This is a genomic window from Aurantiacibacter rhizosphaerae, assembly GCF_009807005.1.
Lineage (GTDB): Bacteria > Pseudomonadota > Alphaproteobacteria > Sphingomonadales > Sphingomonadaceae > Alteraurantiacibacter > Alteraurantiacibacter rhizosphaerae.
Window position 1 is genome coordinate 1 of the sequence record NZ_WUBR01000001.1, and the last position, 56100, is coordinate 56100.

The 56100-nt window shown below is 62.4% G+C and carries 56 protein-coding genes (1 of these 56 only partly in view); 23 read left to right on the top strand and 33 right to left on the bottom strand.

The window, feature by feature from the left end; translation table 11 throughout:
* Together GRF63_RS00005 and GRF63_RS00010 are read left to right on the top strand one after the other, a co-directional pair.
* On the top strand, window positions 1-793 hold a 793-nt coding region (locus GRF63_RS00005; protein WP_160483982.1), incomplete at its 5' end, for an electron transfer flavoprotein subunit alpha/FixB family protein.
* A gap of 59 nt (window positions 794-852) precedes the next feature.
* Complete coding sequence (locus GRF63_RS00010) at window positions 853-1797, top strand: hypothetical protein (RefSeq protein ID WP_160483983.1); 945 nt, start codon at window positions 853-855, stop codon at window positions 1795-1797.
* Here the strand turns inward: GRF63_RS00010 and GRF63_RS00015 are convergent.
* The 6 genes from GRF63_RS00015 to GRF63_RS00040 form a co-directional block, all read right to left on the bottom strand.
* On the bottom strand, window positions 1794-3002 hold the full coding sequence (locus GRF63_RS00015; RefSeq protein ID WP_160485300.1) for a DUF445 domain-containing protein: 1209 nt from the start codon (window positions 3000-3002) through the stop codon (window positions 1794-1796). The genes GRF63_RS00010 and GRF63_RS00015 overlap by 4 nt on opposite strands.
* A 55-nt stretch (window positions 3003-3057) precedes the next feature.
* Window positions 3058-6507, bottom strand: coding sequence for an efflux RND transporter permease subunit (locus GRF63_RS00020; protein WP_160483984.1), 3450 nt, complete (start codon window positions 6505-6507; stop codon window positions 3058-3060).
* A gap of 19 nt (window positions 6508-6526) precedes the next feature.
* Window positions 6527-7711 carry an efflux RND transporter periplasmic adaptor subunit gene (locus GRF63_RS00025; protein WP_160483985.1) on the bottom strand — a complete coding sequence of 395 codons (1185 nt, stop codon included), beginning with the start codon at window positions 7709-7711 and terminating at the stop codon, window positions 6527-6529.
* A gap of 279 nt (window positions 7712-7990) precedes the next feature.
* Complete coding sequence (locus GRF63_RS00030) at window positions 7991-8254, bottom strand: GlsB/YeaQ/YmgE family stress response membrane protein (RefSeq protein WP_160483986.1); 264 nt, start codon at window positions 8252-8254, stop codon at window positions 7991-7993.
* Between the two features lie 123 nt (window positions 8255-8377).
* The gene (gene sciP / locus GRF63_RS00035) at window positions 8378-8677 is read right to left on the bottom strand and encodes a CtrA inhibitor SciP (protein ID WP_160483987.1); all 300 of its coding nucleotides are present in this window, start codon (window positions 8675-8677) and stop codon (window positions 8378-8380) included.
* Window positions 8674-9036, bottom strand: coding sequence for a hypothetical protein (locus GRF63_RS00040; RefSeq protein ID WP_160483988.1), 363 nt, complete (start codon window positions 9034-9036; stop codon window positions 8674-8676). Before GRF63_RS00040 ends, sciP begins: the two co-directional genes overlap by 4 nt.
* 116 nt (window positions 9037-9152) lie before the next feature.
* Between GRF63_RS00040 and mnmA the strand changes: the two genes are divergently transcribed.
* Window positions 9153-10319: a tRNA 2-thiouridine(34) synthase MnmA gene (mnmA, locus tag GRF63_RS00045; protein ID WP_160483989.1), complete on the top strand. Its 1167-nt coding sequence runs from the start codon at window positions 9153-9155 to the stop codon at window positions 10317-10319.
* Here mnmA and GRF63_RS00050 read toward each other — a convergent pair.
* Complete coding sequence (locus tag GRF63_RS00050) at window positions 10316-10663, bottom strand: hypothetical protein (RefSeq protein ID WP_160483990.1); 348 nt, start codon at window positions 10661-10663, stop codon at window positions 10316-10318. The two genes, mnmA and GRF63_RS00050, sit on opposite strands and share 4 nt — an antisense overlap.
* Window positions 10664-10695: 32 nt before the next feature.
* On the opposite strand from GRF63_RS00050, the gene GRF63_RS00055 reads away from it, so the two are divergent.
* Window positions 10696-11868 carry a serine hydrolase domain-containing protein gene (locus GRF63_RS00055; RefSeq protein WP_160483991.1) on the top strand — a complete coding sequence of 391 codons (1173 nt, stop codon included), beginning with the start codon at window positions 10696-10698 and terminating at the stop codon, window positions 11866-11868.
* Here GRF63_RS00055 and GRF63_RS00060 read toward each other — a convergent pair.
* The 3 genes from GRF63_RS00060 to pdxH are packed head-to-tail and all read right to left on the bottom strand — an operon-like array spanning window position 11853 to window position 14208.
* Window positions 11853-12668, bottom strand: coding sequence for a PhzF family phenazine biosynthesis protein (locus GRF63_RS00060; protein WP_160483992.1), 816 nt, complete (start codon window positions 12666-12668; stop codon window positions 11853-11855). The two genes, GRF63_RS00055 and GRF63_RS00060, sit on opposite strands and share 16 nt — an antisense overlap.
* Complete coding sequence (locus GRF63_RS00065; protein WP_160483993.1) at window positions 12665-13600, bottom strand: cation diffusion facilitator family transporter; 936 nt, start codon at window positions 13598-13600, stop codon at window positions 12665-12667. Before GRF63_RS00065 ends, GRF63_RS00060 begins: the two co-directional genes overlap by 4 nt.
* Window positions 13597-14208 carry a pyridoxamine 5'-phosphate oxidase gene (gene pdxH / locus GRF63_RS00070; RefSeq protein WP_160483994.1) on the bottom strand — a complete coding sequence of 204 codons (612 nt, stop codon included), beginning with the start codon at window positions 14206-14208 and terminating at the stop codon, window positions 13597-13599. Before pdxH ends, GRF63_RS00065 begins: the two co-directional genes overlap by 4 nt.
* A gap of 80 nt (window positions 14209-14288) precedes the next feature.
* Between pdxH and GRF63_RS00075 the strand changes: the two genes are divergently transcribed.
* From GRF63_RS00075 to fabI, 3 genes are all read left to right on the top strand, one after another.
* Window positions 14289-15293, top strand: coding sequence for a DnaJ C-terminal domain-containing protein (locus tag GRF63_RS00075; protein WP_160483995.1), 1005 nt, complete (start codon window positions 14289-14291; stop codon window positions 15291-15293).
* Window positions 15294-15401: 108 nt separating this feature from the next.
* Window positions 15402-16385 carry a YihY/virulence factor BrkB family protein gene (locus GRF63_RS00080; RefSeq protein WP_237392231.1) on the top strand — a complete coding sequence of 328 codons (984 nt, stop codon included), beginning with the start codon at window positions 15402-15404 and terminating at the stop codon, window positions 16383-16385.
* Window positions 16382-17185 (top strand): enoyl-ACP reductase FabI, encoded by an 804-nt coding sequence (fabI, locus tag GRF63_RS00085; RefSeq protein ID WP_160483997.1) that lies wholly within the window; start codon window positions 16382-16384, stop codon window positions 17183-17185. Before GRF63_RS00080 ends, fabI begins: the two co-directional genes overlap by 4 nt.
* Window positions 17186-17253: 68 nt before the next feature.
* Here fabI and GRF63_RS00090 read toward each other — a convergent pair whose 3' ends face one another.
* From GRF63_RS00090 to GRF63_RS00135, 10 genes are all read right to left on the bottom strand, one after another.
* Window positions 17254-17838 carry a hypothetical protein gene (locus tag GRF63_RS00090; protein ID WP_160483998.1) on the bottom strand — a complete coding sequence of 195 codons (585 nt, stop codon included), beginning with the start codon at window positions 17836-17838 and terminating at the stop codon, window positions 17254-17256.
* 74 nt (window positions 17839-17912) lie between these two features.
* Complete coding sequence (locus GRF63_RS00095) at window positions 17913-18443, bottom strand: demethoxyubiquinone hydroxylase family protein (RefSeq protein WP_202131527.1); 531 nt, start codon at window positions 18441-18443, stop codon at window positions 17913-17915.
* 48 nt (window positions 18444-18491) lie between these two features.
* Complete coding sequence (locus GRF63_RS00100) at window positions 18492-18941, bottom strand: disulfide bond formation protein B (RefSeq protein WP_160483999.1); 450 nt, start codon at window positions 18939-18941, stop codon at window positions 18492-18494.
* 23 nt (window positions 18942-18964) lie between these two features.
* Window positions 18965-20299 (bottom strand): S41 family peptidase, encoded by a 1335-nt coding sequence (locus GRF63_RS00105; RefSeq protein ID WP_160484000.1) that lies wholly within the window; start codon window positions 20297-20299, stop codon window positions 18965-18967.
* An 88-nt stretch (window positions 20300-20387) separates the two neighbouring features.
* Window positions 20388-21593: a murein hydrolase activator EnvC family protein gene (locus tag GRF63_RS00110; protein WP_160484001.1), complete on the bottom strand. Its 1206-nt coding sequence runs from the start codon at window positions 21591-21593 to the stop codon at window positions 20388-20390.
* A gap of 5 nt (window positions 21594-21598) precedes the next feature.
* Entirely contained in the window at window positions 21599-22021 is a 423-nt protein-coding gene (locus GRF63_RS00115) for a 23S rRNA (pseudouridine(1915)-N(3))-methyltransferase RlmH (RefSeq protein WP_160484002.1), read from the bottom strand.
* A 65-nt stretch (window positions 22022-22086) separates the two neighbouring features.
* Window positions 22087-22470: a ribosome silencing factor gene (gene rsfS, locus GRF63_RS00120; protein ID WP_160484003.1), complete on the bottom strand. Its 384-nt coding sequence runs from the start codon at window positions 22468-22470 to the stop codon at window positions 22087-22089.
* A gap of 138 nt (window positions 22471-22608) precedes the next feature.
* Complete coding sequence (locus GRF63_RS00125) at window positions 22609-23280, bottom strand: nicotinate-nucleotide adenylyltransferase (RefSeq protein ID WP_160484004.1); 672 nt, start codon at window positions 23278-23280, stop codon at window positions 22609-22611.
* Complete coding sequence (locus GRF63_RS00130) at window positions 23280-24332, bottom strand: aldo/keto reductase (RefSeq protein WP_160484005.1); 1053 nt, start codon at window positions 24330-24332, stop codon at window positions 23280-23282. Before GRF63_RS00130 ends, GRF63_RS00125 begins: the two co-directional genes overlap by 1 nt.
* Window positions 24333-24350: 18 nt before the next feature.
* Window positions 24351-25625, bottom strand: coding sequence for a glutamate-5-semialdehyde dehydrogenase (locus tag GRF63_RS00135; protein ID WP_160484006.1), 1275 nt, complete (start codon window positions 25623-25625; stop codon window positions 24351-24353).
* 249 nt (window positions 25626-25874) lie between these two features.
* Here GRF63_RS00135 and GRF63_RS00140 point away from each other — a divergent pair, with 249 nt between their 5' ends.
* Both GRF63_RS00140 and GRF63_RS00145 read left to right on the top strand, forming a co-directional pair.
* Window positions 25875-27053, top strand: a complete 1179-nt coding sequence (locus tag GRF63_RS00140) for a M23 family metallopeptidase (protein ID WP_237392232.1) — start codon at window positions 25875-25877, stop codon at window positions 27051-27053.
* The gene (locus GRF63_RS00145) at window positions 27046-27447 is read left to right on the top strand and encodes a bactofilin family protein (RefSeq protein WP_160484007.1); all 402 of its coding nucleotides are present in this window, start codon (window positions 27046-27048) and stop codon (window positions 27445-27447) included. Before GRF63_RS00140 ends, GRF63_RS00145 begins: the two co-directional genes overlap by 8 nt.
* A gap of 112 nt (window positions 27448-27559) precedes the next feature.
* Here the strand turns inward: GRF63_RS00145 and GRF63_RS00150 are convergent, their stop codons facing one another.
* The 5 genes from GRF63_RS00150 to GRF63_RS00170 form a co-directional block, all read right to left on the bottom strand.
* Entirely contained in the window at window positions 27560-28282 is a 723-nt protein-coding gene (locus GRF63_RS00150; protein WP_237392233.1) for a DUF1013 domain-containing protein, read from the bottom strand.
* Window positions 28283-28478: 196 nt separating this feature from the next.
* Complete coding sequence (locus GRF63_RS00155) at window positions 28479-29528, bottom strand: glycosyltransferase family 4 protein (protein ID WP_160484009.1); 1050 nt, start codon at window positions 29526-29528, stop codon at window positions 28479-28481.
* Between the two features lie 27 nt (window positions 29529-29555).
* Window positions 29556-30467, bottom strand: coding sequence for a UDP-2,3-diacylglucosamine diphosphatase (locus GRF63_RS00160; protein ID WP_160484010.1), 912 nt, complete (start codon window positions 30465-30467; stop codon window positions 29556-29558).
* 143 nt (window positions 30468-30610) lie between these two features.
* The gene (locus tag GRF63_RS00165; RefSeq protein WP_160484011.1) at window positions 30611-31504 is read right to left on the bottom strand and encodes a DUF8021 domain-containing protein; all 894 of its coding nucleotides are present in this window, start codon (window positions 31502-31504) and stop codon (window positions 30611-30613) included.
* 11 nt (window positions 31505-31515) lie between these two features.
* Window positions 31516-32517 carry an NAD(P)H-quinone oxidoreductase gene (locus tag GRF63_RS00170; protein ID WP_237392234.1) on the bottom strand — a complete coding sequence of 334 codons (1002 nt, stop codon included), beginning with the start codon at window positions 32515-32517 and terminating at the stop codon, window positions 31516-31518.
* Between the two features lie 117 nt (window positions 32518-32634).
* Here GRF63_RS00170 and GRF63_RS16475 point away from each other — a divergent pair, with 117 nt between their 5' ends.
* The 6 genes from GRF63_RS16475 (at window position 32635) to GRF63_RS00195 (ending at window position 40446) form a co-directional block, all read left to right on the top strand.
* On the top strand, window positions 32635-32841 hold the full coding sequence (locus GRF63_RS16475; protein WP_237392235.1) for a DUF1192 domain-containing protein: 207 nt from the start codon (window positions 32635-32637) through the stop codon (window positions 32839-32841).
* A gap of 180 nt (window positions 32842-33021) precedes the next feature.
* The gene (gene clpA, locus GRF63_RS00175) at window positions 33022-35388 is read left to right on the top strand and encodes an ATP-dependent Clp protease ATP-binding subunit ClpA (RefSeq protein ID WP_160484013.1); all 2367 of its coding nucleotides are present in this window, start codon (window positions 33022-33024) and stop codon (window positions 35386-35388) included.
* Window positions 35389-35420: 32 nt separating this feature from the next.
* A complete protein-coding gene (locus tag GRF63_RS00180) occupies window positions 35421-37124 on the top strand; it encodes a M1 family metallopeptidase (protein ID WP_160484014.1) in 1704 nt (567 codons plus the stop codon).
* 39 nt (window positions 37125-37163) lie between these two features.
* The gene (locus tag GRF63_RS00185; protein ID WP_160484015.1) at window positions 37164-38168 is read left to right on the top strand and encodes a ligase-associated DNA damage response exonuclease; all 1005 of its coding nucleotides are present in this window, start codon (window positions 37164-37166) and stop codon (window positions 38166-38168) included.
* A 2-nt stretch (window positions 38169-38170) separates the two neighbouring features.
* Window positions 38171-39781: a cisplatin damage response ATP-dependent DNA ligase gene (locus tag GRF63_RS00190; RefSeq protein WP_160484016.1), complete on the top strand. Its 1611-nt coding sequence runs from the start codon at window positions 38171-38173 to the stop codon at window positions 39779-39781.
* Between the two features lie 20 nt (window positions 39782-39801).
* Window positions 39802-40446, top strand: a complete 645-nt coding sequence (locus tag GRF63_RS00195) for a YoaK family protein (RefSeq protein ID WP_160484017.1) — start codon at window positions 39802-39804, stop codon at window positions 40444-40446.
* Window positions 40447-40470: 24 nt separating this feature from the next.
* Here GRF63_RS00195 and GRF63_RS00200 read toward each other — a convergent pair whose 3' ends face one another.
* From GRF63_RS00200 to GRF63_RS00225, 6 genes are read right to left on the bottom strand one after another with little or no spacing between them, the layout of a single operon-like run.
* On the bottom strand, window positions 40471-40746 hold the full coding sequence (locus GRF63_RS00200) for a DUF167 domain-containing protein (RefSeq protein ID WP_160484018.1): 276 nt from the start codon (window positions 40744-40746) through the stop codon (window positions 40471-40473).
* Complete coding sequence (locus tag GRF63_RS00205; protein ID WP_160485303.1) at window positions 40727-41266, bottom strand: gamma carbonic anhydrase family protein; 540 nt, start codon at window positions 41264-41266, stop codon at window positions 40727-40729. The genes GRF63_RS00200 and GRF63_RS00205 overlap by 20 nt, the downstream gene beginning before the upstream one ends.
* 50 nt (window positions 41267-41316) lie before the next feature.
* Window positions 41317-43512, bottom strand: coding sequence for a spermidine synthase (locus GRF63_RS00210; RefSeq protein WP_160484019.1), 2196 nt, complete (start codon window positions 43510-43512; stop codon window positions 41317-41319).
* On the bottom strand, window positions 43505-44083 hold the full coding sequence (locus GRF63_RS00215; RefSeq protein ID WP_160484020.1) for a GNAT family N-acetyltransferase: 579 nt from the start codon (window positions 44081-44083) through the stop codon (window positions 43505-43507). Before GRF63_RS00215 ends, GRF63_RS00210 begins: the two co-directional genes overlap by 8 nt.
* Complete coding sequence (hemB, locus tag GRF63_RS00220; RefSeq protein WP_160484021.1) at window positions 44076-45071, bottom strand: porphobilinogen synthase; 996 nt, start codon at window positions 45069-45071, stop codon at window positions 44076-44078. Before hemB ends, GRF63_RS00215 begins: the two co-directional genes overlap by 8 nt.
* A 43-nt stretch (window positions 45072-45114) precedes the next feature.
* Window positions 45115-46731, bottom strand: coding sequence for a M23 family metallopeptidase (locus GRF63_RS00225; protein ID WP_237392236.1), 1617 nt, complete (start codon window positions 46729-46731; stop codon window positions 45115-45117).
* A 204-nt stretch (window positions 46732-46935) separates the two neighbouring features.
* On the opposite strand from GRF63_RS00225, the gene GRF63_RS00230 reads away from it, so the two are divergent.
* The 7 genes from GRF63_RS00230 (at window position 46936) to GRF63_RS00260 (ending at window position 53214) form a co-directional block, all read left to right on the top strand.
* Entirely contained in the window at window positions 46936-49578 is a 2643-nt protein-coding gene (locus tag GRF63_RS00230) for a helicase-related protein (RefSeq protein ID WP_419865938.1), read from the top strand.
* A complete protein-coding gene (locus GRF63_RS00235; protein WP_160484023.1) occupies window positions 49578-49901 on the top strand; it encodes a S4 domain-containing protein in 324 nt (107 codons plus the stop codon). The genes GRF63_RS00230 and GRF63_RS00235 overlap by 1 nt, the downstream gene beginning before the upstream one ends.
* The gene (gene fdxA / locus GRF63_RS00240) at window positions 49898-50236 is read left to right on the top strand and encodes a ferredoxin FdxA (protein ID WP_160484024.1); all 339 of its coding nucleotides are present in this window, start codon (window positions 49898-49900) and stop codon (window positions 50234-50236) included. Before GRF63_RS00235 ends, fdxA begins: the two co-directional genes overlap by 4 nt.
* A 46-nt stretch (window positions 50237-50282) precedes the next feature.
* Window positions 50283-51107, top strand: a complete 825-nt coding sequence (locus tag GRF63_RS00245; RefSeq protein ID WP_160484025.1) for a YihY/virulence factor BrkB family protein — start codon at window positions 50283-50285, stop codon at window positions 51105-51107.
* A gap of 213 nt (window positions 51108-51320) precedes the next feature.
* On the top strand, window positions 51321-51854 hold the full coding sequence (locus GRF63_RS00250; RefSeq protein ID WP_160484026.1) for a CarD family transcriptional regulator: 534 nt from the start codon (window positions 51321-51323) through the stop codon (window positions 51852-51854).
* A 184-nt stretch (window positions 51855-52038) separates the two neighbouring features.
* Window positions 52039-52779: a head GIN domain-containing protein gene (locus GRF63_RS00255; protein WP_202131528.1), complete on the top strand. Its 741-nt coding sequence runs from the start codon at window positions 52039-52041 to the stop codon at window positions 52777-52779.
* 72 nt (window positions 52780-52851) lie between these two features.
* Window positions 52852-53214 carry a hypothetical protein gene (locus GRF63_RS00260; protein WP_337189586.1) on the top strand — a complete coding sequence of 121 codons (363 nt, stop codon included), beginning with the start codon at window positions 52852-52854 and terminating at the stop codon, window positions 53212-53214.
* Here the strand turns inward: GRF63_RS00260 and GRF63_RS00265 are convergent.
* Window positions 53211-54152, bottom strand: a complete 942-nt coding sequence (locus tag GRF63_RS00265) for an L-threonylcarbamoyladenylate synthase (RefSeq protein ID WP_160484027.1) — start codon at window positions 54150-54152, stop codon at window positions 53211-53213. The two genes, GRF63_RS00260 and GRF63_RS00265, sit on opposite strands and share 4 nt — an antisense overlap.
* Window positions 54153-54178: 26 nt before the next feature.
* On the opposite strand from GRF63_RS00265, the gene GRF63_RS00270 reads away from it, so the two are divergent.
* Window positions 54179-55006, top strand: a complete 828-nt coding sequence (locus GRF63_RS00270; protein WP_160484028.1) for an ATP-binding protein — start codon at window positions 54179-54181, stop codon at window positions 55004-55006.
* Between the two features lie 20 nt (window positions 55007-55026).
* On the opposite strand, the gene GRF63_RS00275 is transcribed toward GRF63_RS00270, so the two are convergent.
* Window positions 55027-56100, bottom strand: the 3' portion of a protein-coding gene (locus GRF63_RS00275) for a PQQ-dependent sugar dehydrogenase (protein ID WP_160484029.1). The gene runs 390 nt beyond the window's last position; 1074 of the gene's 1464 nt are visible here — the last part of the coding sequence; the start codon falls outside the window, past its right edge — the gene reads right to left on this strand; the stop codon is at window positions 55027-55029.

Genomic DNA, 56100 nt, shown 5'->3' on the forward strand with positions numbered 1-56100 from the left:
GCACGGCGCCATCGCCGGTGTGGAGAAGGTGCTGGTGGCAGACGATGCCGCCTATGCCGATGGCCTGGCCGAGAACGTCGCCCCGCTGATCGCCGGGCTGATGGACGGTTATGATGCCGTGCTGGCGCCTGCCACCACCACGGGCAAGAACGTGCTGCCGCGCGTTGCCGCGCAGCTCGATGTGATGCAGGTGTCCGACATCATCAGCGTGGAAGGGCCCAAGAGCTTTACCCGCCCGATCTATGCAGGCAACGCCATCGCCACGGTGGAGAGCAGCGATCCCAAGCTGGTGATCACCGTGCGCACCACCGCCTTTGACAAGGCAGAGGCCAGCGGCGGCAGCGCCGCAACAGAGGCCGCCAGCGGTCCCGGCGATGCGGGGCTCTCCAGCTTCGTGGGGCTGGATGCGGTGAAGTCCGACCGTCCCGAACTCACCAGCGCAGGCATCGTCGTATCCGGCGGGCGGGCGCTGAAGGATGCAGAGACGTTCGAGCAATATATCACCCCGCTCGCAGACAAGCTGGGCGCCGCCATCGGCGCATCGCGCGCGGCGGTGGATGCAGGCTATGTGCCCAATGATTACCAGGTCGGCCAGACCGGCAAGATCGTGGCGCCCGAAGTCTACATCGCCGTGGGCATCTCCGGCGCGATCCAGCACCTTGCAGGCATGAAGGACAGCAAGACCATCGTCGCCATCAACAAGGACCCGGACGCACCCATCTTCCAGGTCGCCGACATCGGCCTGGTGGCAGACCTGTTCAACGCCGTCCCGGAACTGACCGAGAAGCTGTAGGTTTTTCCGCTATTTGACAACCAGGGCCTCCCCCGTATGTTTGCGGACGGAGGCCCTTCTTGTATCAACGCACAGTCCTGCCGGTATTTGCCGTCCTTACCGCGGTTTTTGCCATTCCCGTTGCCGCGCAGGAGGATCTGCATCCCATCAATCCAGAAGCGCAGGAGCTGATAGACAGCGGAGCGATCCATATGCCCGACGGCCTGTGGTCGCTCAGCGAAGCCGTCGATGGCTGCTCCTTGCAACGGAACTTCCTGCTCGACGACAATCGCGTCACACTGGCCATGAAGCGCCTGCAGGGCGGCTATCCGATAGAGTTCGCTCTGGTCGGCGGCGAGTTTGAACCCGATGAACCGCTGCAGGCAGGATTCCAGCCGGGTCGCAACGGGCTGGAGGAGCACAGGTTTATCGGTGCGGCGTCGGCAGGAGATCGCAAGGGCGTATTCTTTTCCGCCCAACCATTTCCGCGCGGCGGTTTCGCCGCCCCAGCGCAAAGCGTGCTGGCGCCCGACACGCAATACTTCATCGCCCAAAATGACGAGGGTTATGCCGTGGTTCTGCGCACAGGGCGGATCGACCTTGCGCTCGACGCGCTGGAGCAATGTGGCGAGCGACAGCTGGCCAGCCTCGGTGTCGACCTGAATCGTCCCAACGGGATTTCCCGCAGTGCCGTTTTGCTCAACGCGGATGAGTTTTCCGACCAGTTTTCGCGCGCCTACGGCCGAGTCATTCAGCAACAACGCAGGAATGTAGAGAGCGATCTCCATATCCGGCTGGTGATCGATGGCGATGGCACGCTGGCCCACTGTCACGCAGGCGACGGCCTGACGCCACGGGCGCTTCGCGAAGCGGTTTGCGACATGGTGCGCAAGAATGGCGAGTTCCGGACTGCGCTGGACAATAATGGCCAGCCTATCGCGGATACATGGTCCACCAGGGTGGCATTCCGTATCATGATGGACCAACCCGGCGCCGATGGCACCATCCATCGTGCGCGGGACTAGAAGACCTGCGTTAGAAGGTGAATCGTAACACCAACCAGGCCGCCAACCAGCGTGCCGTTGATACGGATGAATTGCAGGTCGCGGCCCACGGCGCTTTCGATGCGGCCCGTCACCGTGCTGGCGTCCCAGCTTTTGACGGTGTGTGACACCAGCCCAACGATTTGCTCTCCATAGCGGTTCACCACGCCCACCAGCGTGCGGCGAGCAAAGCGGTTTATCTGCAGTTGCAGGCGAGGATCCTGCCGCAGGGTTTCGCCCAGTTCCGCCAGCGAGTGGCCGATCTCGCCGTTCATTGCGTCGTCCGGATTGCGGATCTTTTCAATCAGCGAGCGGCGCAAACGCTCCCACACGCCCATCCACCAGTCGGATACGGCGGGATTGGCCAGCAGGTCATTCTTCATCCGCTCCACCTTGGCGCGGGTTTCGGGATCGTGCTGCAGATCATGCGCCAGCTTTTCCAGTCCCTGCTGCACCTTGCTGCGCAGCGGATGATCGGGATCGACCAGAATTTCAGCCAGCAGGCGATACAGGCCATCCAGCACCGAATTGGCGAGGCGCCCGTCCAGCCCCGCCCAGCGGATGATGGAATTGGCGCGATCCTGCACCATGGTGCGCACCATCTCCTCGTTATCTTCCAGCGTCAGCCCGGCCCAGCGGATCATGCTGTCCATCAGCGGACGATGGCGATTGTCGGCAATGGCGGCTTCCAGCATGCGGCCCAGCAGCGGAGACACATCCAGCTTTTCCGCCTGCCGTGCGAGGCCTGCCTTCACCTGCAGGCCAAGCCTGTCCGGATCGAGCGATTCGAGCAATTCCACGAACAATTGCGCAGCACCCGCGCGCAGGCGCCCTTCGGTAGAATCGCCGCGCTTCACCAGGAAATCACCCGCCGCGCGGGCCACATTCATATCCCGCATGCGGCGCGCCACCACGATGGGGGTGAGGAAATTGGTGCGCAGGAACTGCGCCATCGTATCCGCAATCCGATCCTTGTTTTGCGGAATGATGGCGGTGTGCGGGATGGGAATGCCCATGGGATGGCGGAACAGGGCTGTCACGGCGAACCAGTCTGCCAACCCGCCAACCATCGCAGCCTCCGCAAAGGCGTGCACATAGCCCCAGGCCGGATGCACGCTCAGCATGTTGTGCGCCAGCAGGAACACGCCCGCCATCCCTACCAGCAGCAGCGTGGCGGCGATCCGCATGCGGCGCGCGCGATCGGGCGGCAGGGCGCCGCCGCCCTGCATCGTCAGGCTGCCCTTACTCGGCAGGCTGGGCCTCCGCATTGGAAGGTATTTCATCGCCTGGCTTGTATGTCAGCAGCCTTTCGCGCAGCCACGGGCCAAGCTTCTTCTCCAGCCCGTCTGCCAGGCTGAAGCCCGCGGGCACGATCAGCAGGGTCAGCAGGGTGGAAAGCAGCAGACCGCCGATCACCACCGTACCCATTGGCGCGCGCCACGCGCTGTCTCCGGTAAGCGATAGCGCGGTGGGCACCATGCCCGCCGTCATCGCCACGGTCGTCATCACGATTGGCTGTGCACGCTTGTGTCCAGCCTCGATAATGGCGGCCAGCTTGCCCGTGCCATCGTTCATCTCCTCGATCGCGAAATCGATGAGGAGGATGGAGTTCTTCGCCACGATACCCAGCAGCATCAGCATGCCGATGAAGACCGGCATCGAAATCGGGTCTGGCTGGCCGTTCTTCACAAGGCCCACCACAACCAGCGCAACGAAGCCGCCAAGAGGCGCGAGGAACAGCGAGCCCATGTTGACCAATGGAGATACAAGGCGGCGATAGAGCAGCACCAGCACTGCAAAAACCAGCAGCAGGCCGGTGATTACGGCGATGATGAAGCTTTCGATCAGTTCGCCCTGCCATTCATCCGCGCCAACCGGCTGATTGGAAACGCCGGTGGGCAGGTTCTGCATGATCGGCAGGTTGTTGATGGCGTTCAGCACATCTCCGCGCGCCACGTTTGGTGCGATATCCAGGCCCACGAAAACGCGCCGGTTCTGGTTATACCGTTCAATCGAGGTTGGCCCCATGCCAAGCGAGATATCGGCCACGCGGCTGAGCGGGACGGAGCCGCCGCTGGCCGTTGGAACGGGCAGGTTCTCGATCGTGGAAAGGCTGCGCCGGTCGTTCTCTGCCAGGCGCACGCGGATCGGGATCTGCCTGTCGGACAAGGAGAACTTCGCCGCGTTCTGATCGATATCGCCCAGCGTGGCGATGCGGATCGCCTGGCTCAGCGCGCTGGTGCTGACGCCGAGGCTGGAAGCCAGATCCTCGCGCGGTTCGATCAGCAGTTCAGGCCGCTGGAGATCGTAATCGATCCGTGGTGCAACGGCACCTTGAACGCTTTCCATCTGCTCCACCAACGTATTTGCCGTGTTGAAAAGCAGATCGGGATCGGAGCCGGACAGCATGATGGAGATGGCCCGGCCCGTGCCGCCACCGCCGCCCTGGTTGTTACGAAAATTGACGCGGGCATCGGGAATGTCCTGCAGCACCGGCGTCATCTCGCGTTCGAATTCCAGGCTGGTGCGCACACGATCATCGCGCAGCACCATGGAGATACGGCCCGAACCCTCATTGGCCACGCCCAGCGCCAGCGCCACTTCCTGTTCCTGGCTCAGGCGCTCGGTAATATTGTCGATGACTCTCTCGGTCTGCTCCAGCGTGGTGCCCGGCACCATGGAAACGTCGATGCGGCTGAAATCGCTGTCATTATCGGGGAAGAATTGCTGCGGAACATTGCCGGCAATCACTATCGTCAGGCCCAGCGCGGCAACGCCCACCAGCATCATCCAAACACGGTGATCGAGGAACCGCGCGCCCAGCCAGCGGGCCCTTGCGGTAAAGGGCGTGGAATAGCCGACGAGGCGGCCATAGATGATGCCGACGAGGAAATTGACGAGGCCGCCAACGATGTAGGCCGGAATGGCCATCAGCAGGAACGTGGAGAAGGACGGGAATTCCACTCCGCTGGAGACTTCGGCCCCTTCCTGCGCAACTGCCGCAGATTGCTCCGCACCGCTGCCCAGCAGCATGGGAAGCCCCAGCAGCAGGAAATAACCCACCAGCAATGCCGCCACATGGAAATACCAGCGCGTGGGCGCATGGCCGATGCGTTCGCGCATGGCGGAGAACGCCGTTGTATCCAGCGACCAGCGCAGAACGCGCATATAGCGATCCATCATCGGGCCTTCGCCATGTTCGGCCACGCCCTTCGCCTTCAGGAAATACGCCGCCACCATGGGCGTGATCATGCGCGCAACCGCCAGCGACATGAGGACCGACACCACCACGGTGAGGCCGAAGTTCTTGAAGAACTGGCCGGAAATGCCCGGCATCAGGCCCACGGGCAGGAATACCGCGACGATACAGAACGTGGTCGCCACCACGGGCAGGCCGATTTCATCGGCAGCATCGATGCTGGCCTGATAGGCGCTTTTGCCCATGCGCATGTGGCGCACGATATTCTCGATCTCGACAATGGCATCGTCCACAAGGACACCTGCCACCAGTCCGAGTGCGAGCAGCGACAGCGTGTTCAGCGAAAAGCCGAGCAGATCCATGAAATAGAAGGTGGGAATGGCCGAGAGCGGGATGGCCAGCGCAGCGATGATCGTTGCCCGCCAGTCACGCAGGAACAGGAACACCACCACCACGGCCAGCAACGCGCCTTCCACCAGCAGCGCCATGGAGCTTTCGTACTGGTCCTTCGTATAGTCGACCTCTGTGAACAGGCGCGTGAAGGTGACGCCGGGATTGGCCTCCTGCACCTGTTCCAGCACGGCGACGGCATCATCGTAAACGCGGACATCGCTCTCCCCGCGGGCACGCGTGATGGAGAAGGTGACGACCTGCTTGCCATCCACTTTGGCCAGCGTGCGCACTTCGCCGAATGAATCGGTGACGCGGGCAATGTCGGCCAGCTTGATCGAGCGGCCACCGCCAAGGGCGATCTGCGCCTGCGAGAGTGCATAGGCATCCTTCGCATTGCCCAGCACGCGCACGGACTGGCGCGATCCGGCGATCTCTGCCTGGCCGCCCGCGGCATTCAGATTGAGCTGGCGCAGCGCGCTGTTCACCTGGCTGGCCGTGACGCCCAGCGATTGCATGCGGCCGGGATCGAGGATCACCAGTATCTCGCGATCCACACCGCCGCTGCGGCGCACTTCGGCCAGTCCTTCCACCGTCAGCAATTGCTTGGTGACGGTGTCATCGATGAACCAGCTCAATTGCTCCAGCGTCATGTCGTCGGCAGAGACACCGAAGGACACGATGGGCTGAGAACTGGTCTGCTGCTTGAAGACGCGCGGCTCCAGAATGCCATCCGGCAATTCGCCGCGGATATTGTCTATCTCGCTTTTCACCTCGTTCACGGATTCGGCGATGTCCGTGCCAAGGGCGAATTCGATAACCGTTTGCGAGCTGCCTTCCGCCGCGGTGGAGCGGATTGTTTCCACGCCGTCGATCGTCTGGACGGCAGCCTCCACCCGCTGCGTGATCTGGTTCTCAACCTCCGGCGGCGCGGCACCGGGTTGGGAAATGACGACAATCACCACCGGAAATTCGATATCCGGCTGATCCTGCACGTCCATGCCACGAAACGCCAGAATGCCCGCCAGCATCAGGCCGATGAAGGCAAGTATCGGGACGATCGGATTGCGGATCGACCAGGCAGAGATCTGGTTGAAGTTCATGTTGCGGAGCCTGCCGTACCTATTCGGTTACTGGGCGAACCGTTTCGCCCTCCGTAAGGAAGCCGCCAGCGCGCAGCACGACCCGCTCTTTCCCGGAAAGCCCCGATGCCACCACGATGCCTTCATCGCTGATCATGCCGACTTCGATGGGGCGGCGAACCACGGTGTTGTCCTTGTCCACGATATAGACATAGCTGCCGTTGTCGTCGGAAAGGATGGCGCTTTCGGGAAGGCGCGGGGCGACCACGGTTTCGCTGGCCAGTTCGATGCTGGCAAAGCCGCCGGGGCGCAGCGCGGGATCATAGCTGAGCGCGCAGCGCGCCGTGCCCTGCCGGGATTGTTCATCCACCACGGGTGATTTCTGCCAGACGGTGCAGCTGAACTGCTCGTCCCCGCCCACCGGCGTGATCGTGCCGACTGCGCCGACATCGACGAGGTTAAGCTCTGCCTCGCCAATACGGGCCAGCAGTTCCATCTCGCCGCCGCGCGCGATGGTGAACAATGCGCCTGCGCCCGGCCCTACGACCTGACCCGGCTCCACTGCGCGCGTCAGCACGAGGCCGGCGGCGGGTGCCACGATATTCAGCTGGGCGTTTCGGGCACGGCGTTCGCCCAATTGCGCGCGGGCAACCGATACACGCGCAACGGCGGCGTCACGGGTGGCGGTAAGACGGTCGATATCGGCCTGGCTGATAAAGCCGCGCTCCACCAGTTGCAGGGCACGGTCCAGATTGGCCTGCGCCAGTTCGGCATCGGCCTGCGCCACCTTGATTTGTGCTGCCTGCGCGGATTCCTGCTGGCTTTGGACAGAGCGATCGATCACGGCCAGCACCTGTCCCTGGCGAACCCAGTCGCCCGCATCGACTGGCACCGAAACCACCCGGCCACCTTCGCCAACAGCGCCGACGGGAATTTCACGGCGAGCGGCCAGCGTCCCGGTCGCGTTGATCGCGCCCTGCAGCGTGCCCGCACCGGGCGCCAGAACGGTGACGGCAGGGACCGTGGTGTCTTCCGATGGTGCGAAAGCCACTTCTTCTTCGCCGCCGCTCAACATAAGCGCAGCGATCAGCGCGCCTGCCACCAGGATTGCCAGCACGATCCACATGCGCTTGCGCCCCTCGCGCCGGTCATCGGCGGAAGGCTCATCGTCCAGGATAATGCGGTCTTCGGTATCGACCGGATCGACTCGGCTCTCGTAATTCATCGGCACCATGCCTCTTTATGCGCGCGCAGGTATCATAACACGAGTGGCGACCCCGCGCGACCGGCCCGTTTGGCCGTTATTTCGCGCCATAGACCGATGTTGGTGCACTGCGCAACGCGCCGCTCTGCCAATGCGCAACCCTGTCCGATGAAAGGCAGGGTCGTGAACGGCAAAAGGGACGGAAAGCCGCAGCTTCCCGCCCCTTTGGCGCGAATTGTATCAATTTGTCGTTTCAGTGTGCCGGCAGGGGCCAGCAGCAGTGATCAACGGCAGCAGTGATTAACGAACGCGACCGCGCTGAACCAGATTTACGATACCAAGCAGGACAACGGCGCCCAGCAGGCTCATCAGCAGGCCGGGGACGCTGAATTCGGTAAGGGTGGCGCCAACGCCGATCAGTGAACCGATGAAACGGCCGATGAAAGAGCCGATAACACCGACAACGATATTCCAGAAAATGCCCATCGAGGCATCACGGCTCATGATCATGCTGGCAATCCAGCCGATGATGCCGCCTACGATAATCGCGATAATCCAACCCATTATATTCCTCCTGCGTAATGCCCCCATTTGTGGAGGTTGCAGGAAAGGAAACGCCGATTGCAGTAGGTTGTTCCGGTCACTCGATCCCGGCTGCTGCAATTTTGTTCAAAACGCGAGAATTGTTCAATATTTCAACTGGCGCTCATACAGGTCGCGATAATGCTGGATGCGGGTAACGCGCAGGCCCTGCATGCCGGAACGATCGACGGCGCGCTGCCAGCCGGCGAACTCTTCCAGCGTGAGGTTGTAGCGTTCGAGGACCTCGTCAATCGTCAGCAACCCGCCGTTTACGGCCGCAACAACCTCCGCCTTGCGACGCACGACCCAGCGCTTCGTCTTGGGAGAAGGAAGATCGTTGATCGTTAGCGGTTCCCCCAGGGGGCCGATCACTTGCGCTGGTCGGATTTTCTGGTTTTCGATCATGTGTTTCCTCGGGTGGCCCTTGTGTCGCAATCATTGTCGCAATCAACGTCGCGATCAGCGTGTGGACTATGTTGTGCAGCGTGGCCTTTGCGATTGGCTAAATCATCAGGGTTAACAACAGGTTCGTTTTCGCCCTGCAGGTGACATTCGTGTTGCGAGGCAAGATGCCGCGCGGAGTCGGCATCGAAGCTGGCAAGCACACTCGATCCGCAGGCGGCCAGCTCTGCGCGCAGCTCTCTGGCTGCGGTCAGCCGGGCGACGAGATCGGCCCATTGCAATTCGCACAGCGTATCCTCCGGCATTTCGCCGGTGGCGGAATTGCGCGAGTCGAGCGCTTCTGGAATATTCCCTTCGAACATGCCCACTGTATCTAGGCAGCAAGCGTCAAGATCGGGTAAATCTTGTTTTAACCGAAACTTGACGTGCGCATTGGGGATTTTGCGTGATGCCCCGTGTAGTGTAGGGGCGCTGCATTATGTCCAGCATCGCCGACTTTCCTCTTTCGGTTAACGCCGAGCAGCTTTTCGACCTGCCGCGCCCCGCGTCTGAATGCCGGATCGTGGTGGCCATGTCCGGCGGCGTGGATTCCTCCGTCGTCGCGGCGCTGGCTGCGCGCAGCGGCGCGGAAGTGATGGGCATCACCCTGCAATTATACGATTATGGCGCGGCCACGGGGCGCAAGGGCGCGTGCTGTGCGGGCGATGATATCAACGATGCGCGCATGGTGGCAGACAGGCTGGGCATCGCCCATTACGTGTTCGATCACGAAAGCAGCTTTCGCGAAGACGTGGTCGAGACATTTGCCGATGAATACCTGGCCGGTCGCACGCCCATCCCCTGCATCCGTTGCAACATGGGGCCCAAGTTCACCGATCTGCTGCGCATGGCGAAGGAACTGGGCGCCGACTGCCTCGCCACCGGCCATTACGTGCGCCGCGTGGAAGGCGAAGCTGGCCCGGAACTGCACCGCGCGCTGGATCCGGCGCGGGACCAGTCGTATTTCCTCTATGCCACGACCGAAGAACAGCTGGATTACCTGCGTTTTCCTCTGGGCGGCCTGCCCAAGACAGAGGTACGCGCGATTGCCGAGGAATTCGGCCTGCGCGTGGCGAACAAGCCCGACAGCCAGGATATCTGCTTCGTTCCCGATGGCGATTACGCCAAGATCGTGAAGTCCATGCGGCCCGAAGGCGCGCGCGCGGGCAACATCGTGCATGCCGAAACGGGCGATGTGCTGGGCCAGCATCCCGGCATCATCCACTACACCGTTGGCCAGCGGCGCGGCCTGGACATCGGCGGCCAGCCGGAACCGCTCTATGTGGTTGGAATGGATGCTGAAAAGGCAGAAGTGCTGGTGGGCCCGCGCCGCATGCTGGCGGTGCAGGCGGCTGAGATTATCGAAACCAATCGCATCGGCCCGCTGCCCGAAGCGCCGCTGACGGCAAAGGTGCGATCACTGGCACAGCCGGTGCCGGTCACGCTGGAAGGCAAGCCCGGCGATGGCGAGACCATAACGATCCGCTTCGCATCGCCCGAATTTGGCGTTGCGCCCGGACAGGCGGCGGTGATCTATGCAGGAGACCGCGTCATCGGCGGTGGCTGGATCGAGGAAACCGAAAAGGCCGTTGCGGCTCAAGGCTAGCCGTCCCATTCCTCCAGCGCGCAGCCCGCGCCCTCGCTATATGTCGCGGTGGTGCTCTCGATCAGGGGCACGCTGGCGGTAACGCTTTTCGCGTCGGCATCCTCGCTGATCCACAGGGTGCCCATCCCGGCCAGCAGATCATCCTGACAACTGCCCATGTCCCGCCCGCCGATATAGCGGCAGGAGCAGGTGTATTTCGCGGCATAGCCCGTGCTCGCCTGCGAATAGCCGGCAATCACTTCTGCATAATACCATGCCACGCCGCCGATGATCGCGGCCAGCACGACGAGAAGTTTCAGCCATGGGAGGCCGCGCGTCTCGCGCGCCTGTTTTGCGGTTGCCATTTGCCGGATCCTGCAGGAAAGGGTGAGCGCCAATGACGCTTCGCTCCCTCCCTAGCCGCCCACCTGCCCGCTCGCCAAGGGTGTTTCCATCAATCCTGTCGGGATTGGGGCTGGCGGCGCTGGCCCTGCTGGCCGCCTGTTCGCAGGACGGGCCGCCACCCGATCCGCCGCTGCCCGAAGGCGCGCTGGAGGCGGTGGTGGACGATCCCGGCGTGCCGCGGGAAAAGCTGGCCCGCGCGGTGGACGCCTTGTTCTCTGACGACGATGTGGGCGAGACGCAGGCCGTCGTCGTGATGCACGCGGGCGAAGTGGTGGCGGAACGCTACGCCGAAGGGTTTGAGCCGGAGATGCGCTTTGTCGGCTGGTCCCTTTCCAAAAGCGTGACCGCCGTTCTTACAGGCATGATGGTGGCCGATGGGCGCATGGCGCTGAACGGTGCCGCCCACGTGCCGCAATGGCAACGCATGGGCGATCCGCGCAGTGGCATAACCCTGCGCCACCTGCTGCAGATGCGGTCCGGCCTCAGGCACAAGGAAGGCAGCGAGCCTGCCTACAAGTCGGACGATGTGCGCATGCTGTTTCTGGACGGGCGCGCAAACACCGCCGGATGGGCGGAGGCGCAATCGCTGGAACACGAACCCGGCACGACCTTCGCCTATTCCAGCGCGACCACGGCGATCCTCAGCGATATCCTGGCAGACACGGTGGCGCCCGATGCCGACAGCGAAACCCGCCAGCAAGCGATGCAGGAATTTGTCGACGCGCGGCTTGCCGTGCCATTGGGCATGACGTCGCTAACCGGGGAATATGACGCCAGTGGCACATTGCTGGGCGCCAGCAGTTTCTGGGCAACGGCGCGCGACTGGGCGAAGTTTGGCGAATTCCTGCGCAATTACGGCTCTATCGCGGGCGCGCAGATCGTGCCGCGCGGGTGGATCGAATTCATGCGCAGCCCCAGCCCGGCCTCCCCCGATTACGGCGGGCAACTCTGGCTCAATCGCCCATCCGGCACAGAGCGGGAAGTGCTTTTCGGCGGAAACCACGGAGAGGATATCTTCGGCGCGGTGGGCCATCTGGGCCAGTACATCATCGTCGCCCCGGAACGCCGCCTTACCATCGTGCGCCTGGGGTGGACGCAGGAGGAAAACCGCGATTCCTTGACGCAGGACCTTGCCGATATCGTGGCGCTCTACCCCTCCAGGTAAAAGCGCCCCTCCACCACCGTTACACAATCGCCGGACAGGATCGCGCGGTCGCCTTCGAGCCGGCAGGTCGCATGCCCGCCGCGCTTCGACGCCTGAAACGCGGTGAAGCTGTCGCGGCCCAGCCGCTCTGTCCAGAACGGCGTGAGCACGGCGTGGGCGGAGCCTGTGAAGCTGTCTTCATCCACCCCGCCGCCGGGCACGAAATTGCGGCTGATCACATCAGTCTCCCTGCCCGGCGCGGTGCAGATGAATTGCGCGTCGCCCAGTTTGGCGAGGCCGCGCAAATCCGGATCCAGCGCGCGGATGGCGGCGGCATCGCGGTATGCGAAGATGTGATAGCCATCGGGATTGCTCCAAACCTCTTTCGGCTCTGCGCCCAGCAGGGCGATGGCTTCTGCGTGATCCGCAGGGTCTGCCTTTTCGGTCGGGATGGCGGGCAAGGCCAGCTCGTACCCCGCATCAGCCCGCCGCACTTCCAGAATGCCCGCCTTGCGCGTGGAGAAGGTCACCACATCGCGCGCGGCGTTTTGTGACAGCAGCACATGGCCGGACGCCAGTGTTGCATGGCCGCAAAGGGCCACTTCCAGCGTTGGCGTAAACCAGCGCAGGGCATAATCCGCATCGCCATCGCGCGTTTCCACAAGGAACGCCGTCTCGGCGAACATGTTCTCCTCTGCAATCGCCACCATGGTGGCATCATCGGGCCACCTGTCCACGTTCACCACGGCGGCCTGGTTGCCGGAGAAGGGTTTGGAAGCAAAGGCATCCACATGCCAATAGGGGATAGACTTGCGGGTCATTCGGTATCCTTGAGATGGGCAAATTCATTGGTTTCGGCCAGCGGATTGTCAGGCTCATCCACATGGCCAAGCGGATCGATATGGATCAGCAATTCCAGGTCGGGAAACTGGCTGCGCAGGTCTTCCTCCACCCGCTCTATGATATCGTGCGCATCGTTCACGGTCATGCTGCCCGGCAGATCGACATGGAACTGCGCGAAATCGTGATAACCGCTGGTGCGCGTGCGCAGATCGTGCAGGTTGGACAGTTCCGGGTGCTTTGCCGCCGCTTCCACGAATGCGCGGCGCTTTTCCTCAGGCCATTCGCGGTCCATCAGGTGATCGATCGCCTCCGTCGCGGCAGACCATGCATTCCACAATAGCCACGCCGCAATGGCCAGGCCGAACAGCGGATCGGCCTTGGTAAAGCCCATGTACTGATCCAGCACCAGCGCCGCGATCACCGCGACATTCAGCAGCAGATCGGATTGATAATGCACCGAATCCGTCTTGATCGCGACGGAGCCGGTGCGCCGGATTACATAGCGTTGCCACGCGATCAGGCCGAAGGTGGCGGCGATGGCGATCACCGAAACGGCGATGCCTTCTTCCGCGGCCCGCGTCTCTCCACCCTCTGCCAGGCGCTGTATCGCGCGAAAACCGATGGCGCTGGCCGACAGCACGATAAGGATGATCTGGAACATCGCCGCCACAGGCTCTGCCTTGCCGTGGCCGAAGCGGTGATCCTCGTCAGCAGGCTGCGCGGCGACCCACACGCCCACCAATGTAGCCACGCTGGCAACGAAATCCAGCGAGGTATCGGCAAGGCTGCCCAGCATCGCGGTGGAGCTGGTCTGCCACACGGCCCACAGCTTCAGCGCGCCAAGAAACAGCGCGGTCAGCATCGATGCCATGGCCGCACTGCGGGTGAGGGAGGCACGCGTATCGCTCATGGGTACAACAAACTGCTGGTCCACGCGCCGTTCCCGCTATCACGCTCGAAACGGCGGCGTTCGTGCAGGCGGTTCGGGCGATCCATCCAGAATTCAATGGCATGCGGAGACAGGCGAAATCCGGTCCAGTGCGGCGGGCGCGGCACTTCGCCCGCATCCTCATATGCCTCGCGAAGCTCTGTAACGCGGGCATCATAGGTGGCCCGGCTATCCAGCACCCGCGACTGTTCGCTGGCGGCAGAGCCGACCTGGCTGACGAAGGGGCGCGAATGGAAATAGGCATCGGCCTCCTCCTTGCTCACCTCCTCCAGCGGGCCTTCGATGCGGATCTGGCGGCGCAGGCTTTTCCAGTGAAACAGCAGGGCCGCCTGCGGATTGGCGAGGATTTCACCGCCCTTGCGGCTTTGCGCATTGGTGTAAAATACAAAGCCGCGCGCATCATGGCCTTTCAGCAGCACCATGCGCACCGACGGTGCGCCAGTCGGCGTGGCCGTGGCCAGCGCCATGGCATTGGGATCGTTGGGCTCGCTCTCCTGCGCCTCGGCAAACCAGCTGTCGAACAGATCGAAGGGATCGCCTTGCGGGATGGCATTTGCGGTTTGGGTCATATACGGCGGAGTAATCCCGCTTTGGGGCTTATGAAAGGCCCTGCTTGCCAAATATCATTGCCCTACCTAGCTAACACACCATGGCTGATCCCTATTCAACTCTCGGCGTGAGCCGTTCTGCGAGCGAGAAGGACATCAAGTCCGCCTATCGCACGCTCGCCAAGAAACTGCATCCGGACCGCAACAAGGACAATCCGCAAGCGACGGAGCGGTTCGGCAAGGTCACGCAGGCGTATGATCTGCTGTCCGACAAGGACAAGCGTGCCCAGTTCGATCGCGGTGAGATCGATGCCGATGGCAACCCCACCAGCCCGTTTGGCCACGGCGGATTCGGCGGCGGTTACGGCGGCGGACCGCGGCCGGGCGGACCGGGTGGACCGGGCGGCGGATATGCATCGCGCGGGCAGCAGGGCTTTGGCGGCAATGCGGAGGAAATGGATCTCAGCGGCCTTTTCGAAGGGCTGTTCGGCCGCGGCGGCAATCCGCGCGGCGGGGGCCCATCGGGTATGGGCGGAAATATGGGAGGCGGGCAGCAGGGCTTTCGCCGTCCGCCACCGCCGCCGCAAAAGGGCGCCGATATCCGCTACAAGCTGGCCGTTCCCTTCGTGGATGCAGCCACCGGCGCCAAGCAGCGCATTACGCTGAATGACGGCAAGACCATCGATCTCTCCCTGCCGGAAGGGGTGGAGGATGGCACCACCATGCGCCTGAAGGGCAAGGGTCAGCCGGGGCCGCGCCAAAATGGTGATGGCATCGTGGTGGTCGATATTCAGCCGCATGCCTTCTTCTACCGCGATGGCAATGACGTTCGCCTGGACCTGCCCATCTCGCTGGACGAGGCGGTGAATGGCGCCAAGGTGAAGGTGCCAACCGTCGATGGTGCGGTGATGCTGACCGTCGCTGCCGGTTCCAGTTCCGGCAAGGTGCTGCGCCTGAAAGGCAAGGGTTTCAAGGCCAAGGGCGGGAAGCGCGGCGATCAGCTCGTTACGCTGGAAATTCACCTGCCGGACGATGTCTCTGAGCTTTCCGAAAAGCTGAAAGGCTGGAGCGATAGCGACAACCATAGAGAGAATATGGGCGGTTGATCGCCGAACATATCCGCTCAGCGCTCGACACCGCCGTCGTTACTGGTAGATATCAAGCCAATGGCTCCACCCGGCATCTCCGACGCTGAAGCGTCTTCGGGACCGCCCATGCGGGACTTTTCGCCGGAGGCGCGCAAGAAGGCCGCCGTGGAAAATCCCGGCAAGCTCAACCGCTGGCGCGGCAAGCTTCACATTCACGACAGGGCCTGGGAAGTCATAAAGCGCGTGGCCGTGGGCTGTTTCAATGACGGGCTGATCCACGCGGGCAACCTTGCCTATATGTCCGTGCTGGCGATTTTCCCCTTCTTCATCACCGCAGCCGCCATCTTCTCCGTCATCGGAGAGGAAGGGGAGCGCGCAGCCACGATTAACGCCATTCTCACCGCGCTGCCGCCGGTGGTGGGCGAGGTGATTGGCCCGGTGGCGCGCAATGTAGTAGAATCGCGCAGCGGATGGCTGTTGTGGATCGGCGGTTTGTTCGGATTGTGGACGGTGGGCAGCCTGATCGAGACGATTCGCGACATCCTGCGCCGTGCCTATGGCACACGTCCCACCCATGCCTTCTGGAAATACCGCCTGTTCTCCACCGGCATCATCATTGCCGCCGTGCTGATGTTGATGACATCGCTGCTGGCACAGGTGATGATCGGTGCCGCACAGGAAGTGATCGCCGCCTATTTCCCCGAATTGAACCAGGCGCTGGGCAGCCTTGCATGGTCTCGCATCGTGCCTGCCATCGGCCTGTTCGGTTCGATCTTCCTGCTGTTTTATGCGCTGACCCCGGCCAAATATCGCCAGCGCCGCTATCCCAAGTGGCCCGGCGCGCTGCTTGTCACCGTGTGGTGGATCACCGTCACCATTGCCCTGCCGCCGGTGCTGCGCAGCGTGTTTTCGTACAATCTCACCTATGGTTCGCTGGCTGGCATCATGATCGCGCTTTTCTTTTTCTGGCTGGTCGGCTTAGGGGTGGTGGCAGGCGGAGAATTGAACGCCGCACTTGCCGAAACGCCGGAGGAAGAGCGCGAACGCAAGAAGCATGAAAATCCGGATGATTCCGGAAACGCGCACGAAACGGAGGAAACGGTCGCATGAGTGGATTGATGGCAGGCAAGAAGGGCCTGATCATGGGGCTCGCCAATGACAAGTCGCTGGCATGGGGTATTGCCAAAAAGCTGCACGAACAGGGCGCCGAAATGGCTTTCTCCTATCAGGGAGAGGCGCTGAAGAAGCGCGTCGGCCCGCTGGCAGAGCAGGTGGGCAGCGATTTCCTGATCGAATGCGACGTTTCCAACATGGATGCGATGGACACCGCCTTCGCCGAGATAGAGGCGCGCTGGGGCAAGCTGGATTTCCTCGTCCACGCGATCGGCTTTTCGGACAAAAGTGAGCTGCGCGGCAAATATGTCGATACCAGCCTCGACAATTTCCTGATGACGATGAACATCTCCGCCTATTCGCTGGTGGCCGCGGCAAAACGCGCGCGCCCGCTGATGAGCGAAGGTGGCTCCATCGTCACGCTCACCTACTACGGCGCGGAAAAAGTGGTGCCCCATTACAATGTGATGGGCGTGGCCAAGGCGGCGCTGGAAACCAGCGTGCAATATCTGGCCAATGATCTTGGCCCCGAAGGCATTCGCGTCAACGCGATCAGCGCCGGCCCGATCAAGACGCTGGCCGCCAGCGGGATCGGCGATTTCCGCTATATCCTGAAATGGAACGAGCTGAACGCACCCCTGCGCCGCAATGTCACCATCGAGGATGTGGGCGGCGCGGGACTCTATTTCTGCTCAGACCTTTCGTCCGGCGTCACCGGGGAAACCCATCACGTGGATGCAGGCTATCACGTCGTTGGCATGAAGCAGGAAGACGCGCCCGATATCGCGCTTACCTGAGCGCGACCGGCGTAAACCTTATCCATCAGAGGGCTTAATTCGCACAGGCCTTCCGGGCGAAAAGCGGCTCAGCTTTCGGGAATGTCATCCGGGTTGACGACTTCGGGCAACGCCTCGGTGTCCTCACCTGGCAGGGCTGCTCCCTGCGCATCACGGCGACGCTGCAATTCAGCCTCTTCCAGCTGCTCCACGCGGTCTTGCGTGGCCGCAGCTTCTGCATCGATCGTCCCCAGCCGTTCGGCCCGTTCTTCCGCGATCAATTCGGCAAAGCGAATATCGCTGGAATTGGCGCGCTCTGCATAGGCTGCCTCGATCATCTTCATCGTGCAGCCCAGGTCGCCGCCCGCACCGACAGGCGTACAGCTGAGCGGACCGAAATCGCCCACGGCCTCCAGCGCCAGCGCGCGATTGGTCCAGCTGTCGTTTTGAGGAGAGTTGCTGGTGCGCAGGTTTGGCGGAATGCGATAGCGCTCGCTCTCGTCCAGCCGGGCGCAGACCGTGATCGTGTCGCCGGTACTTTCCGGGCATGCATCATCACCGAAGATGATGACCTGGTTCACGCGATCCCCGCCGGTTTCCTGCGCTGCGGCAGGCATGGAGCCCAGCCCCATGGCAAAGGCGGAGGCGGCAGTCAGGGCGAGCAAGCGGTTCATGGTGTATCCTCGGGTTCTGGTAATATTCGCAATTGGCGCTTCGTCGCTTGAACGCATGATGAAGGCCGAGTGTTTCAGATTTTCTCCGAAATCCGGATTGCGGCACGGCAACCCAGGCGAATAGCGGCGGACAACAGCGGATAGCCGGGCGCCTTCTCGGCTCCTGCTTCAAAAGCGGCATCGCGATGCTCACGCTCATCCTCGCGGAAGCGATGGATCATGGCAGCCAATTCCGGATCGTCGCCATCCTTCTCCAGTTCGTCCAGCTGGGCGGAATAATGCGCGTCGATCTCCGTTTCCACGGCTGCCGTGCAGGCCATGGCCGCTTCCGGGCCGATCAGCGCGGTTCCCGCGCCCAGCGCATAGCCGGCAAGGTTCCAGAACGGTTGCAGCGCCGTGGGACGAACGCCGCGGCGCGCCATCAGCGCATCAAATTCGGCACGATGTCCGGCTTCCTGTTCCGCCATGCCGCGAATTTCGGCAGAATGCGGACCACGGTCGCCCATCACGGCCAGCTGTCCGGCATAGATGCGCGTCGCGCCAAATTCTCCCGCCTGATCGACGCGGATCATCTCGGTGCGGTCCTTGGCGAAATTATCGGTCATGCGCGTTTGTCCCCGTGTCTGTCTGCGGCGTGTCTGTCTGTCGCGTGTCTATCTGTCGCGAGCCAGCAACAATATCCATATGGCGATTGCACTGCCGATGGAAACCAGCGCGTTATAGCCAGCCAGCGAAATGCCGAAAAGCGTCCACGCCGCCTGATCGCAGCGCACGAATTCCAGCGAGAACGGATCGCCGCCCGTGCAGCCCAGCGGGCTTTCCCACCACTGGTACTCCACGCCTGCATGATAGGCACCGATGGCGCCGGACACCATGATGGCCAGAGCCGCGAGGCAGATCCATACCCGCTTTGGCGGGGCGACAGTCGATACCAGCGCCAGCGCCACGGCGGCAAAATGCGGATAGCGTTGCCACCAGCACATCTCGCACGGGAACAGGCCAAATCCGTATTGCGAGATATAGGCACCGGCAAGCAGCAGCGCAGGAATGGCCAGGGCCAGTCGCTGGGCCAGCTTGTCGGATCGGGATAGCACAGAGGTCATGATTGCCCTCTTAGGCTATGCGATCACTTCCTCGCAATCGAAACGCCCGATGTGCGCCGCAAAGTGCGCGCGGCATAATCCAGCTGGAAATCCTCGATGCCCTGCTCTTCCAGTTCGGCAGCCGTCAGCTGGAAGCGCGGATCATCGACACGGTCCCGCTCCAGATTCTCGTCCTTCACACCGATTTCGCCCACCAGATGGCCGCGCAGGTCACTTTCGCGCAGGGCCAGTTTCTGGCGGCGTTCTGCGTCGGGATCGGAAAGCTGCGGCACGCGGATGTCAGGCTCGATCCCGCCTTCCTGCACGCTGCGCCCAGATGGCGTGTAATAGCGTGCCGTGGTCAGCTTCAGCGCGGTATCGCGGCTAAGTGGCAGCAGTGTCTGCACGCTGCCCTTGCCGAAGCTGCGCTCTCCCATCACCAGCGCGCGGCGGTGATCCTGCAAGGCGCCTGCCACAATTTCACTGGCAGAGGCAGAGCCTTCGTCGATGAGCACGATGATGGGCAGGCCTTCCGCCGCATCGCCGCGATAGACGGTCTCGGCATCGTAATAGATGGTCTCGCGGCGCGAACGCCCGCGTTGCGATACGATCTGCCCGTCGGAAAGGAACAGGTCAGACAGTGCCACGGCCTCATCCAGAGAGCCGCCGGGATTGCGCCGCAGATCCAGCACCAGCCCGCCCAGTCGACCCGTTGCCTGCTCCTGCAATTCGCGCAGGCCCTGGCGCACATCAGCGCCGACATCGGCAGAAAACTCGTTCACGCTGATATGGCCGATATTGCCGTCCAGCAGCTCCCACGTCACCGGTTCCAGCTCGATCACGCCGCGCGTCACCACGACGTCAAAGCTTTCCGGGCGGCCGGGGCGGAAAATCGTCACCTCGATATCGGTGCCCGCAGGCCCGCGCATCTGCGCCACGGCATCGTTCAGTTCCAGGCCGTAGATCAGTTCACCGTTGATGTGGGTGATGAAATCTCCAGCCTTCACGCCCGCTTCTTCGGCAGGGCTGCCGCGGAAGGGAGAAATCACCTTCACCGCGCCATCTTCCATCTGCACCGAAATGCCCAACCCCTGGTAATTGCCGTCCATCATCGTGATCAGCCGTTCCAGTGCGGTGCCATCCAGATAGGCCGAATGCGGATCGAGCGAGGCAAGCATGCCATCGATCGCCCCGCGAATCAGCACATCATCGTCCACCGGCTCCACATAGCTTGCCTTGATACGCTGATAGGTTGCGAACAGCTTGGCAAATTCTGGGGAGGCACGCCCTTCCACCTGCGCAATGGCAGCGGTGGTGGCGGGCACGAGCGCAACTGCGGTACACAGGGCAGCGGCGCGGATGGCGGGTGCAAACTTCATAAAATCTTTCGTCCTCGACAAGGAGGGAGTCCCAACGGACGTGTTTATCGCATGGCAGGGCTTAACGCCAGATGAGGAGTGCGCGCCGCTATTGCGTGTAGCGCAGCGGGTTCACGGGCTCTCCATCACGGCGCAGTTCCAGGGTGATACTGGGCTGCGCAGGCGTGGCAGAACCGATCGGAGCGCCGCCCACCACGGTTTCCCCGATCTCCACATCGCTGCGGGCAAGGCCTGTTACAAGGCTGGTCCACCCGTTGCCGTGTTCGATGATCACGATATTGTCATAGCCGCGATAGGGCCCGGCAAAGGCGATGCGACCCGCGGCGGGCGCCACCACCTGCGCGCCCGCAATAGGGGCAAGTGTCAAACCCCGGCTGACGCCGGAGTCCTGCGGCGCCCCGAAACCCGTTAGCGTCCGCCCGAACACGGGCAGCATGTAGGGAGAAGGCGCATTGGTTCGCGCCGCACTGGGTGAAGCGGTCGCGCTTTCGGCTACCTGAGACTGGCCCGGCTGTGCTGGGCGCAGGCGCGGCCCCGGCAAGGCTGCAAGCCGTTGGCGCAGGCTCGCCGCCCGGTCCAGCTCGTCCACCAGCCCATCAAGATCGCGCACTTCCTCTGCCATGGCCAGCGCCCGGTCCGCCTCCCTGCTGGCAGAGCCGCCAGCCGCGCGCGCGGCCAGACGCTGGCGCGTTTCTATCTCGGCCAGTTTCTTGCGCCGCTCAGCCAGCAGTTCTTCTTCGGCTTCGAGGACTTGCGCGGCGGCCAGCGCTTCGCGCCGCAATTCGCGTGCGCGGCCAATCCTGTCCCGCAATTCCGATGTGCCTGCGCGCACCTGCGGAATGGTGTCATGCAGCATGGCGCGAAGGTACACCACGTCCTTCACCGATCCGGGCCGCAATATGGAAAGGCCCAGCGGGCGGCGGGAAAACTGCTGCAGGGCGGCGGTCAATTCCACCACCGGCTGCTGTTCTCGGCCCAGTTCCTCTCTCAGGAAAAGCTGTTCTCGATCGATCATCGCCGTGCGTGCGCGGGCGGCGGCTATTCCGGATTCGGCCTGCTGAATGCGCGCGGCCAGCGCGGCGGCCTGTCTGGCAGCACGCTCGGCGGCATCCTGCGCCGCCTTGGCCTCTTCATCGAAACGCTGGCTGCGGGCATCGGCATTTTCACGTTCCGCCAGCGCCTCTGCCAGCAATTTTCGCATCTCTTCCGGGCTGTCACTGGCGGGCGCGCCCTGGCCAAGCGCAGCGGCGGCGCAGAAAACGAAGGAGCCCAGAAGGAGGAGAACGCGGTGCATCGCACCTACCCTGCCCGATGATAGGGATGGCCTGCAAGGATGCTGGTGGCGCGGAACAATTGCTCTGCCAGCATGGCGCGCGCCAGAAGATGGGGCCAGGTGGCCTTGCCGAAGGATATCAGCAGATCGGCATCGTCCCGCTCTGCGCGTGAATGTCCGTCTGCTGCGCCGATCACGAAGCGGCATTCCCGCATGCCGTCATCACGCCAGCGTTCAAGGATGCGCGCAAATTCATCAGAGCCGAGGTTCTTGCCCCGCTCATCCAGCAGCACGGTTTTAAACGGGGTTTGCGGTTCGGGAATGCGACCGCCGGTTTCGGGCAATTCGGTAAGTTTCAGCGGCCACTGAATACGCTTGGCATAGCGTTCGACCAGGTCTTCCTCAGGCGAACGGGCTATCTTGCCGCGAGCGATGACATGGAGAAGCATCTGTCGATGGGTACCTTACCTGTCGATCGACGAGGACGAATGCCCCCAGACGCACCCAGAGCGAATCAGGCGCTGAACATGTGCCGCGTTTCGCCGTCTTCGCCAAAGCCCCACATACGCTCCAGATTATAGAAGCTGCGCACTTCGGGGCGGAACAGATGGACGACGACGTCGCCGGCATCGATCAGCACCCAGTCCGCGGCGGGCAGGCCTTCGATGCGCGGGCTTGGCTCTCCCGATTTCTTCAGCCGTTCTGCCAGCTTGTTGGCCATGGCGGCCACTTGGCGCGTGGACCGGCCCGATGCCACGATCATGTGATCGGCAATCGAGCTTTTGCCTTCAAGCGGGATGGAAATGATCTCCTGCGCCTGATCATCATCGAGCTGTTCGAGGATCAGGGCGTGGAGAGAGCCGGGTTCGGCTTCGATAGGGGTTTGTTGGTCAGGCATGGCGATGATGCTGGCTGTTGCGGTGCGTGTGCCATTGCTGGCGGAACGCGTCGGCGTTCCAGAATTGGCAGGTGTCATCGCGTAAGTACATGCTCCGTATAAGGTGTGGCAGGGCAAAGCGTTCCGATTCAGTGCGCGTCATGCGCCTGCACCGTTGCCGCTATCATGGATAAGGGAACGCGTCACTTCATCCCGTGGGGCAGGTTCGGCAAGGCCATCTTCCCAATCAGGATCCGCCCGGCGTATCTGTGTGGCCGAACGCGGATCGGGATCAAAACGCAGTTCTATCAGCGCAGGTGCGCTCCATTCGCCCCGGTTGCGTAATCGGGCTGCGGATAACCGGTAATCTCGCAGCCAGGCCATTGCGGGGCTCGCAATAGCATCATCGTCATACCCCGGCCGCGCGATAACGGCAATGGGCATTTCCCGCGCGATCTGCCGCCAGTTCTTCCAGCGATGGAATTGCGCCAGATTATCAGACCCCATCAGCCACACGAAGCGGCGGCGGGGAAAGCGCCGTTTCAGCGCGCGCAGCGTATCGACGGTGTAGCGCGTCCCCAGCTCCCGCTCGATTGCCGTCACCTTTATCGGCGCGCGCTTGCTCATCGCCTTGGCGGATCGCACGCGAGCGGCCAGCGGCGCCATGCCCTTTTTCGGTTTGAGCGGATTGCCGGGCGAAACCATCCACCACACCTCGTCCAGCTGCAGCGCGGCGATGGTGAACAGGGTGATTCGGCGATGGCCCGCATGCGCGGGATTGAAACTGCCGCCCAGCAGGCCGGTGATGGGACCAGTAGTGGGGCCAAGCATTATTCGGCAGGCCGCCGCTCTGACACGCGAAAACCGTGGCGATGGTTCTGCGATTCAATCGCCCAAGATGGATATTCATGATCCAGCTGGCCGATGGCATTCAACGTCGCCAGCTCATGAGAAGACAGCTCGACATCGGTCGCGCTGATGTTTTGTTCCAATTGATCCGGGCGCTTTGCCCCGATAATAACCGATGCGGTTACAGGCTGGTGCAACAGCCATGCCAAGGCGATGGCCGGTACCGAAACGTCGCGCTGCTGCGCCATCGGGCGCATCGCGTCCACCGCCTGCGCCGCAAGATGCTTGTCCGCCCTGGGGAAATCCAGCTTGGCCCGGCGGCCCTGACCGCTCATGTCGCCATCGCCGTCAAAGTCATATTTGCCCGACAGCAGGCCGCCCAGCAGCGGGCTCCACACCATCAGACCCAATCCTTCGGACTCCATCATGGGCACCAGTTCCCGCTCCAGCTCCCTGGCGGTAACGGCGTATAGCGCCTGGTTGGAGATGAACTTGTCCCACCCGCGCCGTTCGGCAATGCCCATCGCCTTGGCAATCTGCCACGCGGCCCAGTTGGAAACCCCGATGTAACGCGCCCGGCCAGATCGCACGATATCCTCCATCGCGCGCAGGCCTTCTTCCATCGGGGCGTGCGGATCCCAGCCGTGAATCTGGTATAGATCGACATGGTCCAGCTGCAGCCGCTGCAGGCTGGCATCCATCTGGTTCATCAGGTGATAGCGCGAATAGCCCGAATCATTCGGCCCTTCGCCCATCGGGCCCATGCCTTTCGTCGCGATCACCACCTGATCGCGCGCCACGCCGATATCGCGCAGCGCATTGCCGACGAATTGCTCGCTCTGCCCTGCGGAATAGACATTGGCCGTGTCGATGAAATTCACCCCGGCATCCAGCGCTTGGCGCAGCAGGGCAGTGGAGCCGGACTGGTCCAGATCGTGTTGGAAAAAGGCGGAAGGCGCGGTTCCGAATGTCATCGTGCCAAGGCACAGCTCGGATACCACGAGGCCGGAATTGCCCAGCCGGTTATAACGCATTGCCGCCTCTCCCCAATATCAGGGTCGAGCCTGTCCCGATCCCTTCACCTGCCACTTGTACGTCGTCAGGCCTTCCAAGGCTACCGGCCCGCGCGCATGCAGGCGGCCAGTAGCAATGCCGATCTCTGCGCCCAGCCCGAATTCGCCGCCATCGGCAAACTGGGTGGAGGCATTGTGCATCACGATGGCGCTGTCCACTTCGCCCAGGAAACGGCTGGCAGCATCATCACTATCGGTGATGATAGCCTCGGTATGGCCGGAACTGTGCGCGGCGATATGTTCCATCGCGCCATCGATATCGTCCACCACCGATACGGCCAGGATGGCATCGAGATATTCGGTGTCCCAATCCTCTGACGTGGCGGTTTTCACCCGGCTATCCAGCTTTTGCGCGCGATCGTCTCCGCGCAGTTCGCAGCCTGCATCGGCAATGGCGGCCAGCACGCTCTCGCCCGCGGGGAAGTTTGCATCGATCAGCAGCGTTTCCATGGCGCCGCAAATGCCGGTGCGGCGCATTTTTGCATTCACCGCAATCTCTCGCGCCATATCGGGGTTGGCGTCTGCATGAATGTAGGTGTGGCAGATACCGTCGAGATGGGCGAGCACGGGGACGCGCGCATCCTGCTGCACGCGAGCCACCAGCCCCTTGCCCCCGCGCGGCACGATCATATCCACCAAGCCTGCGGCCTTCAGCATGGCGCCAACGGCCTCCCGATCCTGCGTCGGCATCAGCTGGATCGCCTTTTCCGGCAGGCCGACTTCGGCCAGCCCCTTTGTGAAGGCAGCGTGCAGTGCGCGGTTGGAATGGATGGCTTCGCTACCCCCGCGCAGCAACGCGGCATTGCCGGATCGCAAGCACAGAGCAGCGGCATCGGCGGTAACGTTCGGGCGGCTTTCATAGATGATGCCGATCAGGCCGATGGGAATGCGCACCCGTTCCAGCCCAAAGCCCGAAGGCGATGTGCGGCTGTCGATCACCTCGCCAACAGGGTCCGGCAGGCTGGCGACATTCTCGATGGCGCAGGCGATGGCTTCCAGCCGGTCTTCGTCCAGCTTCAGCCGGTCCAGCAGGGCGCCGGTCAGGCCATTGGCCCTGCCAGCGTCCATGTCCTTTTCGTTTGCTGCCAGAATGGCCGCTGCATCGGCGCGGATTACCTTGGCCGCGGCGCGCAGGCCGTCTGCCTTCTCGGCATCGGTGGCGCGGGCAAGCTTTCGCTGGGCGAGGCGGCCAGCGGTGGCCAGCTCCGTAATAAGGGATGTATGGTCGGTCTTGCTGTGTGTTTTGTCAGTCATGCGCGCGCCTCTAACATCCCATCAACTGCCTGTCAGGTCGATTCGAGAAGGACCAAACAGTGCCGGAACGGGACAGAAAGAAGCAGTTCGCGGCGATTTGTTCCCGGAAAAACAGATTTTTTTCGCGAATTGGAACGATTCATCCCGCGATGGGTTCAACTCGCCCCAAAGGTTAATTTCGTCTCTCGACGTCCCCCGCCCCATAGGTAACACCCCTCAACATAATTTAAGCGGACTGACGGGGTCGACTTGGAAAAACTAACGACGGGCGGATATCTGAACCGCCTGCGCAGCTGGTTTCCGGAGCGTGAATTTTTCATGCGCTCGCAAGGGCAGGTGCGCTTTCTCACCATCACCACGAAAATGCAGATGACGGTTGCCGGCACGGCCGCTGCCATCGTTCTGGCCTGGGCCGCATCTCTTGGCGTGATGGGCATCAGCCAGTGGCAAGCGAATGTGGAACGCGCTTCCCTGCTGGAGCGTGAGGCGCAGGTGGCAACGGCGGAAGATCGTTTCAGCCAGTATTCCGACAATCTTGCCACTACCGTTGCCGATCTTCAGGCGCGGCAGGACCTGCTTGATGGCATGGTGGACATGCTGCCCGAAGATCTGACCGCGGAAATCGACAGCACCGTCACCGATTCCACCGCGGAGAGCGAAGAGCTGATCAGCATGATCCGCGAAGTCTTCCCGGAAGCCGAAGGGCTGGCGAAGATGGAAGCCCGCCAGCTGGCCTTTGCCGAACGGCTGACCCTTTATGCCGATCGCCGCGCTGCGCGCGCACAAGAGGCGATGCGCCAGCTTGGCCTGGATCCGCACGCCGTGATGCGCGCCAATGAAACCGCCATGGGTGGTCCGCTGGAAAGCCTCGCTTCCGACAGCGACGGCACGCTCGATCCCCGATTTGAACGCCTCGGCCTCAGCCTGGCGCGGATGAGCGCGCTGGAGCGTGGGCTGAGCCAGATCCCGCAGGTGATGCCTGCCGATCTGAACTCGATCTCCTCAGGCTTCGGCCCGCGCCGCGATCCGTTCCGCGGCACGGCCGCCATGCATCGCGGGCTGGATTTCCGCGCGCCGCACGGCTCCCCCATTCATGCTGCCGCCGATGGCCGCGTATCCTACGTTGGCTGGAAATCCGGCTATGGCAAAGTGGTGGAGATTGATCACGGCGCTGGCATGGTGACCCGTTATGCCCATATGTCGTCCTTCAATTCCAAGGTCGGGGTGAAGGTCGACGCGGGCGATGTGATCGGTGCGATTGGCAGCACCGGCCGCTCCACCGGGCCTCACCTGCATTTCGAAGTGCGCATCAACAACAAGGCGGTAAACCCGCGTCCTTTCCTGGAGACAGCTCCCCATGTTCTCGAGCAAGTCAGAGCCGAATTCGCCCCGGGCGACGGACAAATCAACGGTGAAATCAATGGCTAATCCCGGCGGAACCTTCTCGGTTCTTGGTACCGACGTAATCATTCGCGGCGATGTGGAAGCATCCGCAGATCTGCACGTGGATGGCAAGGTGGTGGGCAACATCGCCTGCGCCAGCCTGGTGCAAGGCGAAGACAGCCGTATCGAAGGCGAGATCAAGGCAGAAACCGCGCGCCTTTCAGGCGAAGTGAAAGGCACGATTGCCGTGCGCAATCTGGTGGTTCTGAAGACCGCGCAGATTGATGGCGATGTCAGCTATGACACGCTGACGATCGAGCAGGGTGCTTCTGTCGAAGGGCGCTTTGCCCCGCTCAGTTCCAAGTCAGGATCGGCCTCGAAGCCTGCCACCGATGGCAAGCAAGGCGACGGGCAGCCGGGCCTTACGCTGGCAAGCTAAAGCCCGAATACAGTTTGTGGAGGGGATGGGGCGGTTCGCAAGGACCGCCCCTTTTCTTTGGCAATTGGCCGCTGAGGGGCCCCGTTTAAGCGCCCCATGCAGACCCAATTAATCAGGCGCCCTGTTCAGGCTCAGCCTCGCCCTTTTCTTCTGCCGCACGCTTGGCTTCCAGCCATGCCTCGGCCTCTGCTTCCTGCGCGGCGCGCGCGGCAGCTTTCACCGATTCCTCACGCTCCCGACGCAGTTCAGCGATCAGTTCCTGCTTGTCATCACGCGGAGCTACGACATCGACTGCTTCAACTTCGCCCTCTTCAGCGGCAGGTTCGGTCGCGGCAACACGCTTGGCAGCCTTGGCCACCGCTGCATCCAGTTCGCGCTGCGAGCACAGGCCCAGCGTTACCGGGTCCTTCGGCTGGATGTTGGCGATATTCCAGTGGCTGCGATCGCGGATCGCGTTGATCGTGTTGCGCGTGGTGCCGATCAGGCGGCCGATCTGCGCATCGGAGATTTCCGGGTGGTTGCGCAGGATCCAGGCGATGCCATCGGGCTTGTCCTGCCGCTTCGACACCGGCGTGTAGCGCGGTCCCTTGGTTCGGCTGACATCGACGGGGGCCTTCTGCATCTTCAGCGCGTAGTTCGGATCTTCCTGCCCGCGCTCGATTTCCGCATGAGTCAACTCACCCGAATGCACAGGATCACGGCCGGTGTATTTGGCGCTTGCCAGATCATCCGCCATTGCCTGCACTTCGAGGATATGCAGACCGCAGAAATCGGCGATCTGGGTAAAGCTGAGTGCGGTGTGATCCACCAGCCAGCTGGCGGTGGCATGAGGCATCAGGGGCGTGGGCTGGTTAGCCACAGCAATTCTCCAAACTGAAAATAAAAGGGCCGCCCCTCGCGGGACGGCCATCGTGCACGATCATGTAGAGTGTTTGCAGGCGTACGGCAAGCATTTGGCACCTGGCGCAATGTAATAGGCGCATTTGATCAGCCGGAAGGACTGCAAACTGGCAAATGAAGCTTGCTGCGACTCAGCCCGGCGCGGGATGATGGGCAAAGGCGGGCGCGCCCCGTTCTTGCGGTATCGGGGCAAGGCCGGACAGGAACTGATCCGCGCTGGCCTCCCAGGTGAAGGCGCCGCCGATCCGGTGGCAGGCATCGCGATTGAGTTGCAGGGCACCGGCAATCGCATCGCCAAGATTGTCCGCCATCACGCCGCCACCGCCCGCCAGAACGTCCAGCGGGCCCGGCACGGGATAGGCGGCAACGGGCGTGCCGCAGGCCAGCGCCTCTATCATCACCAGGCCAAAGGTATCCGTTCGGCTGGGAAACACGAACACATCCGCCCCGGCATAGCAGGCCGCCAGCTCGTCTCCCGCGCGTCTGCCCAGGAAATGCGTATCGGAAAACTTCGCTCTCAGCTTCTCCAGCGCCGGGCCATCTCCCACCACCACCTTCGTCCCGGGATGGGGGTTGGAAAGGAACGCCTCGATATTCTTCTCCACCGCCACGCGCCCCACGTAAAGCTGGATGGGTCGCGGAAGGTGGAAGAACAGGTCTGGCGGGGGATGATCCGGGTGAAAGACATCCGTCGCCACGCCGCGGCTCCAGTGATGCAAGGGGCCGATATTCTGGTCGCTCAATTGCCCGCGGATGGTGTCGGTGGACACCATGATGCGGGTGGCAGGCGCGTGAAAGCGCCGGATCAGCGGCCAGAACCAGCCTGCTGAAATGCTGCAGCGGCGCGCCATATATTCGGGAAACTGCGTGTGATAGGCGGTGGTGAAAGGCAAATTGCGGCGCATGCAATACCCCCGCGCCGCCCAGCCCAGCGGCCCTTCCGTGGCGATATGGATCGTGTCGGGTGCGAACCGCTCCAGCCGCCGGGCAATGCTGCGCTGCCCCGCCAGCGCGAGGCGGATTTCAGGGTAGGAGGGCGCGGGGATGGAGCGGAAGAGATCGGGCGATATCACTGCGATCTCGTGCCCTCTGCCACGCAGCTCGGTGATCACTGCAGAAAGGGTGCGCACCACCCCGTTGACCTGCGGATGCCAGGCATCGGTTATCAAAGCGATCTTCATGGGCAATGCTCCCGCAACTAGGCCGGATCAGGCGGCGACCGCGGCGGGTGTGGCTGCGGCCTCGGCCTCAGCAGCCTCCTGCGCTTCGCGCCGGGCAATTTCCTCTGGCCAATGGAGGATTTCCATCGTGCCGTCGGCATGCTCCACCAGGGCGTTGCAGCCTTCCACCCAATCGCCATCATTCCAGTATTCGATATCGTCGATCATGCGGTGTTCGGCGGTGTGGATATGGCCGCAGACCACGCCGTCCACCCCGCGCTCGGCCGCGGCACGGGCCACCACCTCTTCATACTTGCCGATGAATTCGACGGCGTTCTTCACCTTGTGCTTCGCCATGCGAGACAATGACCAATAGGGTAGGCCCAGCGCCTTGCGCCCTGCGTTCACCCAATTGTTCAGCCCCATCATGAAATGATAAAGCGCATCCCCCACGAAGGCGAGCCAGCGGTGTGACAGCATGACGGTATCGAATTCATCGCCGTGCAGCACCATCAGCCTGCGCCCGTCTGCGGTATCGTGAAAGGCGGCGCGGCGGATTTCAATGCCGCCGAAGTTCAGGCCAGTGAACTGGCGAAACATCTCGTCATGATTGCCGGGAATATAGACAATGCGCGTGCCGCGTTTCGCACGTTTCAATATGCGCCAGACGATATCGTTATGTGCCGCGGGCCAGTAGAACTTCTTTTTCAGCCGCCAGCCATCGATGATATCGCCCACCAGATAGAGCGTTTCTGAATCCACCCGATCGAGAAAATCGATCAGCAATTCGGCATTGCAGCCTTTGGTGCCAAGGTGGATGTCGGAAATCCAGATCGTGCGATATTTGCGCCGCCCTTCCGGTGATCGTTCAGGGGTCGCGGGTTCATGGCGGTCCGGGTCTGGAAAGGCGGAAATGACGCCGCTATTGCCGAATTCACCATCGAGATAATTGCCAAACATATCGTGCCGCGCCTCATCGCTGCCTGTTTGGCTAAGAGTCTATGGTTGCACGATATTACAGGCTGACCACAATTCGCGGTCAATTGCGCGACAGTGTGACATTTCGCGGTCACACTTCGATTCGGCCGATCAGGACAGGATAGTCAGCGCACGATATAGGGCTGCGGCGCGATCCACGGGGATGGCATGTTGTAAGGCACGGTAACGAACACGGCCTCCACATCGGCGATCTTGCCGTCGATGATCTTGAACATCTCCAGCAGGGCAAAGCTGTGCGGGAAATGGAAGATGGAATCGTGCTGGCTGCCATCGGTCCATGTGACCTCGGTAAGCCGTCCCGAATGATCGATGAAGCCGGCTGCCACCACCAGGCCTTTCTGCTCGTCAACCAAGGGAAAGCGGCGGTCGCGCAGCCGATCGTCATATTTGTACTGGCCTAGGCGGAACTGGTCTGCCGTGCCCATGGCAGCGATGGGATAGCCTTCGATCTCGACATTGGTGGTTTGCAGGCCGTTCTCGATCCGGTCGCAATCGTCGGTGAAATGGGTGAACAGCGTGCCATCGTTCAGTTGCAGCGTATCGAAATAGCCATTCGCAAGGCTGATCATCCGCTCCCGCCCTACCCGGCGATCCTCCGGCACATCGGCCAGCAGGCTTTCACGCGGGCGGCGCGCCGGATCATAAACCGGGAAAGGGCCGAATTCGTGCGGGCGGGAAATGATCGCCTCCATCTCTGCAAGGTGCGCGCCTGTAAAGCGCAGGCGAATGCAGGCGACGGCGGTGTCGGGCCCTTCCTTGATATGGCCGATCCAGCACACCTGCCCGGTGGCGGGGTCCGCAGCTTTCAGATCATAACTGTCCTGCACGGCGGTCACCGTGTTCCAGCAGCCATCGCCCACCGCCAGCTGGACGTTGTTTTCCGTAAAAACAACGTGCTCGGCCCATTCCACTTGCGAGGGATTGCGCGCTGCCAATGCCTGAAGAACGCGGTCCGCAAGTGCGCAAAGATCTGTGCGCGCCATTGCGCTTTCAGCCATGGAGTTCGCCATCAGTTCGCCCCCAACACCGCCTCTTGCACCTGCAGCACGATCTTGCCGATGTGATCGCCGTCTTCCATGCGTGCATGGGCCCTGGCGGCATCGGACAGGGCGAAAACCTCATCCATGACGGGGCGCAGTTCTCCGCCCTCCACCATGGGCCAGACTTCGCGGAACAGCTCGTCCGCCAGCATCCCTTTGAAGGCATTGCTGCGGGCGCGCATGGTGGAGCCGGTGATGGATTGACGTCGCACCATCATTTTCGCCACGTTGATCTCGGACTTTGGGCCGCCCAGCACGGCAATCACCACAAGCCTGCCATCTTCCCCCAGCGCATCCAGATTTCGCTGAGTATAATTGCCCGCCACCATATCCAGCACCAGATGCGCGCCCCGGCCATCTGTGAAGCCCACGGTTTTCTCGACGAAATCCTGCGTCTTGTAATTGATGGCCAGATCGGCACCGATCTCGCGTGAGGCTGCGCATTTCTCGTCAGACCCGCTGGTGGTGATCACCGTCATGTCGAACAGCTTGGCAAGCATTGTCGCCATGGTGCCGATGCCGGAGGTTCCGCCATGGATCAGGATCGTCTCCCCATCGCGGGCATATCCGCGCTGGAACACATTGTGCCATACGGTGAACAGCGTTTCGGGAATCGCTGCGGCCTCTGCCATCGGCAGCCCGTCCGGCACGATCAGGCAATGTTCGGGCCGGGCGATGCAATATTCGGCGTAACCGCCGCCGTTCACCAATGCGCACACATTCTTGCCGAGTTCCGACGGATCGACGCCATCGCCAAGGGCAACCACGGTGCCGGAAATTTCCAGCCCCGGCAGATCCGATGCGTTTTCGGGCGGCGGATATGATCCGGCACGCTGCAGGCAATCGGGCCGGTTTACGCCTGCGTGGCTGACCCTGACCAGCACTTCCCCCGGCGCCGGTGCAGGAACATCGCGCTGCTCCATCGCCAGCACTTCCGGCCCCCCTGGCCGGGTAATTGCAATAACGGACATGGTCTTCGGCAAGTCTTCGGCCACCAAGGCTCCCCCCTGTTCGATGCCTTCAAGATGCACAGCCCTAGTGACAGCCACCATTGACAGCAAGCGCGCGGTTGGGGATGCTGCCAGGCAATGGAAGATGATGACCTTCCCCGGATGCGTTCCGACGCGGCCAGCCAGTTGGCCGGTGAAAGCCTCGATACCTATTCGCAGGACGAGTTGATGGCGCGCATCGCCTTGCTGGAGGCGGAAATCGCCCGCGTGAAGGCGCATCACCAAAAGGCCGAATCGCACCGCAAGTTTGCAGATACGCTGTTCAAGCCCAGAGAAACCGACTGATGGGCCGCCTACGGTCCTTCGCCCCTCTCGAAATTGCGCGAAAGCGCACCATATTCAATTCAGACACGCAGCGCAGTGCAAGCACGCGCCAGTTTACCACCCGCGTTAGGCCGATATTCACCACGCCTCACGCACATTCAACCAGACCCCTCTCGGCCTAAGGCTGCCCTAAGGACATACATGCCAAGTTTCGCGCAAAATCTCGAAAAGACCCTCCACACGGCAATCCAGCATGCGATTGATCGCAGCCATGAATATGCCACGCTGGAACACCTGCTGCTGGCACTGGTGGACGATAGCGATGCGGGCGATGTGATGAATGCCTGCGGCGTCGACATGGAAGAGCTGGGCGGCGTTGTGCGCCAGTATCTGGATCAGGAATACCAGTCCCTGAAAACGGATGAGGATGCAGATCCGCAGCCCACCGCCGGTTTCCAGCGCGTGATCCAGCGCGCCATCCTGCACGTGCAATCTTCCGGCAAGGACACGGTTACCGGGGCAAACGTGCTGGTGGCGCTGTTCTCTGAACGCGATTCCTACGCCGTTTATTTCCTGCAACAGCAGGATATGAGCAGGCTGGACGCTGTCAGCTTCATCAGCCACGGCATCGGCAAGGGCGGTCGCCAGCTGGAGGATCGCTCCCCCGGCGGCGCGGAAGACGAAGGCCAGGTTCGCGGCGAGGAAAAGCCGGAAAAGAACAAGAAGGATTCCGCGCTCGACCAGTTCTGCGTGAACCTCAATCAGAAGGCGCTGGACGGCAAGGTCGATCCGCTGATCGGGCGTGGTCCCGAAGTGGATCGCACGGTGCAGATCCTGTGTCGCCGCTCCAAGAACAACCCGCTCTACGTGGGCGATCCCGGCGTTGGCAAAACGGCCATTGCAGAGGGGCTGGCGCGCAAGATCGTGGAAGGCGAAGTTCCCGAAGTGCTGGAAGATGCCGTCATCTACTCGCTCGACATGGGCGCATTGCTTGCCGGCACGCGCTATCGCGGCGATTTCGAGGAGCGGCTGAAGCAGGTCGTGAACGAGCTTGAAAAGATGCCGGAAGCCATTCTTTTCATTGACGAAATTCATACCGTGATCGGCGCTGGTGCCACCAGTGGCGGCGCTATGGATGCATCCAATCTGCTGAAGCCCGCGCTATCCAGCGGGGCGATCCGCTGCGTGGGTTCCACCACCTACAAGGAATTCCGCAATCACTTCGAGAAGGATCGCGCCCTGCTGCGCCGCTTCCAAAAGATCGACGTGAATGAGCCGACGATTGAAGACACGATCAAGATCCTGAAGGGCCTGAAAAGCGCCTTTGAGGAGCATCATGGCGTTAAATACACGCCCGATGCGCTGAAAACCGCCGTGGAAATGAGCGCGCGCTACATCAATGATCGCAAGCTGCCCGACAAAGCGATTGACGTGGTGGACGAAGTGGGCGCGATGCAGATGTTGGTGCCGCCCAGCCGCCGCCGCAAGACGATCACCGCCAAGGAGATCGAAAAGGTGGTGGCGACGATGGCGCGCATCCCGCCCAAATCCGTCTCCAAGGACGACAAGAAGGCGCTGGGCACTCTCGACAAGGATCTGAAGCGTGTCGTCTTCGGGCAGGACCAGGCGATTGAACGCCTCTCCACCGCCATGAAGCTGAGCCGTGCGGGCCTGCGCGATGCGGATAAGCCCATCGGCTCCTTCCTCTTCTCCGGCCCTACCGGCGTCGGCAAGACAGAGGTTGCCCGCCAGCTGGCCAGCATCATGGGTATCGAGCTGAAGCGGTTCGACATGTCGGAATATATGGAGCGGCACAGCGTCTCCCGCCTGATCGGTGCGCCTCCGGGCTATGTCGGTTATGATCAGGGCGGCCTGTTGACCGATGCCATCGACCAGCATCCGCATTGCGTGTTGCTGCTGGACGAGATCGAGAAGGCGCATCCGGATCTCTTCAACATCCTGTTGCAGGTGATGGATAACGGCAAGCTGACCGATCATCACGGCAAGACCGTGGATTTCCGCAATGTCGTGCTGATCATGACGACCAATGCGGGTGCCTCCGACGCTGAAAAGCAGGGCATCGGCTTTGGTGCCGGGCAGAAGACGCAGGCTTCGGAAGAGGCGGTGAAGAAGATGTTCACGCCGGAATTCCGCAATCGCCTCGATGCCGTTGTGCCGTTTGGCTACCTCGGCAGCGATACGATCAGCCGCGTGGTCGACAAGTTCATCCTGCAGCTGGAACTGCAGCTTTCGGATCAGAACGTGCACATCCAGTTCGACAGCGATGCGCGCGAATGGCTGGGTAAGCGCGGCTATGACAAGCTTATGGGTGCCCGCCCGATGTCTCGCCTGATCCAGGAAAAGGTGAAGCAGCCGCTGGCCGAAGAACTCCTGTTCGGAAAGCTGTCCGGCGGCGGCGAGGTGCATGTCAGCGTGAAGGACGATAATCTCGCCTTTGAACTGACCTCCGCACCGCCCAAGGCAAAGCCCAAGCGCAAGAAGCCTGCCGCCAAGAAGCCGGAAACACCAACGGCGGACAAGGATGCGGATCGCAATTCGGACGATTAGGTGAATTGCATGGCGCGCGATAAGCTTGTGCCATGATCTGGAAGGCAGCAATCACATTACTGGCGGCGGGGGCTCTGGCTCCCGCCGCTGTCGTTTCAGCCCAGGATGCGCCAGAACCGCTGCACGAACGCACCGCGCTGACGGACCTTCCGCTGGAAGGAGCGCGGGCGGCGATGCAGCTTGAGCATGTAACGCTCTCCATCTCAGTCAATCCGCAAAGCCGGCAAATCGCGGGCGATGCCAGCTATCGGGTGCTGGCTGAGGATACGCTGGACGAGCTGGTGTTCGATCTCGATCCGCGCTTCGCCGTACGCGGGGTATCAGTGGCCGGTGAGCAGCTTGATGATGGGCGATGGACAAGCGCCGAGGGTTTGCTGACGATCCACCTGGCCGAACCGCTGCTGTCCGGTGCACCGATTGACGTGCGCATCACTTACGATGGCGCGCCGCACGTGGCGCGCAATGCGCCGTGGGAGGGTGGCTTCGTCTGGTCGGAAACGCCGGAAGGAAAACCCTGGATTGCCACTGCCGTTCAGGGTGAGGGTTGTGACCTCATCTGGCCCTGCATCGATCACTCATCAAAACAGATCGGCACGCTGGACCTTATTGTCAGCGTGCCAAAGGGGTTGGTGGCAGCGGGCAATGGTCGTCTTATCGGTACGCGCGATGATGGTGACAGGACGGTGTTCCACTGGCAGGCGCGGGACCCCAGCAATTATGGCATCGCCCTGCAGATCGCGCCCTATGAAGTTGCGCGGCGCGACTATGACAGCCGCTTTGGCAATGCCATTCCCATGATGTTCTTCTACCTTCCCGGCAAGGAGGAAGGTGCCAATCGCCTGCTCGGTGAAATGTCCGATCAGATCGCCTTCATGGAAGATCGCTTCGGCCCCTACCCCTTCGCGGACGAGAAGGTGGGCGTGGCGGAAACGCCGCTGCTGGGCATGGAGCACCAGACCATCCTCGCATATGGCAATGGCTATCCCCGCGAAGCCTATGGCCACGATCAGCTGTTGCAGCATGAGCTGGCGCATGAGTGGTTCGCCAACCAGCTGCGCCATGCCACGATCAACCACATGTGGATGCCGGAGGGGATCACCACCTGGACCCAGCCACTGTATCTGGAGCATGTACGTGGGACGATGTTCTACGATGCCGAGATGTGGAGGCTGCGCCAGCGCGTGTGGAGTAGGGTGCCGCTGGTGCCGCCCGAAGGTGACCTGCCCGATTATAACGACCGGGAGGCGAAGTGGGGCGATGACATCTACTTCAAGGGCGCGTGGATCATGCACACGCTGCGCTATCTGGTGGGGGAGCAGGCGCTGTTTCCCGCGCTGACACGGCTGACATATGGCAACAGCAATCCGGTGCCGGGCGAGACGAAGCCGATCTCCCGCACCACGCATGATTTTCGCCTCATTCTTGAGGATATCACTGCGCAAGACCTGCGCTGGTTCTTCGATGCCTATTTCTATCAGGCAGATCTGCCGCGGCTGGCCGTGAAGCGCGATGGCCGCACTCTGACAATGGACTGGATAACCCCCTCGCCATTCCCCTTCGCCATGCCGGTGGAGGTGCGGATCGATGGCAGGAACCGCACGCTGATGATGGAAGGCGGGCACGGCGAACTGACCTTGCCCGCTGCGGATACGCATTTCCTGATCGATCCCGGCAACCGGATTCTGAAACACGATGCCGCAATCGAGGCATGGCAGAACCGCGATTCAAGGGACTAGGCCGGAACGAAACTTGCGCCGCGCAACTTTCTACACTCGATGGCAGCACCTTTTTCCTGGATCCGGCCCGAACCGCATGGCGTGCATGTCGTGCCTGCCGATGCGTGGATCGATCCTTCCAAGGCGGTGGACCGCGCGCTGGTGACCCACGGCCATGCAGACCATGCGCGCGGCGGGCATGGGCAAACCGTCGCCACGCCGGAAACGCTGGCCATTATGGAACTGCGATACAACACGCGCGATGGCGCAACCCCTGTGGAATATGGCGAAACGATCCGGCTGAAAGGCGGAGTGGATGCCACGTACATCCCCGCCGGACACGTGCTCGGCAGCGCGCAGATCCTGCTGGAGCATGCAGGAGAGCGCGTTGTCATCACCGGCGATTACAAGCGCCGCGCCGATCCCACCTGCCCGCCATTCCAGGTAACGCCCTGCGATATCTTCATTACGGAGGCGACATTCGGCCTGCCGCTGTTCTCCCACCCACCGATTGCAGACGAGATGGCAAAGCTGCTGGACCGGCTGGAGGCGCATCCGGACAGGTGCGTGCTGGTGGGCGCCTATGCGCTGGGAAAGGCGCAGCGCGTGATCGCGGAACTGCGCGCCGCCGGACATTCGCAGCCGATTTACCTGCACGGCGCGATGGAGAAGATGTGCCGCCTATACGAAGAATTCGGCGTCGATCTGGGTGAACTGCGGCTGGTGGCCGATCATGAGAAGGATGATATGCGCGGATCAATCATCATCTCCCCGCCCTCTGCCCTGAATGACCGGTGGAGCCGCCGATTGCCCGATCCCATCACCGCCATGGCCAGCGGCTGGATGCGCGTGCGCCAGCGCGCCCGGCAGCGCAATGTGGAGCTGCCCCTCGTCATATCCGATCACGCCGACTGGGAAGAGCTGACGCGCACCATCCAGGAAGTGGATCCGCACGAAACATGGATCACCCACGGGCGCGAGGAAGCGTTGCTGCGCTGGCACCAGCTGCACCAGCGCCGCGCCCGCGCGCTGGCGATGGTGGGTTACGAGGATGAGGACGACTAGGCGTGGAAGCCTTCGCCGCCCTGATCGATGCGCTGATCTACACGCGCAGCCGCAATGAAAAGCTGCGGCTGATTGCCGAATATCTGCGCGCAACGCCCGATCCCGATCGCGGCTATGCCCTTGCCGCGCTGACCGATGGGCTGGATTTCAAGGCCGTGAAATCCTCCACCATCCGCAATCTGCTGAAAGAGCGGGTCGATCCGGTGCTCTGGTCGCTCAGCCGCGATTTCGTGGGCGATACGGCGGAAACCGCCAGCTTCCTGTGGCCTGAACCGGTCGGCGCGGTCGCCCAGCCGCCTACGGTTGGCGAAGCGGTGGATGCCTTGTCCGGCATGACCCGCGCAAATGCGATGGTGGAACTGCCCCGCTTGCTGGACAGGCTGGATTCCGCGGGCCGCTATGCGTTCTTCAAACTGGCGACCGGCGGCATGCGCGTGGGCGTTTCCAGCCGCCTTGCCAAGGTGGCTTTCGCGCAGGCCTTTGATGTGTCCGTGGATGATGTGGAGGAATACTGGCACGCGCTGGAGCCGCCCTATGGGCAGCTTTTCGCCTGGGGCGCCGATGGCGAAGACCCGCCGGACACCGCCAATATGCCGCTGTTCAAGCCATTCATGCTGGCGCATCCGCTGGAAGAAACGGTGGTGGACCTCGCGGATTTTGCTGCCGAGTGGAAGTGGGATGGCATCCGCGTGCAGCTTGTCCATGTGGCGGGCGAGACGCGCGTCTATTCCCGCAGTGGCGACGATATCAGCGCCACCTTCCCCGAAATGGTGACCGCGCTGGATTTTCCCGCCGTGCTGGATGGAGAGCTGCTGGTGCGCGGGAATGTGCAGGGCGGCGATGCCAATGATCTGACGCAGGGCGGTGCCGCCAGCTTCAACGCGCTGCAGCAACGGCTGGGCCGCAAGACCGTGAGCAAGAAGATGCTAGCCGAGAGCCCCGCCTTCGTGCGGCTGTACGATGTCCTGTCGGCAGATGGCGAGGATCTGCGCAGCCTGCCGTGGCAGCAGCGCCGCCAGCGGCTGGAACAGCTGCTGCCCCGCCTGCCCGATACGCATTTCGATCTCAGCAAGGTCGTGGAGGCGGAGGATTTCGAGCAGCTTGCCCAGATCCGCGAAGGCACGCGCGACGATGCCATCGAAGGGCTGATGCTGAAGCGGCGGGACAGCCCCTACGTCGCGGGCCGCAAGACCGGGCTGTGGTACAAGTGGAAGCGCGATCCGCTGCTGATCGATTGCGTGCTGATGTACGCCCAGCGCGGCAGCGGCAAACGCTCCAGCTTCTATTCCGACTACACTTTCGGCTGCTGGGATGGCGATCCCGATCAGGGCGCGGAACTGCTGCCGGTGGGGAAGGCCTATTCGGGCTTCACCGATGCCGAGCTGAAGAAGCTGGACAAGATCGTGCGCCAGAACACACTGAACCGCTTTGGCCCGGTGCGGGAGGTGGAGCGGACCCTGGTGTTCGAGGTCGCCTTCGATTCTGTGCATTCCAGCAAGCGCCACAAATCCGGCCTGGCCATGCGTTTCCCGCGCATTCACCGCATCCGCTGGGACAAGCCCGTGCATGAGGCCGATCGCCTGGAGACACTGCGCGCGTTGATCCGCGACTGACCACGCCTTAGGGCGGGACGATGGAACGATTCGACCCCGACCGACGCCGCCTGGCCATCGGCATCGCCCTGCTCGCCGGTTTCGTCGATGCGACGGGATATCTGCAGGTAGACGGGTATTTCGTGTCTTTCATGACGGGCAACACGACGCTGTTTGCGCATGATCTTGTCACAGGCGCGCCACGTGTGCTGGTGCCCGCCTTGCTGATTCTGGGCTTTATTCTGGGCGTTTCGCTGGGCACCTGGCTTGGCGATTTGCGGGAGGATGGCCGCAAGCGGCGCGTATTGTCGCTTGTCATCGCATTGCTGGCCGCAGCAGCGGCGGCACGCGGGTCTGGCTGGCAAACGCCTTCGCTGGCCTGCCTCGTTATCGCCATGGGCGCGCTCAACACCGCTCTCAGCGGTAATCGCCGCAACCCCGTGGGCCTGACATATATGACGGGCGCATTGGTACGGCTGGGCCAGGCATTGGGAGACAGGTTGGGCGGCAGACGCAGCGGCGGCTGGTCCCCTTTCATGCTGTTGTGGCTGGCACTGATGGCAGGCGCGGTGCTGGGCGTGGTGGTGACATTGCATGCACGCGGCGCGGGCCTGTGGGTGGCGGTGGTCTATGCGGCAGGGCTGCTGATCTTCAGCGAACGGCTGTCAGCGCGGAAGACTTCCTGACCCGCGAGACATCGGCCCCGCGCTTCAGATGCGAAAGCTCTTGTCCCGCGAAGTTGCGCCGCGCAACAATTGAACCGCCGATGGCGCGCAGCCCAGCGCCTTTGCCAACAGCGCGGCAACTGCCGCATTCGCCGCGCCATCCTGCGGCTTCGTGCGTGTTTTCACCAGCACGCGCCCTTCCCTGACTTCTACACCCTCGCTCCGCGCGCCAGCGGTGACGCGCACGGCCAGCCGGCCTTCGCTGTCTGCAAGGGCGCGAATCTCTTCTGGAGGCGGGAAATCAGTCTTCGGGCGTGCCATTGAGCTGTGCCAGATGCTTTTGCGCCAGCTTGCAATATCGCTCTGTCTGGAACTTGATCTTGGCGATCTGCGCTTCGTCCTGCGTGCGATAATATTTGGCCGGGCGCCCGATCCAGATTTCGCCCGGTCCGATCTGCTTGCCGGGACTGAGTAATGCGCCTGCCCCCAGCATGCCGCCTTCGGCTATGCGCGCGCCATCCATGGCAACCGCGCCCATGCCAACGAACGCCCGATCCGCAAGCTGGCAGCCATGCACCACCGCCATGTGGCCGATAACGCAATCCTCGCCGATGATCGTGGGCTCTCCTTCGGTATCGGGTCGCGGACCTTCTACGTGGAAGACGCTGCCGTCCTGCACATTGCTGCGCGCGCCCACCACGATGCGATGGATATCGCCGCGCAGCACGCAATTGTACCACACACTGGCCTCCGCCCCGATGGTGACATCGCCGATGATCCGGGCTCCCGGCGCAACAAAGGCGGTGGGGTGGACTTGCGGCACCTTGCCTTCGAACGGCATGATCGTGGCGCCGGGAAAGCGGGGGTCGCTGATCGCGTTATCGTGCTGGCTCACAAGAAATTCTCCCAGACGAGGTAGGGCAGAACGGATGCGTAATCATCCGTCCAGACGGGGCCTTCGGGCGGGGCAAGCAGGCGCCAGTCGGCCATGACAGAAAGCCTGTCCAGCGGCCCGCGCGACGGTGATAGCGCAATCCAGGTGGAGGGGTAGAGGTGTTTTTGCCGGTCCGGCTGATCCTGCCACACCATCGCAAACAGCCCGCGTTTTTCCGCCAGCCGGGCAACAACCGGCTCCAGCCGGACATAGCGATTGGAAATGTGCAACAGCAGCAGCCCGTCTGGCGCAAGGGCGCGTTCGTAAATCGCCGTGGCTTCCAGCGTCAGCAGATGGAGGGGAATGGCGTCGGACGAAAAGGCATCGATCACCAGCACATCGAAACTGGCAGGCGGCAGATCCTGCAACCGCAGGCGCGCATCGCCGATCAGCATTTTGGCCTCCGGCGCGCACTCCTCGATAAAACCGAACTGGCCAGAGCGGGAAAGCGCCACGATCTCCGGATCGATCTCGAAAAAGGTCCAGCGCTGGCCCGGCTGGCGATAGCAGGCCAGCGTTCCCACACCCAGGCCAATGCTGCCGATGCGCGCGCTGGGGCCAACAATCCGCTCTGCCTGCGCCAGCGCCAGCCCTACGCCGGAACCGGTGCCGTAATATGCCGTCGGCTCCTGCGCTGCGGCCCCGGCGCGCTGAATGCCGTGGATGGTGGTGCCATGCATCAGGATCCTGACGCCATCGTCGCGCTGCGTAATCGAATAGGTGCCGAAATAGCTGCGCTGGCGCTCTCCATTCACACTGGCGATCAGATTGCTGAGGCCACCCAGCGCCAGCAGCAGGGATGCGCAGGCCAGCACGAAAGACAGGCGGCGCGCTGCCAGCACCATGGCAAGGCACAGGATCACCAGCAGCGCCAGCCAATCAATCCACTCCAGGCCCGCCTCTGTCTGCACCCGCGCATACAGCAGGAGCGCAGCATTGAAGACGAGGAACACGCCGACCACCAGAATGACGCGCGCCGATTGCCTGTCCTTCGTCAGCGAACCCAGCAATCTGCGCCATACGCCAAGGGGTATCAGCGCCGCAGCCGCCAGGATCAGCAGCGGATGCTCCCACGTCCAGTCAAACAGCAGTGGCGCAAGAATGGCAGTGAACACGCCGCCCAACGCTCCGCCAGCGGCCATGTAAAGGTAGAATTGCGACAGGCGCGCCGGGCTTGGGCGCAGATCGTAAAGCCGCGCGTGCAGCGCCGTCGCCACCACGAACAGCAGCAGCAGGCTGGCAATCGCCGCCAGCAGATCGGCTCGCCCGGCGGCGAACATGGCGATGCCGCCATCCACCAACAGCACGAGTGGTGCGAGGAAAAGGAAGACCTTCGCCATGCCGCGCTTCCGGGCAAAGGCCACCGTATAGCTGAGCAGATAGAGCCCCAGCGGTATCACCCACAGCAGCGGGATCGCCATGATATCCGTGGTGAGAAATGTCGTGGTCGACAGCATCAGCCCCGATGGCACCGCAGGCAACAGCAGCCACAGGGCCTTGCGCTTCCAGTTCACCGCGACATCGTCAGCCGCGTCTTCCTGCAAATCTGGTGCGGCATCGCGGCGATTGAATATGGCAAAGCCGATCAGCACCAGCAGCGCGATATAGCCGAGGGTCCAGCCCCAGCTTTGCTGGCCTAAGGTGAGGAAAGGCTCGGCCAGCAACGGATATGTCAGCAACCCGGCAAAGCTGCCGAGGTTGGATGCGGCGTAGAGCGGATAGGGATTTCCAGCCTGCGGGTGCGCGGCAAACCAGCGTTGTATCAGCGGGGCCTGCGCGGAAACCGCAAAGAACGCAGGGCCGACGGTCAAAAGGAACAGCCACGGCACCCACAGCACTTCCCACCCTGTTTGCAGCTGGGCAACGGGCGCCAGAGCCAGTGGAAGGGTAAGCCCAGCGAGGGCCAGAACGCCGAGGTGAATGAGCCCCTGCTGGCGCACGGAAAAGCGCCCTATTGCGTGGGCATAGGCATATCCTGCCAGAAGCAGCGCCTGATACACCAGCATGGCGCTGTTCCACACATTGGGCGCGCCGCCCAATTGCGGCAGGGCCATGCGCGCCACCATCGGTTGCACCAGGAAAAGCAGGAAACTGCCGGCAAAGATCGTTGCCGAGAAAAGCCAGCGCCGCGGTGCCCCGGCGGTTTCAGCCATTGCTGCGCTGCGCCCACTCCTGCGCAGTGATGGCGTAGATTATCGTGGGGTTAAGCTCCGGCCCCCAACGGTCATCCTGAAAATCCAGATCTTCGCGGCGTTTCATGCCCAGCCGCCGCATCAGGCCCCAGCTGGCCGCATTCCCCTGAACCGTCAGCGCGACGATTTCGTCATAGCCGAACTTGCCAAAACCCAGATCCAGAGAAGCCGTCGCCGCTTCCTTTGCATAGCCATGGCCCCAGGCGTCTTCCCGCATGCGCCAGCCTACTTCCGCCATGCCGAACACGGGTGACCCCTCAACATTGCCGCGCTTCAATCCGCAGAAGCCCAGCATCTCTCCCGACAGGTGACCGCCATCGTCCTTGCGCTGCATCACCCACAAGGTGTGGCCGAAATCGCGCGCATAACTCTCAAGGCGCTCCTGTGATCCGTTGCGAAGCGTATCGTCCGCCAGTCCGCCCAGCCAGCGCATCACGGCAGGCGTGTTCGTCAGCTGCCAGAAGCGCGGCCAGTCTTCCGCGCGCCAGTCGCGCAGGATCAGGCGATCCGTCTGGTGCGAGAAGTCAGCCATTGAGAATACGTGCTGCCACCGGTGCATGATAGCTCAAAACGCCGGAACACCCGGCGCGTTTGAATGCGATCAGCTTTTCCATCAGCAAGGCGTCGCGATCCCCCACGCCGGCCGCGGCGCCCGCTTCCAGCAGGGCATATTCGCCGCTCACCTGATAGGCGAATACGGGCACTTCGAACCGCTGCTTCACGCGCCAGATAAGGTCAAGATAGGCGAGGCCCGGCTTCACCATCACGCTATCCGCACCCTCTGCAAGGTCCATTTCCACCTCGGCCAGCGCTTCCATCGCATTGGCGGGATCCATCTGATAGGTCTTCTTGTCGCCCACCAGCCGATCGCCAGAGCCCACCGCATCGCGGAACGGGCCGTAGAAGGCGGAGGCATATTTCGCGGCGTAGCTCATGATCTGGATATTGTGATGCCCACCCATCTCCAGAGCCATGCGGATCACCTTCACGCGGCCATCCATCATGTCGGACGGGGCGATAATGTCTGCGCCCGCCTCCGCCTGGTTGATCGCCTGATCCACCAGCATGGCAACGGTATCGTCGTTGACGACGTAGCCTGCATCATCCAGCAGCCCGTCCTGCCCATGCGTGGTGTAGGGATCCAAGGCCACATCGGTGAGAATGCCGATATCGCTGCCGCAGGCATCGCGCACGGCGCGAATGGCTCGGCACATCAGATTGTCCGGGTTCAGCGCCTCGTCACCACCAGTGCTGCGCAGTTCGGGCTGGGTGTTGGGAAACAGCGCGATGCAGGGAATGCCCAGTTCCATCGCCTCTTTCGCGCGGCTTGCAATCCCATCAACAGACCAGCGCGAAACGCCGGGCAGGCTGGCGACGGGGTCTTCCACCCCCTGCCCATCGGTGACGAACAGCGGCCAGATCAGATCCGCCGGTGTCAGCACGGTTTCGCGGTGCATCGAACGGCTCCATGCGCTGGCACGGGTGCGACGAAGGCGGGTGTTGGGATAGCTGCGTGTCATCGGGCGCCACCTCTGCCGCAAAAGCGCGGCGCGGGCAATCCGACTAGTTCACGACCTGGCGGTTCTCGATCCGGTCGATCTCTCGCACCGGCTCTTGCGTCATGGAGGGATCGGGCGCCAGATCGGACAGTGCCTCTCCCGGTTTCACCATTTGCAGACGCACCAGTTGCTGGCGGAAATTTGCCATCTCCTGCGCCGAAAGCTGCGCGCGCTGGACGAACTTTACGCTGGCTGGATCGATCTTCTTGCCATTGCGGTACATTTCGTAATGCAGGTGCGGCCCGGTGGAGAGGCCGGTTGACCCGACATAGCCGATCACCTGCCCGCGCCGCACGGATTCGCCATTGCGCACGGCGATCCGGCTCATATGCGCATAACCCGTGGACAGGCCGCCGCCGTGGCGAATGCGCACGAAATTGCCGTAGCCGCCATTGCGGCCGGAGAAATTCACCGTGCCATCGGTGGCGGCATAAATGGGCGTGCCATGACGGGCGCGGAAATCCAGCCCGGAATGCATGCGGCGATAGCCCAGGATGGGATGGCGACGCATGCCATAGCGGGACGAGATGCTGCCCGGCACAGGCGCGATCAGCCCCTCCTGAACCACACCCTCGCCCGCGGCATCGTAAAAACGGCCTTCCCGGCCAAAGCGCATCATTTGCTTGCGCGGGCGATCATCGCGGATGATGGCTGCGTAAAGCAGATCGCCCACCTCCACCTCGCCCGTGGCGGCGCGGCGATAATCCACGATCATGTCGAATTCGTCGCCTGCGGCAATTTCGCGGTCCATATCCAGATCGCCGTTCAGCGTGCGGAGGAATTGCTGCACCGCGCTTGGCGGAGCACCGGCAGCGCGGGCGGATCGGTACAGGCTATCCCCCACCGTGGCGCGGATGCGCAGCGGCGTGGTGTCCACCTTGATGGGGCGCGGGTTCAGCACCAGCTGGCCATTGCGCCGCTCCACCACCAGTTGCAGATCGAAGCGGGCGCGGAAGGACAGTGCATCCACGGGGCGCGGCGCGTCAGGCGCGATGCGGCGGCCCAGCGTGATATCCACCGGCGTGCCCGAAGCGATTTCATCCAGCGAGACGGCGTTGCCCACCATGCGCGCAATGAGTTGCGCCTCCCCCGTGCTGACGCCTGCACGGCGCAGCATACGGTCAAAGCCGTCGCCCTGCGCCAGCGTGGCGACAAGATCCACGCTTGGCCGTTCCGGCGCGGCGGCCAGCGGTTGCACCGCCATGGTTGCGCCCATGCGGCGGCCCGTATCTGCGCCCAGCGCCAGTGGCATGATCATCTGGCTGCGAAATTCATCGCGAACCCTGTCATCGATACGCATCGCTGGGGCGGCTTCCACGGTGGAAAATCCCGGCCAGCCGGCAATGGCGACGGCGGAAAGCCCCACCAGCGTGGCAACCCCGCGCAGCCATCGCTTAGAACCGATATCGCGGCCAAGATCAGGCGCAAGATCCGCGCGTGAAAGCTTCGCAGACACGGCATTGCGCCAGCTGCCATAGCTTTGGGAGATGCTGGCAGCCTTGCGTGATCGGCGCTTCGGGCTGGCTTCGCCTTCGTCCAGAACTTGCGAGAGCGTGAGTTCGGTGGGCGCGTGATCGCGCGGCACCGAAGCCTGCTCCTGCTTGTCATCGTCCGTTGGCAAGGCGCCCTCCTGATTGGCCGCAAGGGTTTGGCTTACACCCCGTGTCGTGGCGCGACTGTAATTGTTCGAAAGCCTGAAGCAATAAAGTAAATTTCGCTTTAACATCGGCGAACCGCGTCTCGCCAGCGCCGAGTGGAGGTTGCGGGGGTAAGCCGCCCGGTCAGCTTGCACAGCAGACGCCAAAGCGCCATGTGATGTAACACTGTGAATTCTCTCCGCTCCGACAGCCACATCCGCGCGGTCCTCGGCCCGACGAACACCGGCAAGACGCATCTCGCTATCGAGAGGATGTGCGGACATTCATCCGGCACGATAGGTTTTCCGCTGCGACTGCTGGCGCGGGAGGTTTATGATAAGGTGTGCCGCATCAAGGGCGAAGATGCCTGCGCGCTGATCACGGGGGAGGAGCGGATCGAGCCGCCCAATGCGCGCTATTTCCTGTGCACCGCAGAAGCCATGCCCCGCAACGGCGGCAACCGGGCATTCGTGGCGCTGGACGAAGCGCAGATCGGCGCGGACAGAGAGCGCGGCCATATCTTTACCGACAGACTGCTGAACGCGCGCGGGCGGGAGGAGACGATGCTGCTCGGTTCCTCCACGCTGGAGCCGATGGTGCGCAAGCTGGTGCCAGAAGCGCAGATCGAGGAGAGGCCGCGCTTTTCCACCCTCACTCACGCGGGCAGTGCCAAGCTTTCCCGCCTGCCGCCGCGCTCTGCCATCGTCGCCTTTTCAATCGAGCAGGTTTACCAGGTGGCAGAACTGCTGCGCCGGTTTCGCGGGGGTGCAGCGGTTGTTATGGGCGCACTTTCACCGCAAACGCGAAATCGACAGGTGGAATTGTTCCAATCCGGTGAGGTTGATTACATCGTCGCCACCGATGCGATTGGCATGGGCCTCAATCTGGATGTTCACCACGTGGCCTTTGCTGCCCTCTCCAAATTCGACGGGCTGCGGCAGCGCCGGCTGGTGCCCGCCGAAATGGCGCAGATCGCCGGGCGCGCCGGGAGGCACCAGACCGATGGCAGCTTCGGCACGCTGTCGGGCAGCAGGCGCGGCGCCCCGCTGGAATTGAGCGAGGACGAGATCCACGCCATCGAGAACCACCAGTTCGCGCCTGTCACGCACCTGTTCTGGCGAGAGCCGAACCCCCGCTTCGATACGCTCGATGTGCTGATCGGCGATCTGGAATCGCGCCCGATGGAAGAAGGCCTGGCTTTGGCGCCGGAAGCCATAGACCTCGCCGTGCTGAAGCGCTTGGCGGAGCAGCCCGATATCGCCGCAGACGTCAAGACAGCGGGAAATGTCCGCCGGTTCTGGGAAGCATGCCAATTGCCGGATTTCCGCCAGCAGGGCGCGGATGCGCACGCCCGCTTCGTGGCCCGCCTGTGGAGCGATCTGCGCCATGATTACATCGGCGCGGACTACGTGGCCGCCCGCATTTCAGAGCTGGACAATCCTTCCGGCGATATCGACACGCTGCAGGGCCGCCTGTCCGCCATTCGCAGCTGGGCCTATATCTGCCAGAGGCCGGACTGGGTGCTGGCCCGCGATGAAATGGCTGCGCGGGCGCGCTCTGCCGAAGCGAAATTGTCGGATGCATTGCATCAGAAGCTCACGGAACGTTTCGTAAATCGGCGAACATCGGTATTGATGAAGGGTATGGGAAAGGATGCAGGACTTTTGCGCGTTGAATTGAAAGACGATGGCCAGGTTACCGTGGAGGATCAGCCGATCGGCCATCTCGATGGCTTCCGCTTCGTGGTTGATGCCGATGCCAGCAGCGAAGAGCGCAAGCTGATGCTTGCCGCTGCGGAAAAGCACATGGCCAGCCTGCTGGCGCAAAAGGCGCAGAAGCTGGTCGCGGATGAGCTGGGCGAACTGCGAATCGAGAACGGGTGCATCCTTCGGGGTGATCAGCCCGTGGCGCAGCTGGAGAAGGGAAAGAGCCCCAGCCGCCCTCGCCTCCTCATGGCAAAGGAGCTGGGCCAGCTCGACCCTGCGCATCGCACCCGGCTGGAGGATGCGCTGCAACTCTGGCTGGAAGAACAGCTTGCCCCGCTCGCCCCGCTCCGCGCGCTGGAAGATGCCGCGACAGATCCCGAGGCCGGCACCGAAGTGCGCGCGCTGCTCCTGACGCTGGCGGATCGCAACGGCACGACCAGGCGCGAAGATGCAGGCCTTGCCCATGTGCCCAAGGAAAAGCGCCCTTTCCTGCGCCGCCTTGGCGTCACCATCGGATCGCTGGACGTTTTCGTGCCAGCCTTGCTGAAGCCCGCCCCGCGCCAGCTTCTCAAACGTCTGGGCATCGATAACCGCCCGGTTAGAGACGCGATGGAAGCCGTGCATGATGGTGAAAACCAGCTTGCCGCAGGGTATCGCCGCGCTGGCAAGCAGGCCATTCGTATCGACATGGCGGAAAAGCTGTTCCGCGCCGCGCATGAAAGCCGCGCCAAGGCTCCACAGAGTAAGGATGCACGCGGGTTCCGCGTCGATAGCGCGCTGGCAACCAGCATGGGTCTGCTACCCGAAAGTTTCCGCAGCCTGATGCGCGATGCGGGCTTCCGCCCGGGCCAGCCGGTGGAACTGGCTGAGGGTGCACTCGGGCCGCCGCAGCCCGTTGCCTGGACCTGGCGTGCCCCGCGCAAGGACTTCGCACCCAGGAAAACAGATCGTGGCCCGCGCAAGCCCCGTAAAGATTTCAAGGGCAAAGATTTCAAGGGCAAGGATTTTAAGGGCAAGGGTGGCAGAAATGCAAACCCGTCCGAGCCCGTACCAGCCCGGCGCGAGCCAAAGGGCGATGGCGGGCAAGCATTCGCAGGGCTTGCGGACCTGCTTAAAAAGGGCTGATGCGGCTCGATCTGCTCCTCGTGCGGCTACGCTTTGCCAAAAGCCGCACGATTGCCCAGCGCTGGATCGCGGACGCGCACATGCGCTGCAACGGGCAGCGCGTAACCCGTGCCGATCGCGGCATGACAGTCGGCGATGTGCTGACCCTGCCGATCGGACGCGGGGTTCGCGTTATCGCGCTGGAGAGCCTTCCGGAACGGCGCGGCCCGGCAAAAGAGGCCCGCACACACTATCGGGAGCTTGACGCTAGACCGTCTATCGCCATAGCAGGGGCCGAATCGCGGCCACGCATGGCCGAGCATGAAGGACGAACGAACCAATGACCTATGTCGTCACCGACGCCTGCATCAAATGCAAGTACACAGACTGCGTTGAAGTCTGCCCGGTGGATTGCTTTTACGAAGGCGACAACATGCTCGTCATCAACCCGTCCGAATGCATCGATTGCGGTGTGTGCGAACCCGAATGCCCGGCAGAGGCGATTCTGCCGGATACCGAAGGCGGCATCGAGAAATGGCTGGAGATCAACACGAAGTTCTCCGCCGAATGGCCGAACATCACCGAAAAGAAGGACCCGCCCGCCGATGCTGATGAGCATAAGGGCGAAGAGGGCAAGTTCGAGAAATTCTTCTCCGAGGAGCCGGGCGAAGGCGATTGAGTTCTGTCGGCTTTGAACCAATCGCCGCTGTTTGCGTTGGCGGGTAATGGGCATTCTCGATAAACTGAATCGCGCTTGGGCCGCTTCCGCCAAGGACAATATCTCCATCCTCGCGGCGGGCGTTGCCTATTACGCCTTTCTTGCCATGGTGCCATTGCTGGCGGCCATCGTGCTCACCTATGGGCTGGTGGCCGATCCGGCATCGGTTGCGCAGGACATCAGGTCGCTTGCATCCAGCCTGCCGCAATCTGCAGCCGAGCTTATCGGCGGGCAGCTGAAATCGATGGTCCAGACCTCCGGCACCGCCAAGGGACTTGGTCTGCTGCTGGCAATTGCCCTGGCCCTGTTCGGTGCGCGCAATGGTGCAGGCGCGGTGATCACGGCAATTTCCTTGGCTTTCAACGATACGCAGAGCCGCGGATTTCTGCGGGCGAACCTGCTGGCACTTGCCATTACGGTGGGCGCAATTGTGGGTATGGGGTTGGTGGCCGTGGCCCTGACGGCGACGGCGGCGATCACCGATCTGATCCCCAGCCTGTCTGGCGCTGGCAAGATATTGGGGCAGATTGCCACGCACGTCGTTCTCGCCGGGCTTGGCGCAGTTGGGGCAGCCGCCCTTTATCGTAAAGTTCCGAACGACATTACGCCCACCTATCGCGATGTCCTGCCCGGCGCGCTGGTGGCCAGTGCCGGCCTTGTGCTGCTGACGCTGGCATTCGGCTTCTACGTTGCCAATTTCGGCAGCTACAACGCGACGTACGGATCGCTTGGCGCGGTGATCGTGCTGCTGACCTGGCTGTATCTATCGGCCTATGTCCTTCTGTTCGGCGCTGAAATTGCTGCGGTCACCACGCAATCCCGGTCCGACTGAAGGCAGCAAAGCCCAAGTGAATTGCAAGACTCGCAATTGACCAGAGAATGTGCTATATAATCCGCCAACTGCACGATCTTCACGGATCGGCAGGCGGATAGGAAGGCAGGTCTCCGCTTTTAGCTACAGGAACGGCACTCAACAAACGTCGCGAGAATTTGCGGCGCAGAGAGAGCTTTTCAGCTGCGGAACCTCCTTAAGAAAGGAATGTCCATGGCCGCGAATGCGACCGCCTTTGAAGTTGGCGATTACGTTGTTTACCCAAAGCACGGCGTTGGCCGTGTGATCGAACTGCAGAATGAAGAAATTGCCGGGATGCAGCTCGAACTTTACGTGCTCCGGTTCGAAAAAGAACGCATGACCCTGCGCGTGCCGACCAACAAGGTCGAAAGCATCGGCATGCGCAAGCTTTCCAGCGACAAGACGCTGAAGGAAGCGATGGAAACGCTGAAGGGCAAGCCCAAGGTCAAGCGTACCATGTGGAGCCGCCGCGCCCAGGAATATGAAGCGAAGATCAATTCGGGCGACCTGGTATCCATCGCCGAAGTGACGCGCGACCTGTTCCGCCCGGAAGACCAGCCGGAGCAGAGCTATTCGGAGCGGCAGATTTTCGAGGCAGCATCCTCTCGCCTTGCGCGCGAACTGGCGGCGATGGAGAAAACCGATGAGCCGACCGCGCTCACCAAGATTCTCGACGTGCTGAAAGAGCATGCGCCGCAATATTACGAGAACACCGAAGACGCCTGATTCCTGTCGCAAGACGGGTTGGTGACTGAAAAGGGGCCGTTCGCATTGCGCGAGCGGCCCGTTTCTCTTTGCCTCACCGCATGCCCTCAGTCTGCCAACGGAGAAGCCGGCTCGACCAGCGGCTTTGCGAAAATACCCGCATCAGTGTATTGTTCGGGTAACACGCAAAGGACAGGAGTGGGGAATGGGTTTCGAGACTTTCTTCAGCAAGGCGGCCACTTTGACAGCGCTGGCGGCGGCAACCGTGTTGGGTGGCTGCGATAATCTGGACGTGGATATCGATACCGACGGCGTGCCGCTGGCGGAGCTTGATATGAGCGGCGGTGCACCATCCGGCGTGGTGCTGGCCGGTTCCGACACGGTAATGATCACCACCGGGGACGAATTCGACATTGACGTGGAGGGCACTTCGGGGGCGCGTGACAGGATGCGTTTTTCATTCAAGGACGATGCGCTGGTGATCCATCGGGAGAACGGTGACTGGAGCAGCGACGATGGCACGGCCACCGTAAACATCACCATGCCCGCGCCTGAAACGCTGGTGATGGCCGGATCGGGCACGATGAACACCGATGGCATGGCCGAAAAAGCGGAAATCGTCATCGCCGGTTCCGGCACGGTTACCGCCGCCAGCATTGCTGCGACGAAGATGGAGGTGACAGTGGGGGGCAGCGGCACGCTCAGTGCGTCAGGCACCACGCGGGATCTCGAGTTGAACATGGCCGGCAGCGGCAAGGCGGATATGGCGGGCCTTCAGGTTGACGATGCGGAGGTCACCATCGCCGGTTCGGGAAACGCTGAATTCGCGTCGGACGGGAAAGTTCACGCCAATCTGGCAGGCTCCGGCACGGTGCGCGTGCGTGGATCGGCGACGTGTGAACGCAAAAGTATCGGTTCAGGAGAACTTATTTGCGAAGATGGATAGGCGGACCTCCACTCCGACGTATCCTGGGGCGGCCAGCCGCAATACGTATTGCAAACAGTCATTTGCCCATCCATGATGGACAAATCTCCTGTAGCGGATCCGCAAATGACGAAATCTTCGCTGACTCTTGCCATTATGGCAGCGCTGACATTGAGTGGCTGCGTAGCAAAGACAGCCTTCGACATTGCGACTGCGCCTGTTCGGGCCGGAGCCAAAGTGGCCGATTGGGCCACCACCAGCCAAGATGAAGCCGATCGCGCGCGCGGCCGGGAAATTCGCCGCCGGGAAGAGCGGTTGGGTGAATTGACCGAAGACCTTGATAAACTCGAGGACGACTGCTTGGCCGGAAACGATCGCGCCTGCCGTGATGCCGTGGCCACCCGGCAGGAGATCGAGGCGCTGCTGCCTTCCGTACCGGTAGAGCCCGAACCCTAGGGCGCGGCGGCGCGCTCCAACCTGTCATTAATCGCCCGGCCCATCCCCTCTGCCGGGATCGGCGCGACATATATGGCCTTGCAACCCGATGCCGCGGCCTGATGCAGCGCCGCGAAAAGCCGTGATGCGGCCTCCGCCAGATCGCCGGTGGCAGACAGGTTCACATCGCCCGCAACTTCACCAAACCCGATCATGAAGCCATCTTGGTCGGCGCGGATACGGCCCAGTAGTACGGGCTTTCCGGGAGAATAGTGTTTCTTGAGCTGGCCGGGCGCCTCAATAGTCGCGCCGCGCGACTTTTCTGGCGGGCCGAGCGTCTCCGTCAATTCTTCTGCCGTGATCGGCCCCGGTCGCAACAACCGCCAGCCGCCGTCTGTATCAAGGGCCACGATGGTGGATTCGAGGCCAGCATCGCAAGCACCACCATCCAGCACCGGGGGTGACTGGCCGCCAAAGGAGGCGAACACATGATCGGAATGGGTGGGGCTCACTCCATTGCTGCGATTGGCCGATGGTGCGGCCAGTGGAATGCCCAGTTCACGCAGCAATCGCGCGGCGATGGGATGTGCCGGTTGCCGCAGCGCGATGGTGCCCAGCCCCGCCGTCACCGCCGGGACGATATCGGCCCCCTCCCTTAGTGGGAGGACGAGCGTCAACGGTCCGGGCCAGTATGTGTCAGCCAACTGCTCCGCCGCGGAATTGAAAATCGCCAGCTTTCGCGCCATTTCCGGGGAAGCGACGTGAACGATCAGCGGATTGAAATCCGGCCTGCCCTTCGTGCGGTAGATCTCCGCGACCGCGTCCGGCCTGTCCGCCCTTGCGGCAAGGCCGTAAACCGTCTCCGTCGGCATGGCGACAAGGCCGCCATCGCGCAGGATATCGGCCGCGCGCGCAATGCCCTCTTTATCAGGCGAAATGGTCGTTTGCTTGCCGCTCATGACGCTCGGCTATAGGGACGATCGCGATGGAAGACCAAGCCCAACTCCTCGCCCGAATTGCCAAAGCGCTGGAAAATCTTGCCCCCGGCGCGATGAACGATGTCGATTGGTGTGCATCCCCTGCCTATGTCTGGGATGCCACCGGGGCCCGAGGCATCGCGAAGATCGATGCACCCGCGCTCGATCTGCTGCGCAGCGTGGACAAGCAGAAGGCTGCCGTGGTCCGCAACATACAGCGTTTGGCCAAGGGTGATCCGGCGCATGACATGCTGCTGTGGGGCTCTCGCGGGATGGGCAAATCCGCACTGCTGCGGTCCGCAATTGCGAGTGCGCAGGATCAGGGCGGCAATATCGCGCTGGTTCAGGTGGCGACCGATGCGGTGGCATCCCTGCCCGCCCTCTTTATGCAGCTGGCAGGTGTGCAGCGCAACTTCCTCGTCTTCCTCGACGATCTTGGCTTTGCCGAAACCGATACCGCCACCCCGCGCCATTTGCGCAGCTGGCTGGACGGCGGAGTGGAAGCGCGGCCCGACAATGTGCGCATCGCCGTTACCGCAAACCGGCGCGCCATCCTGTCACGCCATGCTGCCGAGCAGGACGACCCGGTCAATCCGAGAGACGCCGTGGATGACAATCTGGCGCTGGCGGACCGTTTCGGCCTGTCCTTGGGCTTCCACAACGCCAGCCAGGATGATTACCTTGAAATCCTGCGCGGCTATGCGCAGCAATACGGCCTGGATCTGGATGAGGGCGAGGCACTGGAATGGGCCAAGCGTCGCGGTGCCCGATCTGGCCGCATCGCCTGGCATTTCATCACGGAACTAGCGGGGCGCGCCGGGAAACCGCTCTCCTGAGAGCAACACGCCCGCCGCGATTACATGATATCGCTGGGATCGATGGCGCCTTCCTCAAATGCGCGGGAGGGGTCGTCCGTCAACTGGCGGCGCGGCGGCAGGCGATCGCCAGTGTTGCGCTCAATCGCGGCGGCTCCGGTGGCGCCGGGTGCAGTAACGCGCCAGATGATGTTGCCGGTGTCATCACTCACCAACAGGCCGCCGGTACGGTCCCACTCCACCCATGTCGGCCGACCAAAAGTCTCTCCCTCGCGGGCGAGGAAGGGGGCCAGCACGCTGCGCGGTTCGCCAACGGGATTGCCCCGCTCGTCAAATTCAATGAAGACCACGTCATAGCCCGACGCAGGAATGCGGTTCCATGAACCGTGGCGGGCAACAAAAGCGCCCTGCCCGAACATGTCACCCATCTTGCTGCCTTCTTCGGTAAACACCATGCCCAGCGCGGCGACATGCGCGCCCAGCGCATATTGCGGCGTGCGGGTATATTCGGTGAGGTAACGCGGCATCGGCGCTTCCACCCGCTCATCGATCACGTCGTTGTAATAAACCCACGGCCAGCCGTAATGCACGCCGATGGGCACGTTAGACATATAATCCGGCACCAGGTCCGATCCCAGCATGTCGCGCTCATTCACGGTTGTCCAAAGCTCTCCGGTCCAGGGGTTGAACGCCATGCCATTGGGATTGCGAAGGCCCGCACCATACAGCCGTGCCTGGCCCGTTTTCACATTCAGCTCGTGAATGGCGGCGCGGCCTTCCTCGATATCCATGCCGCCTTCGCCGATGTTGGAGGCGGAACCGACAGCGACAAACAGCCGCTCTCCATCTTCGGAAAGGATGATATTGCGCATCCAGTGGTTTCCGGCGGGCGGCAGATCGGCCAGCTTTTCCGGAGCGCCCGACACCACGTTCGCACCCTCCTCGTAATCGAAGCGCAGCACCGCGTTGTGATTGGCGATGTAAAGCTTGCCATCGGCCCAGGCGATGCCGGAGGGCGAATCAAGATCGTCCTCGCGCAGGATGTGACGCTCGTCCGCAACGCCATCCTCATCGGTATCACGCAGCAGAACAAGCTGGTTCGCCGATGGTCCGGA

Bases quoted from the DNA above. Each gene is read 5' to 3' on its own strand.
- GRF63_RS00015 (WP_160485300.1), bottom strand. From the start codon at position 3,002: ATGCGGATCGCCGCCACGCTGCTGCTGGTAGGGATGGCGGGCGTGTTC.
- GRF63_RS00020 (WP_160483984.1), bottom strand. From the start codon at position 6,507: ATGAACTTCAACCAGATCTCTGCCTGGTCGATCCGCAATCCGATCGTC.
- GRF63_RS00025 (WP_160483985.1), bottom strand. From the start codon at position 7,711: ATGAATTACGAGAGCCGAGTCGATCCGGTCGATACCGAAGACCGCATT.
- GRF63_RS00030 (WP_160483986.1), bottom strand. From the start codon at position 8,254: ATGGGTTGGATTATCGCGATTATCGTAGGCGGCATCATCGGCTGGATT.
- sciP (WP_160483987.1), bottom strand. From the start codon at position 8,677: ATGATCGAAAACCAGAAAATCCGACCAGCGCAAGTGATCGGCCCCCTG.
- GRF63_RS00040 (WP_160483988.1), bottom strand. From the start codon at position 9,036: ATGTTCGAAGGGAATATTCCAGAAGCGCTCGACTCGCGCAATTCCGCC.
- mnmA (WP_160483989.1), top strand. From the start codon at position 9,153: ATGTCCAGCATCGCCGACTTTCCTCTTTCGGTTAACGCCGAGCAGCTT.
- GRF63_RS00050 (WP_160483990.1), bottom strand. From the start codon at position 10,663: ATGGCAACCGCAAAACAGGCGCGCGAGACGCGCGGCCTCCCATGGCTG.
- GRF63_RS00055 (WP_160483991.1), top strand. From the start codon at position 10,696: ATGACGCTTCGCTCCCTCCCTAGCCGCCCACCTGCCCGCTCGCCAAGG.
- GRF63_RS00060 (WP_160483992.1), bottom strand. From the start codon at position 12,668: ATGACCCGCAAGTCTATCCCCTATTGGCATGTGGATGCCTTTGCTTCC.
- GRF63_RS00065 (WP_160483993.1), bottom strand. From the start codon at position 13,600: ATGAGCGATACGCGTGCCTCCCTCACCCGCAGTGCGGCCATGGCATCG.
- pdxH (WP_160483994.1), bottom strand. From the start codon at position 14,208: ATGACCCAAACCGCAAATGCCATCCCGCAAGGCGATCCCTTCGATCTG.
- GRF63_RS00075 (WP_160483995.1), top strand. From the start codon at position 14,289: ATGGCTGATCCCTATTCAACTCTCGGCGTGAGCCGTTCTGCGAGCGAG.
- GRF63_RS00080 (WP_237392231.1), top strand. From the start codon at position 15,402: ATGCGGGACTTTTCGCCGGAGGCGCGCAAGAAGGCCGCCGTGGAAAAT.
- fabI (WP_160483997.1), top strand. From the start codon at position 16,382: ATGAGTGGATTGATGGCAGGCAAGAAGGGCCTGATCATGGGGCTCGCC.
- GRF63_RS00090 (WP_160483998.1), bottom strand. From the start codon at position 17,838: ATGAACCGCTTGCTCGCCCTGACTGCCGCCTCCGCCTTTGCCATGGGG.
- GRF63_RS00095 (WP_202131527.1), bottom strand. From the start codon at position 18,443: ATGACCGATAATTTCGCCAAGGACCGCACCGAGATGATCCGCGTCGAT.
- GRF63_RS00100 (WP_160483999.1), bottom strand. From the start codon at position 18,941: ATGACCTCTGTGCTATCCCGATCCGACAAGCTGGCCCAGCGACTGGCC.
- GRF63_RS00105 (WP_160484000.1), bottom strand. From the start codon at position 20,299: ATGAAGTTTGCACCCGCCATCCGCGCCGCTGCCCTGTGTACCGCAGTT.
- GRF63_RS00110 (WP_160484001.1), bottom strand. From the start codon at position 21,593: ATGCACCGCGTTCTCCTCCTTCTGGGCTCCTTCGTTTTCTGCGCCGCC.
- GRF63_RS00115 (WP_160484002.1), bottom strand. From the start codon at position 22,021: ATGCTTCTCCATGTCATCGCTCGCGGCAAGATAGCCCGTTCGCCTGAG.
- rsfS (WP_160484003.1), bottom strand. From the start codon at position 22,470: ATGCCTGACCAACAAACCCCTATCGAAGCCGAACCCGGCTCTCTCCAC.
- GRF63_RS00125 (WP_160484004.1), bottom strand. From the start codon at position 23,280: ATGCTTGGCCCCACTACTGGTCCCATCACCGGCCTGCTGGGCGGCAGT.
- GRF63_RS00130 (WP_160484005.1), bottom strand. From the start codon at position 24,332: ATGCGTTATAACCGGCTGGGCAATTCCGGCCTCGTGGTATCCGAGCTG.
- GRF63_RS00135 (WP_160484006.1), bottom strand. From the start codon at position 25,625: ATGACTGACAAAACACACAGCAAGACCGACCATACATCCCTTATTACG.
- GRF63_RS00145 (WP_160484007.1), top strand. From the start codon at position 27,046: ATGGCTAATCCCGGCGGAACCTTCTCGGTTCTTGGTACCGACGTAATC.
- GRF63_RS00150 (WP_237392233.1), bottom strand. From the start codon at position 28,282: ATGCCTCATGCCACCGCCAGCTGGCTGGTGGATCACACCGCACTCAGC.
- GRF63_RS00155 (WP_160484009.1), bottom strand. From the start codon at position 29,528: ATGAAGATCGCTTTGATAACCGATGCCTGGCATCCGCAGGTCAACGGG.
- GRF63_RS00160 (WP_160484010.1), bottom strand. From the start codon at position 30,467: ATGTTTGGCAATTATCTCGATGGTGAATTCGGCAATAGCGGCGTCATT.
- GRF63_RS00165 (WP_160484011.1), bottom strand. From the start codon at position 31,504: ATGGCTGAAAGCGCAATGGCGCGCACAGATCTTTGCGCACTTGCGGAC.
- GRF63_RS00170 (WP_237392234.1), bottom strand. From the start codon at position 32,517: ATGTCCGTTATTGCAATTACCCGGCCAGGGGGGCCGGAAGTGCTGGCG.
- GRF63_RS16475 (WP_237392235.1), top strand. From the start codon at position 32,635: ATGGAAGATGATGACCTTCCCCGGATGCGTTCCGACGCGGCCAGCCAG.
- clpA (WP_160484013.1), top strand. From the start codon at position 33,022: ATGCCAAGTTTCGCGCAAAATCTCGAAAAGACCCTCCACACGGCAATC.
- GRF63_RS00180 (WP_160484014.1), top strand. From the start codon at position 35,421: ATGATCTGGAAGGCAGCAATCACATTACTGGCGGCGGGGGCTCTGGCT.
- GRF63_RS00185 (WP_160484015.1), top strand. From the start codon at position 37,164: ATGGCAGCACCTTTTTCCTGGATCCGGCCCGAACCGCATGGCGTGCAT.
- GRF63_RS00195 (WP_160484017.1), top strand. From the start codon at position 39,802: ATGGAACGATTCGACCCCGACCGACGCCGCCTGGCCATCGGCATCGCC.
- GRF63_RS00200 (WP_160484018.1), bottom strand. From the start codon at position 40,746: ATGGCACGCCCGAAGACTGATTTCCCGCCTCCAGAAGAGATTCGCGCC.
- GRF63_RS00205 (WP_160485303.1), bottom strand. From the start codon at position 41,266: ATGCCGTTCGAAGGCAAGGTGCCGCAAGTCCACCCCACCGCCTTTGTT.
- GRF63_RS00210 (WP_160484019.1), bottom strand. From the start codon at position 43,512: ATGGCTGAAACCGCCGGGGCACCGCGGCGCTGGCTTTTCTCGGCAACG.
- GRF63_RS00215 (WP_160484020.1), bottom strand. From the start codon at position 44,083: ATGGCTGACTTCTCGCACCAGACGGATCGCCTGATCCTGCGCGACTGG.
- hemB (WP_160484021.1), bottom strand. From the start codon at position 45,071: ATGACACGCAGCTATCCCAACACCCGCCTTCGTCGCACCCGTGCCAGC.
- GRF63_RS00235 (WP_160484023.1), top strand. From the start codon at position 49,578: ATGCGGCTCGATCTGCTCCTCGTGCGGCTACGCTTTGCCAAAAGCCGC.
- fdxA (WP_160484024.1), top strand. From the start codon at position 49,898: ATGACCTATGTCGTCACCGACGCCTGCATCAAATGCAAGTACACAGAC.
- GRF63_RS00245 (WP_160484025.1), top strand. From the start codon at position 50,283: ATGGGCATTCTCGATAAACTGAATCGCGCTTGGGCCGCTTCCGCCAAG.
- GRF63_RS00250 (WP_160484026.1), top strand. From the start codon at position 51,321: ATGGCCGCGAATGCGACCGCCTTTGAAGTTGGCGATTACGTTGTTTAC.
- GRF63_RS00255 (WP_202131528.1), top strand. From the start codon at position 52,039: ATGGGTTTCGAGACTTTCTTCAGCAAGGCGGCCACTTTGACAGCGCTG.
- GRF63_RS00260 (WP_337189586.1), top strand. From the start codon at position 52,852: ATGATGGACAAATCTCCTGTAGCGGATCCGCAAATGACGAAATCTTCG.
- GRF63_RS00265 (WP_160484027.1), bottom strand. From the start codon at position 54,152: ATGAGCGGCAAGCAAACGACCATTTCGCCTGATAAAGAGGGCATTGCG.
- GRF63_RS00270 (WP_160484028.1), top strand. From the start codon at position 54,179: ATGGAAGACCAAGCCCAACTCCTCGCCCGAATTGCCAAAGCGCTGGAA.